This window comes from Enterococcus sp. GPZ-007, from assembly GCF_059374735.1.
The window spans coordinates 57,672-115,342 of record NZ_JCAFYN010000002.1; the positions used below are offsets into that span (position 1 = coordinate 57,672).

Consider the following 57,671-nt stretch of genomic DNA (forward strand, 5'->3'; position numbering starts at 1 on the left):
CCTTAATTTCACAATTACCTTCAATTTTCAACAAAAGCTATACGTGGAATACTAATAATTTTATTGTTATATTTTTGCTCTATTGGATTGCCAATCCAAATTTAGGACAAACGTCGTTTTGGACAGTTGGTTTTACAAATTATATTCTTACGAACTTTTTTATAGTGATGTACCTTTCTTTAATTTTTTTCTTAAAAGATAGAAGATTGAAACTATGGCATTTTCTGATCATCCCTATTTTGGGGTTGCTAGCAGGAAATTCCAACGAGAATACTTCTATTGTGGTTGTTTTACTTACAATAGTATTTCTGTTAATTGAGAAAGAAAAGAAAACATTCTTACTTGGTCTGCCTTTTACAATCATTGGGACGTTGTCCTTACTATTATCTCCAGGTCAACACGAGAGGCTTCAACATCCAGCTTTTCAAGTTTCACGTGAACAGACTCTGTTCCACAGACTCTGGAATTATTTTTCTTCTCCATGGTTCATCGAGACGTTTAAAAGCTTCTCATGGGTATTTGTAACATTCATACTAATTGGATTTATTTATTTGCTAAGACACCAGTTTCCACAAAAAAAGAATATGACATATAGTTTAATATTTTTCTTCTCGGCAATAATAGCTAACGCTGCTTTTGGAGGCTCCTATGTTTTTCCTGTGGCTCTTCGATCTCTGAATGGTTCCTTAGTTCTATTTCTGATTTCAATTGCTTTCTTTTTGAACGATTTGCTGTATATAAGAGTACCGCTTCCTAAAAGAAGTATTACTTATTTAATTGTATTACTTTTTCTACCATTTATGTTCACTTATTATTACTCTACTAAGAGCGTGGTTTCGTTACGTGGACAATTCGATGTAAGAGAGCAAGCCATTCTAGATGGAAAGAAGAGAAATCAAAAGAGTATTCATATTCCAAATTATTATGTTGGTAAACTGTATAACCCTTCTGACAGTATTGATATGTTCCAAGGGGATCTTAATTCCTATTACGATGTCGATGCGTCTACAAAGATTGTACTTTTTGATAAAGATTTTAGCTTTGATTATGGTAATAAAAATCTCGTAAACACTAAACAGACTCCTTTAAATGAATCTTTTGGAAAGGGAGTACATTTAAAATCAATAAATATTTTCCCTGATGATCGCGCAATCAATCGATACAGTATTAATTTGACGTTCGATAATAGTTTATTAGAGTTGTATCCCGCGGATGAGTTCCTGTTATTTATTCACGTTAACTGGAAAAGAGATTCTCTCAAAAGTATTACAAGGTTCAATGCTGATATTTCTTTAAATAATCAACTCTCGGTAAATGGAAAGTATATTTTCTCTTCACCTATTGATAATATCAGACCTCAAGATATTTCTAGTGTTGATGTAGGGATATACAACCCAACCACAAAAACAAACTCTGTAAAATATTCTATTAATATGAAAAAGTGATGGTTTTGTTCTAAGTATGATAGAACTTAAAAACGGCGATATTCTCAAAGGATATAGAAACTTGAGAATATTGCCGTTTAATATTTTGTTTTTCAAATGTACATAAATATCAATGACTGTAACAAGTGTTTACAACTCTTTACAACTCTTTCTTCATGTGAACATGCTCAATTCCAGCATCTTGAAAAACTTCACCATATGTAACATAGCCCATTTTTTGATAGAATTTTTCTGCCGATAATTGCGCACCTAGCTCTATTGTTTTATACCCTTGCTGTTTAGCAAAGGTTTCTGCTTCAGCCACAATAGCAGCACCAAGTTTTTTGCCGCGATACTCTTTTAAAACAGCCATACGTTGAAGTTTAAATGTTTGGTCATCTAATGGCAATAACCGAACGGTCGCCGCCGGTTTCTTGTCATCTGTATAGAGAACGAAGTGAACGGAGTAGGCTTCATTCCCATCGATCTCCAGATTGGCAGGCACGCCTTGTTCTTGGACAAATACTTTTTGCCGGATGCGAACAGCGTCGAGATAGATTTCGCTCATCGTATCTTTAGTAATTAAAATTTTCATAATGACACCTTCCTAAAGGGGATTTTTCTCCACTTGATGTATACTATAAACTAAATTAAAAAAAAGGAGTAGATGGATGTTTGAGAAAATTAAAAATTCAAAATTAATGTTCTGGTCTGTTGAGCTATTAGTTATTGCAACCTTGATTTTGGTATCATCAAAAATTGACTTTGTTTTTCAACCGATCGGAACATTCTTTACTACGTTATTTGCCCCGATCTTGATCGCCGGCTTTTTGTATTATTTATTGAATCCTCTAGTGAATCTGTTGATGAAAATGGGCGTTAAACGGATAGTGGCAATAGCGTTAATCTTTATTCTATTGATTGGCATGATCGTGTTGATCTTTATGAGTGTGATTCCAAATCTGGTTGAACAGTTGGTTTCCTTGGCTAAAAATATTCCAGGGTTTATCAGCAATATGCAGACTTGGCTTCAGGAAGCGGCAGACAATGCCACTCGTTTCCCACTTTTCAAAGAATTGGATGTTGATAAATATATCAACAATCTTGATGTATCAGCAGGAAGCATTATTCAACAGACTTTAACAGGCGTAACAAATGGTTTGGGATCAGTAATTGGGAAAATCACAACAGTCGTTCTATTGCTGATAACTGTACCGTTTATTCTTTTTTACATGTTGAAAGACGGCGAGAAGCTTGTCCCAAATATCGAACGGCTCTTTCCTGAAAAACAGCGTGACAATATCAAAGGTCTTTTGCAGCAACTGAATAAGACGTTATCGGATTATATTAGTGGGCAGGCGATTGAATGTTTGTTTGTCGGAACGTTTACCTTTCTAGGGTATTTACTAATTGGTGTGGATTACGCCTTCTTGTTTGGAGTAATCGCAGGGCTGACGAATTTGATTCCATACTTAGGTCCTTACTTGGGCTTGGCTCCAGCGCTGATCTATACATTTTTCGATTCGCCAACTAGAGCATTGTTATGTATTTTAATCGTATTGGTCGTTCAGCAGATCGATGGCAATGTGATCTATCCAAATGTGATCGGGAAATCATTGAATATCCATCCATTGACGATTATCTTAATCTTATTAGTCGCTGGGAATCTTTCTGGTATATTAGGAGTCTTTCTAGGAGTCCCAGTTTATGCTATTTTACGGACATTGGTAATTTTCGTAGTGAAAATCTTCAAGCAGAGTAAACAAGAAGAGCGTGAACAAGAATTTCTAAGCTAGCGAATGGCTCTTCGTTCGGAAAAGATTGCATAAAAACAACCGATGTGATACGATTTTATCGTGGCCTTTGTGCCACTTTTTTTACACTTAAAAATAAGGAGCGAATGCAATTATGAATGCTGACCCCGATAGTCAGTCGTTAATCTTACAACTAGGTCTTTTAGTAGTTTTAACGTTAATCAACGGATTTTTAGCTGCGGCTGAAATTGCGGTGGTATCGGTCAATAAAAACCGAGTAGAACAAAAAGCAGAAGAGGGTAACGTAAAATCGAAGAAGTTGTTGGAGGTTATTCAAAGTCCGAATAATTTCTTATCAACGATTCAAGTAGGAATTACGTTAGTCAACATCTTGTCAGGGGCTTCCTTGGCGGATAGCTTGTCTGCTCGTCTAGCGCCTTTATTAGGAGGCAGTGCGATTGCGCGAACAGCTGCTGCGGCGATCGTCATGATGTTATTGACCTATGTTTCAATTGTATTTGGTGAATTATACCCCAAACGAATTGCCATGACCAAGACTGAAGAAGTAGCGCAATTTACTTCCGGTGTTGTTCGTAAATTAGGAGTAATCACAAAACCTTTCGTATGGTTGTTGACGGCTTCAACAAACCTGTTGGCAAAAATCACGCCAATGACGTTTGATGATGAAGACACGAAGATGACCCGTGACGAAATGCGTTATATGCTAGAAAATGAAGGCGTGTTGGATAATGATGAGATTGAGATGCTGCAAGGTGTTTTCTCATTAGATACCAAAGTTGCCCGAGAAGTTATGGTTCCTCGAACAGATTCTTTTATGATTGATATCAATGATCCAGTGTTGGAAAATGTTGATGAGATTTTAAATGAAAGTTACTCGAGAATACCAGTCTATGATGAAGATAAAGATAAAGTCGTGGGAATCCTGCATACGAAAAGATTGCTGAAATCCGCGCGCCAATTTGGCTTTGAAAATATTAATTTGCAAAAGATTTTGCAAGAACCCTTATTCGTACCGGAAACAATCTTCATCGATGACTTACTTTATCAATTGCAAAAGACGCAAAACCAAATGGCTATTTTGCTAGATGAATACGGCGGGATGGTCGGATTAGTGACACTCGAAGACTTATTGGAAGAAATCGTTGGCGAGATCGATGATGAATCCGATGAAGTTGAAAAGCTTTACGAAAAAGTCGGCGACAATGAATACTTAATCAACGGCAAGATGCTGATTGATGAGTTCAATGAAGAGTTTGATTTAAACTTGCACATGAGCGATGTCGATACGATGGCAGGCTATTTAATCACAGCTCTAGGGACGATCCCTGATGAAGGAGAGAAGCTTTCCTTTGATGTGGACGATTTAACCTTGATCTCCGAAGAAATGGAAGGTTCTCGTGTATTGACATTGCGGGCAATTTTCCACCCAGAAGAGCACGAAGATGTGCAACCGGAAGAAGAACGTCGCTTGTTCACCAAAGATTTTGAGGACGATGAGCCTCGTCGCTAAGAAGAAACATAATTATTTCAGGCCTTAATCTCGACTCTCGAGAGGAGGCCTGATTTTTTATGTTTTTACGTAAGTCGAATTCGAAATGAAATTTTGATTTTATGCAAATTTACGATCAAGTTGAAAGCAGAATATTTTACTCTAGGGAGAGTTTTGATTGACAATACTAACCGCCGCTTAAGATTGAGCGATTCAACTTTTCAACGGAGTAAAATCCATGCTATACTGATTGGGTTGGAAATTTTAAGATATTAGATAGATGAATGGAGCAGTAGAATGAACAATCCTGATTTAAAACAACAAGTGGACAGTCGTCGTACTTTCGCCATCATTTCCCATCCGGATGCTGGTAAAACGACGATAACTGAGCAATTATTATTATTCGGCGGAGCAATCCGTCAAGCCGGAACAGTCAAAGGCAAAAAAACTGGCAACTTTGCCAAATCTGACTGGATGGATATTGAGAAGCAACGTGGTATTTCGGTAACGAGTTCTGTGATGCAATTTGATTTTGACGGCAAACGAGTCAATATTCTAGATACACCGGGACACGAAGATTTTTCTGAAGATACGTATCGTACATTGATGGCCGTGGATAGTGCCGTTATGGTAATCGATAGCGCAAAGGGGATCGAAGCGCAAACGAAAAAACTATTTCAAGTAGTAAAACGACGGGGAATCCCTATTTTTACTTTTATTAATAAATTGGATCGCGATGGACGCGAACCTTTGGAACTATTAGAAGAGCTGGAAGAATTATTAGATATTGAATCTTATCCGATGAATTGGCCGATTGGTATGGGTAAAGGCTTAGAAGGAATCTATGATATCTATAACGAACGAATCGAATTCTACCGTCCAGAGCAATATGAAGGTGAACGATATGTGAAATTGACGGATGGCGAAATTGCTGGCGATCACCCCTTAAAAGAGAAATCAATCTACGACGATGTGTTAGGAGAGGTAGAGCTGGTTCGTGAAGCGGGCGATCAGTTCGACCTTGAGAAAATCGAACGTGGAGATCAGACGCCGGTCTTCTTTGGTTCGGCGCTAACCAATTTTGGTGTTGAAACATTCTTAGAAACATTTGTCAATCTTGCACCAAAACCACATGCACATAAAACTGAGGACGGGGAGGCAATTTCTCCATACGAAGACGAGTTTTCCGGTTTTGTTTTCAAGATTCAAGCCAACATGAATCCTAATCATCGCGATCGGATCGCTTTTGTTCGTGTATGTTCAGGTACTTTTGAACGCGGGATGGATATCACCCTTGGTCGGACTGGCAAGAAAATGAAATTAAGTAATGTTACGCAATTTATGGCAGACGCTCGCGAAAATGTTGAGGAGGCCGTTGCTGGTGACATTATCGGAGTCTATGATACTGGAAACTATCAAATCGGCGATACTTTATATGAAGGAAAACTAAAGGTTGCTTATGAAGAGCTTCCTTCATTCACACCAGAGCTATTTATGAAGGTGACTGCTAAAAATGTGATGAAACAAAAATCCTTCCATAAAGGCATCTATCAACTAGTTCAAGAAGGTGCGATCCAATTATATAAGACTTACTTGACGGACGAGTACATTATCGGTGCCGTTGGACAATTGCAGTTTGAAGTGTTCCAGCATCGTATGTTGAACGAATACAACGCAGAAGTTGTAATGACTCCGATGGGGAACAAGATTGCTCGTTGGATTGACCCAGAGCAACTAGATGAACGCATGAGCTCAAGTCGAAATATTTTAGCGAAAGATCGTTTTGATCAGCCACTGTTTCTTTTCGAAAATCAATTTGCGATGCGTTGGTTTGCGGATAAATACCCGGAAGTCGAATTAAAGAGTCTAATGTAAACGTTGAAAGAGGGACTTTCGTTGCAAAAACTAAAAAGTAACGCACTGATTATTGTGAAAAAGCAAAAGCAGCCAACAAATCTGCTTTTGCTCATCCTTGTGCTTGGATTAACGGTATTTCGTTTAGTCCTGAGCGCTAAAGCTCCTTACTTCACCAACTTATTTGCTGGCTATGATGATCAACTGTTCATTCATTACAGCGAGGAGATACTAAATGGGAATTGGCTGGGGGCCTATTCTACTAAAACATTATCTAAAGGAATTTCCTATTCTCTATTCATCGTGTGGGCTAATAAGCTTCACTTATCGTATGGAATGTTTTTAGGCTTGTTCAATGTTTTGGCTTGTTCAGTTGCGACGTTCGCACTGCGTCCATTGATTAATAATCGTTGGATAATGACCTTCATTTATATGTTCTTCTTGTATTCTCCTGTAACTTTAACAAGCGAGTATAGTACACGGATCTATCGAAATACTTTAGTAGTTCCCGCTGTAGTTTTGGTGATCGCTTGTTTAGTCGGACTATATTTTCGACGAAATGGTAAGCTGCAATCATTTGTTTTTTGGAGTCTAGGATTGTCACTAATTTTTCCGTTTTATTGGTACATTAGAGAGGATTCCTTGTGGCTTTTTCCATTGATGATCGTTGGATTATTAATCATCGCTGGCTCAGTTATTTTCGAAAATGTATCGAATTTCAGAATAAAAAATCTTCGATCAGCGCTTAAAAAGTTTTATTTCACAAGGACACAGTTAGCTAAGTTGTTATTATGTGTGTTGCCTTTTGTGTTCCTTTATTCAACAACAACTGTTTTGAAAAATATAAATAAAGAACATTACGGGATTGAATTAGTCAATGATCGCACTGGCGGTGCTTTTGGTGATGTTTCGAAGCAATTGATTCGGATGGACGATGGTACGAAGTTGAACCAGAATAATAGTAAAGTTTGGGTTTCGAGGAAGGCGTTGGAAAAAGCAGAGGCCGCTTCACCAACACTAAAATCCATCGCTAAAAATATCGACTGGATCTATCAGGATAGTCCTTGGTCTGGTGGTGAGGACATAGCGGGCGACATTATTTTCTGGGCATTGCGAGATGCTGCTGCACAAGCGGGTTATTATAAAGACGGACAGAAAACAGAGCAATTTTGGCAAAAAGTAGATACAGAATTATCAGAAGCCTATAAAAACGGCAAATTGAAAAAGAAGAAAGAGCTATATTTGACCGCAACTGGTGATGGAAAATTGGTGAAAGATTTACCATTAGTGGCTGATTTTATGAAAAGTGGATTTAGTTACAATGTCTTTTATAAGAATTATAGCCAAGGAGCAAATGGGACTCTCGGTCCAAAAGAAGAGATCAAAAAGGCAGAGATCCTATTGAGACATTCATTTTCAAGCGATTGGCAGGATGTAAATGCTCCCCAAAATAGACCAATCAAAGCTTCTAAAATTTCAAGAATATCAGACAGTATAATTAAATGGTATCAAAACTTATTGCCGCTGTGGTTGCTGGTGACGGTGACAGGAATCTTAGTGATCATTTTTGGAAGTCTTTTTTCTAAGGAGCAATTAAAAATTTTTCGCGGAATGCTCTTAATACTATTGGGGCTAGCGTTATCTTATTTGATTTTCCTGATCGGGGTCTCATGGTTTTGTTCATGGGCTCCTGAGCGGAAAGAGATGTTTATGATGATATATACTGGAGCAGGAGTTCCAGTGATTCAGTGGCTTGAAGTGTTGGCTTTAGTCGGCATCCTTCAATTGCCGATCATCGCTAAAAAACTAAACAAAAAAAATAGTTGAAGCTAAATATTTAGCCTCAACTATTTTTTTGTTATTGACATCTCGATCAGACCAGGAGATTCCAAATAAGAAATATTTGAAAAATCATAAATACCTTCGTCTAATTTTCGTTTGAAATATTTATGTACAAAATCAACTTCCGAGGGCAAGATGTTCCGATTATCGTTTTTTAAAACGATTTCCGCGTGCTTATAGGCATCCGTATAAATCACAGTAGTATTCCCGATTGTATAGACTTTAATCATATTTGCATCAGTATTCTCTAGCTGATTATAAACCATTTGTGAATGGCTATTGGTTACATTGATTAGTTTCATCCCGAAACACCTTCTTCCTAAATATTACTTCATAGTGTAATTATATAAGAAAGATTAAGAAAAAAGAAGGATGTTGCTCATTTTTTATGAGAAGGTTTAAAGAAATTGATAAGGCAAAAGGATTCCCGCTATTAACAGGAATCCTTTCGCCTAATTTTTATCTTCTTTGGCTAAGCGTTCAGGCTTTGACGTGATGACGATATGGTCTTCTTTATCAAGTTTCGCTTTAAGATCGGTAATTGTTGGGTGATCTAAATAGAACTCAGCAATTCCGTCTTCAATATTTTCCTGAATTGTCCGGCGAAGCGGGCGAGCTCCCATCGCAGGGTCATAACCAAGATCGACCAGTTTTGCTTTGACGTTATCTGGTACATCAATATGAAGCTTTTGATGAGCGAGCATTTCGTTTACATCATCAAGCATCAATGAAACAATGTTCATCAAATTCTCTTTTGATAGTGAACTAAACTCAATGATGCCATCGAAACGATTCAAGAATTCTGGGGCAAAGAAATCTTTCAATTGACCCAAGACTGAACGGGTAACACCCTCTCTGGCAGCTCCGAAACCTACGTTGGCTTCGATTTTGCCAGTTCCAGCATTGCTGGTCATAATAATGATTGTATCCTTGAAGCTGACTGTACGTCCTTGTGAATCTGTCAAACGGCCATCATCAAGAATTTGCAGGAACATATGCAAAACATCTGGATGTGCCTTTTCAATTTCATCCAACAAGATCAAGCTGTATGGATGACGCCGTACTTGTTCAGTCAATTGCCCGGCTTCTTCATAACCAACATAACCAGGAGGTGAACCGATCAATTTAGAGACACTATGTTTTTCCATATATTCACTCATATCAAAGCGAATCATCGAATCACTTGAGCCGAATAATTCTTCGGCTAATTGGCGAGCTAATTCTGTTTTTCCGACCCCAGTTGGTCCAACAAATAGGAACGAACCGATTGGACGATTTTTCTTGTTCAAGCCGACACGGTTACGTCGAATAGCTTTGGCAACTTTATCAACGGCTTCATCTTGCCCGATGACATGTTGCTTCAAGTCTACTGCAAGATTTTTTAATTGTGTTTGTTCTTTTTCTTTCAACTCACCAACAGGAATTCCCGTCCGTTTTTCAACGATTTGTTCCATGTCCTTTTCGCTGATGACAGGTGTTTCTTCATCTGTTAACTGGCGATCTTTCATTTTTTGCAATTTATTGATTTGGTCGCGGTAGTAAGCTGCTTTCTCAAAGTCTTCCTCTTGAGAAGCTTGAGCCTTTTGTTGTTCTGCTTCCGCTAATTTCTTGTCGATCGTTTTTGGATCAACAATTTGGATCGTCAAGTTTTTCTTCGAACCTGTTTCGTCTAATAAGTCGATCGCTTTGTCAGGTAAGAAACGGTCTTGAATGTAGCGATTTGAAAGTTCTGCAGCGGCTTTGATAGCGTCATCTGTATATTTTACATGATGATAATCTTCATAGCGTGTTTGCAAGCCTTTCAAGATTTCAATCGTTTCTTGAACGGAAGGTTCTTCGACGCGTACAGGCTGCATCCGGCGTTCTAAAGCAGCATCTTTTTCAATAATACGATACTCGTTTAATGTAGTAGCTCCGACCATTTGTAATTCACCACGAGCCAAGGCTGGTTTTAAAATATTACCAGCATCCATATTGCCGTCGCCAGCTGCACCGGCACCGACGATTTCATGAACTTCATCAATGAAAAGGATGATATTTTCCGCTTGCCGAATTTCTTCGATCAGCTTTTGCATCCGTTCTTCAAATTGTCCACGGATACCAGTACCTTGTACAAGGGAAGCGACATCTAAACGGATGACGTCCTTGTCCATTAATTTTTGAGGCACATCTCCATCAACGATTTTTTGAGCTAAACCTTCAACCACAGCGGTTTTACCAACACCGGGCTCACCGATAAGAACTGGATTGTTCTTTGTTCGGCGATTTAATATTTCGATAACACGTTGAATTTCATCATCTCGTCCAACAACGGGGTCGATATTTCCCTCACGTGCTAATCCAGTGATATTAATTCCGTATTCGCCTAACAGCCCGCCGCCGTTTCCACGAGGGGGTTGATTATTGATACCATTTCCACCGCCGAATTGAGTCGGTGGTGTTTGATTTGCAGCACCTTGTCGTTGTTGCATTTGCTGCGACATCGAGCGAAACAGATCGTCTAAACTTCCAAAACCAAAAGGATCATTTCCTGCCATTTGCGGCGCACCTCCAGCTTGATTCTTCAATTTTTGATAGCAACTCTGGCAATAATCTAATTGCTTTCGTTGTCCATTGACGTTTGCATATAAATGAATCGTTGCTTCATTTTCATGACAATTTTGGCAAAGCATTTTTTTCACCCTTTCAATAGTTGATTGTTTCTTCCATTGTACATCGAGTAAGCGAATCTCGTAAAAAGATACGCTGGCCAGTTGTTTGACTATCACTGACCTTAAGAATAATTATAGCGAGATTTTTTATAAAAGCAAACAGTTTGTTTCATTTTTTAGCAATCAACATCTTCGAGTGCTAAAAAAAGATATACACCCACATTTTTTTCTCTTTTAGTGTTATGTAAAAAAAATGAAAACAGGTATAATCAGGGGATTGATCAATCAAACCAGATATTTTAAGAAAGGGCATACATTTAACTGGAATAATTCGACTAAAATTGTTGTATCTACGGTAAAAAAATGGTAATCTAAGAAAATGAAGGGCTCAAAATGATGGATGTTATCATTAAAGCCCTAACATAAAAAAACATTTTTTTTTATAAAGGAGAACGGTCAATATGGAAAAAAAAGATTTTCACGTAGTAGCAGAAACAGGGATTCATGCACGTCCCGCAACTTTATTAGTGCAAGCTGCAAGCAAATTTAACTCTGATATTAACTTAGAGTATAAAGGAAAATCAGTTAACCTTAAATCAATCATGGGAGTTATGTCTCTAGGTGTTGGCCAAGGTTCTGACGTTACTATCTCTGCTGAAGGTGCTGACGAAAAAGAAGCAATGGAAGCAATCGTAGAAACAATGAAAAAGGAAGGATTATCTGAATAATGGTTGAATTACTAAAAGGTATTGCCGCAAGTGACGGAGTTGCCGTTGCGAAAGCTTATCTGCTAGTACAACCGGATTTATCTTTCAAACAAAATAATGTAGAAGACACTGCTGCCGAAGAAAAGCGTTTAGACGACGCTTTGGCGGCTTCTTCTGCTGAATTAGAAAAAATTCGGGATAAAGCAGCGAAAAGCTTAGGTGAAGAAGAAGCACAAGTTTTTGATGCTCATTTGATGGTTCTTTCAGACCCAGAAATGATTGGTCAAATCAAACAACATATTCAAGATAATAAAGTGAATGCAGAAAGCTCACTTAAAGAAGTTACAGATATGTATATCGGCATGTTCGAGGCAATGGATGATAACGCTTATATGCAAGAACGTGCAGCGGATATCCGCGACGTTACTAAACGTATAATGGCTCATCTATTAGGTGTATCTTTACCAGATCCATCAATGATCGACGAAGAAGTTGTCGTTGTCGCACATGACTTGACTCCGAGTGATACTGCACAATTAGATAAAAACTTTGTAAAAGCTTTTGTTACTGATATCGGTGGACGTACCTCTCACTCAGCAATTATGGCTCGTTCATTAGAAATTCCAGCAATCGTTGGTACAAAAGAAATCACTTCTAAAACTAAAGAAGGTGACATCTTAGCAGTCAACGGTATCACTGGTGAAACAATCGTAAACCCAACTGACGAACAAGCGGCTGAATACAAAAAAGCCGGCGAAGCTTATGCAGCGCAAAAAGCAGAATGGGAAAAGCTAAAAAATGCTGAAACAGTCACAGCTGATGGCAAGCATTTTGAATTAGCTGCCAACATCGGTACGCCAAAAGATCTTGAAGGTGTTCATAATAATGGCGCTGAAGCGATCGGGTTGTATCGTACTGAATTCTTATACATGGACTCTTCAGATTTCCCAACAGAAGACGATCAATTTGAAGCTTATAAAGCTGTTTTAGAAGGCATGGGCGACAAACCAGTCGTTGTTCGTACAATGGATATCGGTGGAGACAAAGAACTACCTTACTTAACATTACCTCACGAAATGAATCCATTCTTGGGTTATCGTGCATTGCGTATCAGCTTATCTGAACTAGGCGATGACATGTTCCGTACACAATTACGTGCATTATTACGCGCTTCTGTTCACGGCAACTTGCGCATCATGTTCCCAATGGTTGCGACACTTAAAGAATTCCGTGCAGCGAAGAAAATGTTTAACGAAGAAAAAGAAAAACTTGTTAATGAAGGCGTGAAGGTTTCTGATACGATCCAAGTCGGAATCATGATCGAGATTCCTGCTGCAGCTGTTTTAGCTGACAAGTTTGCTAAAGAAGTTGACTTCTTCAGTATCGGAACAAATGACTTGATCCAATACACAATGGCAGCTGACCGCATGAACGAACGCGTTTCATACTTATACCAACCTTATAACCCATCAATTTTACGTTTGATTAAAAACGTGATTGATGCAGCTCACGCTGAAGGTAAATGGGCTGGTATGTGTGGCGAAATGGCCGGCGATCAAACGGCTGTTCCATTATTGATGGGTATGGGATTAGATGAATTCTCTATGAGTGCGACATCTATTCTTAGAACTCGCAGCTTAATGAAACGTCTGACAACGACTAAGATGGCTGATTTAGCTGATAAAGCGTTGAAAGAGTGCGATACAATGGAAGAAGTTCAAGAATTGGTAGAAGAATACGTAAAATAAGCTTTTTCCTGGACCGTTGTCTAAATTAGGCAACGGTCTTTTTTTTTGGTGCGATCATAATTTGAATGAAAGGATCGCTTTCACTTTAAAATCAGACTATAGGTTGAGAACATGTTCAAATGCTTATGATATAATTAATTTACTTTAAAAAAGACAGTTATCTATTTTACATTTTTCCTTTCTGATTGGAAATTTTTTAGAGTTTTCTACTGAATACAACCTGAACTTGAAATGATTTTAAAACAATATAGAAAAAGAAGGTGACCTATGAAAATTTTACTTTACTTTGAAGGTCAGAATGTGATTGGAAAATCTGGTATTGGACGAGCACTTAGTCATCAAAAGAGAGCATTAAATGCTATGGGCATTGATTATACACTTGACCCGAAGGCAACAGATTATGATATATTACATATCAACACCTATGGTCCGAAAAGCCTGCGACTTGTTAGGAAAGCCAAAAAAATGGGAAAAAGGATTATTTTTCATGCCCATTCGACAGAAGAAGATTTTCGAAATTCATTTATCGGCTCCAATCAACTAGCCCCTTTATTTAAGAAATGGCTGGTTGCTCTATATCAGCAGGCAGATCATTTAATTACACCGACACCATATTCTAAAAAGTTACTGCGCAGCTATGGCTTGACGCAACCGATCGCTGCTATTTCAAATGGTATCGACCTAAAGAAATACTATCCTGATGAATACAAGGAAGCATCCTTCCGAAAACATTTCAATTTAACAGAAACACAAAAAGTCATCATCTGTGTAGGACTGTTTTTTGAACGCAAAGGAATTTTGGATTTTGTCAAGCTAGCAGAGAAAATGCCTGAGTATACATTTATTTGGTTTGGTGATGTTCCGATGATTTCAATTCCAGCTAATATTCGTCGTGTTGTGAAAAAGGATCACCCAAAAAACGTTCTTTTCCCAGGCTATGTAAATGGAGATTTGATCGAAGGAGCGTATTCTGGAGCAGATTTATTCTTCTTTCCTTCCTATGAAGAGACTGAAGGGATCGTGGTGCTGGAAGCACTAGCTAGTCAACAACAAGTTTTGCTGAGAAATATCCCAGTTTACGAAGGTTGGATGGAAGATCGTAAGAATTGCTACATGGGTAACAACAACCAAGAATTTGAACAATTAATTCACCAATTAGTGAATCGACGTTTACCAAATCTCTCTATGGCGGGGTTTAAAGTAGCTCAAGAAAAGAGTATTACACAAATCGGCAACGAATTAAAAGCTGTCTATCAAGCAGTTTTAGAACAGCCGTACGATTATCAAGTATATGCAAAAGTCACAAAATAGTTTGGAGGAATCGCCGTGCGGATTGGTTTTTTTACAGACACTTATTTCCCGCAAGTCAGTGGGGTAGCCACATCAATCAGAACGTTAAAAAATGAACTTGAAAAGCAAGGGCATGAGGTCTATATTTTTACAACTACAGATCCGGATGCTGATGAGTTTGAAAAAGATATTGTACGGATGCCTAGCGTCCCTTTCATCTCTTTCAAGGATCGTCGGATCGTTGTACGGGGAATTTGGTTTGCTTATCAAATTGCTAAGGAATTAGAGTTAGAGGTTATTCATACCCATACGGAGTTTGGGGCAGGTTTCCTTGGGAAGATGGTCGCAAATCGCTTAAGGATCCCCGTTGTTCATACCTATCATACAATGTATGAGGATTATCTTCATTATATTGCGAATGGAAAAGTGGTCAGACCTACACATGTTAAGCATTTCGTTAAGATGTTTGTAAACCATTCAACGGGTGTCGTGTGTCCTAGTAAGCGGGTGGTGGATACATTGAAGCGTTATGAAGTTGATGTTCCGATGCGTATCATTCCCACGGGGATCGATATTTCCCATTTTGTTCGTTCGGATATTACCAAAAATGATACGGATAAACTGAGAGAAAGTTTGGGAATCCATGATGATGAGTTGATGATTCTATCCTTGAGTCGTATTTCCTATGAAAAGAACATTCATGTCATTGTGCAGCAATTTCCTGAAGTTCTTATGAGCTGTCCTAATGCCCGTTTAGTAATTGTTGGAAAAGGACCCTATCGTGAGGATTTGGAGGAATTGACTCGTGAATTAGGGATCGAAAGCTATGTCCAGTTCACTGGTGAAGTTCCGCACGAAGAAGTGGCTTATTATTATCATGCCGCTGATTATTTTGTCAGCGCCTCGACTTCAGAGACTCAAGGATTGACATATGCAGAAGCAATCGCATCAGGAACGCAGTGTATTGTTGAAGGCAATGATTATTTGAATCAATTGATCAACCACGAATCCTTAGGAATAACATTTGAGCATAATGACGATTTCAGTGATAGCTTTATTCGTTATATCCAACAAAATATCCCTTTAGACACTGAAGTTCAGCAGAATAAACTAGTAGAAATATCAGCAGAACGATTCGGGAGTGAGATTCTTAAATTTTATCAAGAAATGATTGTTTACTATGCTGAAAATCATAAAGAAGTAAAATCACCCGCACGAACAGTTCAAAAAATGCGGGTACGGATTAATTCGCTTAGAAACAGCGAAGATAAATAAAGCTGAAATCCATCTCTTCATGTATACTGGAGGTGGATTATTTTTATTGGAGGTTGAGTATATGAAAATTGGATTTATCGGAACAGGCGTGATGGGGAAATCGATCGTTAAACATTTTCTAGCAGCTGGTCATGAAGTAGCTGTGTACAACCGTACGAAGAGTAAAACGGATGAATTGGTTGCTCATGGTGCAGTCTGGCAGGATACACCAGCAGAGGTGGCGAATACAAGTGAAATCATCTTCTCGATGGTGGGATACCCTAGTGATGTTGAAGAAATTTATTATGGTTCTAAAGGAGTATTCACTGTCGATGTTGCAGAGAAAATCTTGATTGATTTGACGACTTCAACTCCAACACTGGCGGAAAAAATTTATCAATCAGCTAAGAAAAACGGTGCCGATTCACTAGACGCACCAGTATCAGGAGGAGACTTAGGAGCGCAGAACGGTACTTTAACAATAATGGTCGGTGGTGATCAACCAGTCTATGAAAAGGTGGTACCTCTCTTTGAGATTATGGGTAAAAGTTATTCTCTTCAAGGTGCAGCCGGAGCTGGTCAGCATACTAAGATGGCAAATCAAATCATGATCGCTGGAACAATGACGGGAATGACTGAGATGCTGGTTTATGCCAAAGCGGCTAAACTAGATGTAGAAAAAGTGTTAGCAACATTAGGCGGCGGGGCTGCGCAAAATTGGTCGATGTCGAATTACGCACCGCGGATATTAAAGGAAGATTATTCTCCCGGCTTTTTCGTAAAACACTTCATTAAAGATTTAAAAATTGCTTTAGACGAAGCGAAAAAAATGCAACTGGATCTTCCTGCGACTAAATTAGCGACTGAGCTTTATGAACAATTAGCCGATCAAGGATTTGAAAATGATGGGACTCAAGCCTTAATTAAATTATGGTGGTCAGAATCTTAAGTTAGATTTAGTAAAAAAAACATAAATTTATTGATGAAAATCAATGCAAGATACGGTCGGATTTGATACAATAAGACAGAATTGAGAAGAAGGGGGGCACCTAGATGAAACATTCACAATTAGTTGCCATTATTAAACGCTTAGAAGCAATGACTGAATCGACTGATAATGAAGTACAATTGCGTCGTTTTGAAAAAGAAGGCGTAGAGAAATGTACTGTAACTTATGATAATACGACAGAAACATTTGAGCTGACAGAAAGCGACAGCAAACAATCTTATCAATTTGACAACATCGATATCGTAGCGATGGAAATTTATGATTTGATTCAATAAAACGGGGAAACCCGTTTTTTTTTGCAGTTATCGGATGATAACTGCTTTTTTATATTAAAAGGGTTTCAAATAATTTTCGATTATATTTTTATGAGGAATTCCTATTTTTCGTGTCAACTCGGGTCAAATCTTTTGAACTTATTTAAATTTAGTCAGAAGATATACTTAGGGGGCTATGATATGTTAGATAAAGAAGTATACAATCAACTATTTAAACCATCTTTTTCTAAAAAAACACAAGTGACTTTTTGGGATGGTTCTGTAAAGGAGTATGGGAATTCTGAAGGTGAAGTCATCTTCAAAATTATTTTTAACGAAAAAATTCCAGTGAAGGAATTGATTAACAATGCATCCTTAGCATTGGGAGAAGCGTATATGGAGAAGAAAATCGAAATCGAGGGCGATCTACAGGACTTGATTTACGATGTTTATAATCAGGCAAACGGTTTTTTCCATAATACCAATTTTAAAAAATGGATGCCAAAAGAAAAGCATACTAAAAAGCAATCAGCTCATTATATCCACAGCCACTATGATTTAGGCAATGATTTTTATGAAATGTGGTTGGATCGCACATTAACCTATTCTTGTGCTTATTTTGAAACGCCAGAGGATACATTGGAACAAGCGCAAATCAATAAAGTGCATCATATTCTAGATAAATTATTTATTAAACCAGGAGAGACTTTATTAGACATTGGTTGTGGCTGGGGGACACTAATCTTGACTGCGGCTAAGGAGTATAAAGTAAGAGCAAAAGGGATTACCTTAAGCGAAGAACAATATCAGCACATTCAAGCAATCATCGCAAAAGAACATCTAGAAGATACAGTTTCAGTTGAATTGATGGATTACCGTGATCTAATAGGGACTTTCGATCACATCACTAGCGTGGGGATGTTTGAACATGTTGGCGCAGAAAATCTGCAGGAGTATTTTAAAGTTGTTGAAAATCATTTAGCACAAAATGGAACAGCCTTGATCCACGGTATCAGCCGGCAACAAGGTGGAGCAAAAAATGCTTGGATCAATCAATATATTTTCCCAGGCGGCTACATTCCTGGCGTGACAGAACTAGTTGGGCATATCACCGAAAATGACCTACAGTTGATTGATCTTGAAAGCTTGCGGCGCGACTATCAATTAACACTGGAACACTGGACTAAGAATTTTCATCAAGTGAGGGATAAGGTGATCGAACAAAAGGACGAAGCATTTTATCGCATGTGGGACTTATACCTTCAAGCTTGTGCAGCTTCATTTCAGGCCAGCAATATTGATGTGGTTCAATATCTATTGGTTCATCCAAATAACAATGCGATTCCAATGCATCGAAATGTTTAAAAAAGCGGGTTTTCCGCTTTTTTAGTTTGCGTGCGAAACATTCAGTGGCTAATTTATCATTTTTAAATCAACATTGTCTATATTATTGAGATATCTTTATTGATATAATTATTCAATGAATACAAAAGTTATGTTTGATTTGAATAATTTATAAAGTAGGTGAACTTATGATGAATCGCGCTCAGCGCATTGATCGAAACGGGGGAAGAGTCGTCCGAGATATTTCTTATCCAACGCTTATTTTTTTACTTTTTTCAGTCCTGTTTGGCGCGTTGAGTATTAAGGTTGTTCCGCCATTGCAAGCACCAGATGAAATTGGTCATTTTGTGAAAACTCAAGCCTTCTCGGAATTTAAGGTTCGTCCACAAAAAAGATCCGCTGCTACAGGGCAGAATAATCAACCGACTTGGGGAGAATATGGGTTCAAACTTCCATATGAAGTTCAAAGTATGAATGAATACGCGAACCAAACACGCGGAAAAAATGCGAAGCCCCCTTACCAGCTAGCAAGGAAAAATAAAAGAGTTTTTATTGGTACCGGAGGAATAACAAATTATTCATTTATCAACTATCTTCCGCAACTGGTCGGGACATTCACTGGAAAAGCTTTAGGAAAATCTATTTTATGGCAATATTACGCGGCTAGGATTTGCAACTTGATTGTATATATCGGGATTGTTTTTTTTGCTATTAAGCTATTTCCTTTTTCAAAATGGGGTGCAGTCCTCTTAGCGTTAAATCCAATGGCTCTCTTTTTGGCATCGTCGGTTTCTGGAGATGGAATGGTGATTGCAGGTAGTTTCTTTTTCATTTCTTGGATGCTAAATTTGCTGAATCGGCCAACTATCTCCACTGCTCGAATGTTCTTCAGCGGGGGAATGCTAGCGGCTCTGGTTTTAATGAAGCCAACTTTAATCGTTTTTGGGATGCTATTCTTTTTAATTCCCAATAAAGCACTGAGTATCAAGCGAAAACTATTTTGGGGTATCGGCATTTTATCGGCCTGCCTTCTGATTTACTTATCATGGAATCGGCTAATGATTGATCAGCAATTGTTATATCGGGATTTTGCTGATCCTAAAGGACAAGTTAGTGCATTTCTAAAAAATCCATTTGTTTTCTTGGGAAATTTCTTAGGAAATTACTTATTTGGAGTGAAGGGCGATGGTGTTCTCCATTCCTTCGTAGGAAATTTTGGCTGGTTGGATACGCCGCTGGGATGGCATTGGGTAGTACTATATATAGTAAGTGTCGTGATTGGTGCTTTAGCCAATCCAGAAGGGGAGTTAACACTCTCAATTTCTAAGCGTTTGATACTTGTTGCCTCAATCGTTCTGTATGTCCTACTTACTTTCTTTGCTCTTTATCAAATCTGGAATCAGGTAGGACGGATAAAATCAATCGAGGGCTTACAAGGAAGATATTTTATTCCAGGAAGTTTATTGATAATTCCGCTATTTTCGAGTGTTGAGGATGTCTTAAATATTTCACCAAAAAAAATTAATTTGATCCTAACAATCAGTATGCTCTTGGTTTTAATCGCAACGGTGTATACATTAATGAATCGTTATAGCTAAGAATCGCAGAGAGGCGATTCTTTTTTTGCAATTCCTTTGATAACCAAAGTAATTTTAAAATAGCAGGAATTAAGTGGGCTCAAGTATAATCATTAATTTTTAGTTAATTGAAAAAATCTTGTTGCATTCAGAAAAAAAATAAGATATAGTTTGAACATCAAATGATTTGATAATCAAACTAATTAGGTGAGGACATGGAAAGAAACTGGGAAGAATTAAATACCTATTTAGTTTCAATTTTCAACGACGTCTTGTCGATTGAAGAAAACGAACTAAAAAAATCACAATTCAGTGATTTGACGATTACCGAAATGCATACCATTGATGCGATCGGGATGTATAAGAAAAAGACGACAACAGAAGTTGCTAGAGAACTATTAGTAACAGTTGGAACGCTTACGACGTCAATCAATCGATTAGTGAAAAAGGGCTATGTAGAACGTATCCGCAGCGAAGATGATCGCCGCGTGGTCAAACTGGGCTTGACGAAACAAGGAAGATTAGTTTTTCGAATCCATCAGCATTTTCATCACGAAATGGTCAAGAGTGCCATCAAAGATTTAGATACCGATGAACAAGAAGTTTTCTTGAAAGCACTAGTTAATCTATATAACTACTTAGAGGAGATCAAATGAGTATGAGCTTCGGAAAAATAACTGCAACTGCTCGTTATTTACCTGAAAAAATCGTGACGAATGATGACTTGGCTGAATGGATGGATACCTCAGACGAATGGATTCAATCGCGAACTGGGATTAAACAGCGCCACATTGCAGAAGCAGAAAATACTTCAGACATGTGTCTACAGGTTGCAAAAAAATTGATTGAAAAATCAGCGATTGATCCTATCAGTTTAGACTTTATTATCGTTGCAACAATGTCGCCAGATTATACATCTCCATCTGTTGCTTGTCAGGTTCAAGGAAAACTTGGAGCCAAACAAGCGATGGCTTTTGATGTGGCAGCCGCGTGCGCCGGTTTTGTATATGCACTGGCAACTGCGGAAAATTTTGTTCGCAGCGGCATGAAGCGTGGAATTGTTATCGGTGGTGAAAAAACATCGAAACTACTAGACTGGCAAGATCGTTCTTCCGCCGTTCTTTTTGGAGACGGAGCAGCGGGTGTTTTATTGGAAGCAGACGAGAAACCTTCTATTATAAAACAATTGCTGCGAGCAGATGGTGAACGAGCTAATGCACTGACTGCCGGTTTTCGTCAAAACAGCAATATTTTCCATGAAGGATCAGATACTAGTACGGCTTTGGCAATGGATGGCCGCGGAATCTGGAACTTCGCCCTAAATGATGTAACGAAAAGTTTGAAAGATTTTATCGGTGAAGAATCAGTAGATTACTATTTACTACATCAAGCCAATAAACGAATCATTGAAAAAATCGCTCGTAAAATGAATGAGCCGATTGAAAAATTTCCTATGAATCTAATGAATTATGGGAATACATCAGCAGCGAGTATTCCTATTTTATTGGATGAACTTGTTGAAACCAATGTTCTAACTTTAAACAGCAATCAAAAAGTGGTATTGACAGGCTATGGCGGTGGATTAGCGTGGGGCAACCTACTGATTCAGCTGTAAACTTGTTAAAAATATAAAATTAAAACTTAAAATTATCGGAGGAAACAACTTATGACATTCGAAAAAATCCAAGACATCATCGTAGAAGAACTAGGAGTAGAAAAAGAAGAAGTAAAATTAGAAACAAATATCCAAGAAGATCTAGAAGCAGATAGCTTGGACTTATTCCAAATCATCAACGAAATCGAAGACGAATTTGATGTGAAAATCGAAACAGAAGACGGCATCACAACAGTTAAAGATTTAGTTGAATATGTTGAAAAACAACAAAACGCTTAATTAATAAAATTTCGGGAAAAGGCTAGGCGTAAGGCCTGGCCTTTCCTGCTATTAGGAGACGATCATGAAAACAGCATTCTTGTTCAGCGGTCAGGGCGCTCAATATGCCGGAATGGGTAAAGAGTTGTACCAACAGGAAAAAATCGTGAAGGAAACTTTTGAAGAAGCAAGTGATCTACTGGGCTTTTCAATGGAAGATTTATGCTTTTCAGAAAATGACCAGCTCAATGAAACAAAATATACACAACCAGCAATATTGACAGTCAGCACTGCTTTTTTACGTGTGCTAACAGCTAAAGGGTTTCAAGCGGATGCAGTAGCAGGTTTGAGTCTGGGAGAGTATACAGCATTGGTCGCTTCAGGTGCGTTAGCATTTAGCGATGCGGTACAACTTGTTCACAAACGTGGACAGTTTATGAGTGAAGCAGCACCAACTGGTAGCGGAAAAATGGTTGCAGTAATGAATACCGCGGCAGAGATAATTGAGGATTGTTGTAATAAAGCTTCTGATTTAGGAATTGTTTCACCAGCCAACTATAATACTCCGCAACAAATCGTGATTGGCGGCGAAGTAGCCGCAGTCGAAAAAGCGGAAGAATTATTGCAGGCTGCTGGAACAAAACGGATGATTCCTTTGAATGTTAGCGGACCTTTCCACACTGCATTGTTGGAGCCAGCCAGCAAACAATTGAATGAAGTGTTGCAGACAATCGCTTTTGGAGAGATGCAGATTCCAGTGATTTCGAATACAACAGCAGAAATTATGCCTCAAAAAGATATTGTTTCATTATTGACTAGACAAGTAATGTCTCCTGTTCGTTTCAGCGATAGTGTTGAAACATTAAAAGAGATGGGTGTCACACAATTGATCGAGATTGGTCCTGGTAAAACACTGACGGGCTTCATCAAAAAAATTGATCGCTCGTTAGTAACTAGTCGGGTGGAGGATACGAAGACGTTAGAGGAAACCATTATTTTTTTAGGAGGTTCGAATGGAACTAACAAATAAGACAGTTTTTATTACTGGCAGCAGTCGTGGTATCGGTTGGGGGATCGCAAAAGTATTCGCCCAAGCTGGTGCGAATATCGTATTGAATGGTCGGAAGGAGATTCCAGCAGAGAAAATTGCTGAAATCGAGGCATTTGGTGTAAAATGCACCAGCATTTGCGGCGATATCAGTTCGTTCGAAGAAGCTGGAAAGATGATCAAAGAATGTGAAGAGACGTTGGATTCGATCGATATCTTGATTAATAATGCAGGAATCACGAAAGATCAACTGCTTTTACGTATGAAACCAGAAGACTTCGATGCCGTCATGGATATCAACTTGAAGGGAACATTCAATATGACCCAACAAGTGTTGAAGAAAATGATGAAAAAACGCGCAGGTGCAATCATTAATCTTTCTAGTGTAGTGGGTTTGATCGGAAATGTTGGTCAAAGTAATTATGCAGCGAGTAAGGCAGGCGTGATTGGCTTTACTAAGGCAGTTGCTAGAGAAGTCGCTCCTCGTGGAATCACTTGTAACGCAATTGCACCAGGTTTTATCAAAACAGATATGACAGATGAATTAAATGATAAGGTTAAGGAACAGATGGAAGGGCAAATTCCATTGAAATGCTTCGGCAGCGTGGAAGATGTAGCAAATGCTGCATTGTTCTTAGCGAAAAATAAGTATATCACCGGTCAAGTATTGAACGTTGATGGCGGAATGGTCATGTAAAGAAAGGACGGAAGAAAATGAATCGTGTCGTAATTACAGGCTTTGGTGTTGCCTCACCAATTGGAAATGACGAAGAAACGTTTTTAAAGAATTTAAAAGAAGGAAATCACGGATTTGGTCCGATCACTCGCTTTGATGCTAGCGAAACGGGCATCTCAGTCGCAGCTGAAGTGAAAGATTTCCCTTTGGAAAAATATTTTGTTAAAAAAGATACGAAACGGATGGAAACTTATTCATTGTATGCCATCTACTCTGCACTTGAAGCATTAGAAATGAGTGGGATCAACACTGAAGTAGAAGATATGGAGCGCTTTGGCGTCATGATTGGTTCAGGTGTTGGAGGTCTAGGAACGATCCAGGATCAAGTAATTAAAATGGATAAAAAAGGTCCGGCACGTGTTTCGCCAATGTTCGTACCGTTGGCTATTGTAAATATGGCGGCAGGAAATGTTGCTTTGCGTATTGGTGCTAAAGGGATTTGTACAAGTACGGTAACAGCTTGTGCCAGCGGAACACATTCGATTGGTGAAGCTTTCCGGAATATCAAGCATGGTTATTCTGATGTAATTATCGCTGGTGGTGCGGAATCTTGTATCAACAAGATTGGTATTTCTGGCTTTGCGGCTCTGACTGCACTAAGTACTTCAGAAGATCCAGCTCGTGCCTCTATCCCATTTGATAAAGATCGTAATGGTTTTGTGATGGGTGAAGGCGCTGGTGTTTTAGTTTTAGAATCTTTAGAACACGCACAAAAACGTGGCGCAAACATTCTTGGCGAGGTCGTTGGATACGGAGCAACATGTGATGCTTACCATATGACTGCGCCATCCCCAGATGGTGAAGGTGCAGCACGAGCAATTACTGAAGCAGTTAAAGAAGCCGGTATCGATCCAGCTGATGTAAACTACGTGAACGCTCACGGAACAAGTACACAGGCGAATGATAAAGCTGAAAGCAAAGCCATCGAAGCGGCATTGACTGAAAATGCTTATGTCAGCAGTACAAAATCCTTAACAGGGCACCTATTAGGTGGAGCTGGTGGAGTTGAAGCGGTAGCATCATTGATGGCTATTCAACATCAGTTCATCCCGCCGACTGCAAATATTCAAGAAGTAGATTCAGAAATCAAAGCAAACGTTGTTGTGAATGAAGCAAAAGAAACACCAGTCAATTACGCTGTAAGTAATTCTCTAGGGTTTGGCGGTCACAACGCTGTGATCTGTTTGAAACGCTGGGAGGATTAAAAATGGAGATCAACGAAGTCAAAGAACTGCTGAATCAATTCAATGATTCAAAACTAACCGAATTTGATTTACGAGAAGGCAGTTTTGAGCTATACATGAATAAAAATCAGACGAATCGTCAAACGATGACAGCGTCACAACCAGAGCAATCAGTAGAACCAGCACCAGTAACACCGATGACAACTGCTGCACCTACTTCGGAGTCAGAAAAAACTCAAGCTCCTGTTGCTGCAGCTAATGGTGAAGGACAAGTGATTACCTCGCCAATCGTTGGGATTATCTATCTAAAGCCGTCGCCTGAACAAGATGTTTATAAATCTGTCGGCGATACAGTGAAGCAGGGCGAAACAGTCTGCATTATTGAAGCAATGAAATTACTGAATGAGATCACGAGTGATTTTGATGGAACAATTACTGAAATTTTGGTGGAAAATGAAGATGTTGTTGAATACGGGCAACCATTGTTCCGAATTAGTTAGGAGAGAAAGAAAATGTTAACGATCGAAGAAATCAAAGAAATCATCCCGCATCGCTATCCAATGCTGTTAATTGATCGCGTGGAAGAATTAGAAGCAGGAAAAAGTATCAAAGCCAAGAAAAATGTTTCGGTTAATGAACCATTTTTCCAAGGGCATTTTCCTCACGAGCCTGTCATGCCAGGTGTATTGATTGTTGAAGCAATGGCCCAAGCAGGTGCTGTCGCATTATTATCAATGGATGAATTTAAAGGAAAAACAGCCTACTTTGGCGGAATCGACAAAGCGAAGTTCCGTAAAAAAGTTGTACCAGGAGATACTTTAGTTTTAGAAGTAGAATTAACAAAAGTTCGTTCTTCAGCAGGTTGCGGAAAAGGCATCGCCTATGTCGATGGAAAAAAAGTAGCTGAAGCAGAACTGACTTTTATGATTGGATAGATGTCTATGTTTTCAAAAATTTTGATCGCCAATCGTGGCGAAATCGCTGTACGAATCATCCGTGCCTGTCGTGAATTAGGAATTCAGACCGTCGCGGTTTATTCTGAGGCAGATAAAGAAGCACTGCACACAGAGATGGCGGATGAAGCAATTTGTATCGGGCCTGCCCGTTCAAGCGATTCCTATTTGAATATGCAAGAAATTTTGAGTGCAGCGATCGTGACGAATGCCGAAGCGATTCATCCGGGTTTTGGTTTTTTGTCAGAAAATAGTTTATTTGCCACAATGTGTGCTGAATGCAATATCAAATTTATCGGACCTAGTGAAAAAACGATTGACGCGATGGGAAATAAAATCCACGCACGGCAATTGATGCAAGAAGCTGGTGTACCAGTAATTCCTGGCAGTGACGGAGCGATCGATACGTTAGAAGAAGCAGAAAAGCTTGCTGATAAAATCGGTTATCCAGTCATGTTGAAAGCTGCTGCCGGCGGCGGAGGTAAAGGAATTCGTAAAGTCCCTAAAAAAAGCGAACTAGAAAAGCATTTTTTATCGGCTAAGTCTGAAGCAAAAGCGGCTTTTGGTGATGATTCGATGTATATGGAAAAAATTATTTATCCAGCTCGTCATATCGAAGTCCAAATTTTAGGGGATCAGCAAGGTGATGTGATCCACTTAGGTGAACGGGATTGTTCATTACAGCGAAATAATCAAAAGGTATTAGAAGAAGCTCCTTCTGTAGTTATTGGTGAAGAGACCCGTAAAATGCTGGGCGACATCGCTGTTAAGGCTGGAAAAGCAGTAAACTACGAAAGTGCTGGAACCATAGAATTCCTGCGAGATGAAGATGGCAGCTTATATTTTATGGAAATGAATACACGGATTCAGGTGGAGCACCCAATTACTGAGATGGTCACAGGCATTGATATTGTAAAAAAACAAATCAAAATTGCGGCTGGCGAACCATTAGGTTTAAAGCAATCTGACGTGAAATTCCAAGGCCATTCTATTGAATGCCGAATCAACGCAGAGAATCCTGCATTTAATTTCGCGCCTTCACCAGGAAAAATCAAAACCCTGTTGTTACCTAGCGGCGGTCTTGGTCTACGAGTGGATAGCGCGATGTACAGTGGGGTGACAATTCCCCCGTATTATGATTCAATGATTGCAAAGATTATTGTTCATGGAGAAGATCGCTTTGATGCGTTGATGAAGATGCAGCGTGCTCTAGGTGAATTTGTTTCTGATGGAGTCATCACAAATGTTGAATTTCAAATGGACTTGATCAGCCATCCAAGTGTTCTATTCGGAGACTACGATACAAGTTTCTTACAAAAAACCTTTTTACCAGAGTGGCAACAAAGCGAGTAGGAGGAATTTAGGTGGGCCTTTTTAATAAGAAAAAAAACTACATTCGGATCAATCCTAACCGCGATAGTGTGCCAACGACGAAGCCGACTGTGCCTGATGATATGTGGGCAAAATGTCCAAACTGCAAACGGACGCTATACAAAAAAGAGATTGGTGCTGAAAAGGTTTGTCCTCATTGTAGTTATAGTTTCCGGATTAGTGCTTGGGAGCGATTGGCGTTGACGATCGACGAAAAGAGCTTCGTTGATTGGAATAAAGATTTATCTCAGAAAAATCCGATTAATTTTCCTGATTACTTGACTAAAATCGAAAAAATGAAAGAAAAAACTGGTTTGGATGAAGCAGTTTTAACTGGGAAAGCTACAATCAATGAACAAGCAGTAGCAATTGGTGTAATGGATGCGAACTTCATTATGGGTAGCATGGGAACAGTCGTCGGTGAAAAAATCACTCGACTTTTCGAAAAAGCGGCTTCCGAAAAATTACCTGTTGTTCTATTTACCGCTTCAGGAGGAGCTCGGATGCAGGAAGGGATATTTTCTCTGATGCAGATGGCTAAAATTTCGGCTGCGGTCAAACGTCATAGTAATGCCGGATTGTTATATATTACTGTCTTAACAGATCCGACAACGGGTGGGGTAACCGCCAGTTTCGCGATGGAGGGGGACATTATTTTAGCTGAGCCGCAAACGTTAGTTGGTTTTGCCGGTCGACGAGTGATTGAGCAAACGATTCGTCAGCAGCTGCCAGATGATTTCCAAAAAGCCGAATTTCTTTTACAACATGGATTTATTGATCAAATCGTTCCGAGGATGACTTTACGAGAACGATTGTCGCAATTATTAGCATTTCATCAACAGAAAGGCTGGTGTGACTAATGAGTCTTACTGCTGGAGAAATCGTAAAACTGGCGAGGCATCAGAATCGCTTAACTAGTCTTGATTATTTTGAAAAGATTTTTACTGATTTTCAAGAGTTCCATGGAGACCGATTATTCGGTGATGACCCTGCAATCGTTGGCGGTATCGCCAATCTTGCTGGCAAACCAGTCACAGTTATTGGGATTCAAAAAGGGAATGATTTGAAAGAAAATATGGCACGCAATTTTGGTCAGCCCAACCCAGAAGGCTATCGTAAAGCCTTACGTTTGATGAAGCAAGCCGAGAAGTTTAAGCGACCGGTGATTTGCTTTGTGAACACACCTGGAGCATTCTGCGGTGTTGAAGCAGAAGAACGTGGCGAAGGCGAAGCGATTGCTCGCAATCTAATGGAGATGTCCGATTTAAAAGTACCAATCATTTCGATTGTGACAGGAGAAGGAGGCAGCGGTGGCGCGCTTGCTTTAGCGGTTGCTGATGAAGTATGGATGATGGAATACAGCATTTATGCGATTCTTTCACCAGAAGGGTTTGCTTCTATCCTGTGGAAAGACGGTAAACGTGCTGATGAAGCGGCGGAGCTCATGAAGATCACTGCGGCAGAACTATTGGAGCTGGATGTGATTGACCGAGTGATCCCTGAGACGTTGAAAGGTAAAAAGCTTAGCGAGGATAAAATCATACGGATGATGAAGAAATCCTTGATTGAGAAAATTACTGAGCTAGCTCAGTATTCAACCGAGGAATTGGTTGAAAAAAGATATCAACGTTTCCGAAAGTTTTAGAGAATTAGGCTACTATGGATACGATGAAAAGCAAGAAAAATTGGTCATTGATCAGATTTTCTTGCTTTTTACTTTTAAACAAATGAGAACAAAGATTACTGGTTATGAAAATAGTGAACACGAAATATTTATTCATATGAAAACTGAATATATACATTAATTTGCACTATATTCAAATTTATCTTAATATTTATACAATAAAATACTTGTTTTATGAAAATTTCATGCTATAATAAATTCATTGAAAAAAGCATTCAACAAATAGGAGGAATTAGGATGAAAAAGATTACCGGCTTAGTTATGACATTAGTAGCGCTATTTACTTTAGCAGCATGTGGCGGAGGCAGCGATAATACTGCTGATTCATCATCAAATGCAAAATCAGAAGATCAATTAGCAGCAATTAAGAAAGCGGGCGTGCTAAAAGTTGCGACATCTGCGGACTATGCACCTTTTGAGTTTCATACCATGGTAGATGGGAAAGATAAAATCGTGGGAGCCGATGTCGATTTGGTCAATGAGATTGCCAAACAATTAGGTGTCAAAGCAGAAGTCTCTGATATGAGCTTCAATACTGTTTTAGCTTCACTTAAAGAAGGCAAATCTGATATCGCCATTTCAGCGATTTCTGCGACAAAGGAACGTCAAGAACAATTTAACTTTACCGATAACTATTATAATCCACCACAAGTAGTGATTATCAATAAAAAGAATCAAGACAAATTTACCAGCTTAGATGCATTAAAGGATAAAAATGTTGGGGCACAAAAAGGTTCGATTCAAGAAGATGTCGTAAAAGACCAAATCAAAGATGCTAAACTAGTATCAATCGAAAAGGTTCCAAACATGGTGATCGAAGTAAACAGCGGCTCATTAGATGCGATGGTGGTAGAAAAAACGATCGCAGAATCTTATGTACAACAAAATCCGGATTTGATGATCGCAAATATCGATTTGAAAGCAAATGAAGATGAAGCTTTCGCAATCGCTCTACCAAAAGACGGCAGTGATAAATTACAAACAGAGATCAATAAAATCATCAAAAAATTGAATGATGAAGGCAAGATCGATGAGTATGTACAAAAAAATCATGAGTTAGCCGAAAAATCAGCAGAAGAATAGAGGAAACACGTTTTGAACTTTTCTTTTTTAGATAAATACTTATCTTACTTCGTTTCTGGGGCGGGGATCACTGTGATTATCTCGCTTGTGACAGTTTGTCTGGGAACCTTGATCGGTTTGGCCATGGCACTGTTGAAACTATCTAAACATAAACCGTTAAATTGGTTAGCGAATATCTACATCGAAGTGCTTCGCGGTACTCCGATGTTATTGCAAATCACGATCGGTTTTTTGATTCTACAGAGATTTTTCCCTTCAACCGATTTAGATGTTGGCGTATTGTCCGTTGGTTTGAATCGTTTGATTCCAGGGATGATTGTTCTTTCATTAAACTCTGGCGCCTATGTTGCAGAAATCATCCGTGGCGGGATCACAGCTGTGAACTTTGGTCAAACGGAGGCCGCTCATTCACTAGGTCTGCGTCCAGCTCAAACAATGCGTTATGTGATATTGCCACAGGCATTGAGAAATATTTTACCGCCTTTGGGGAACGAATTTATTACTTTGATCAAGGATTCATCTTTGCTTGCAACGATTGGGATCAATGAATTGATGGGATCTGCGCAAATCGTTGTTTCAAATTCTTATATTCCTTTAGAACCATTAATTGTCGCAGCGGTTGTTTACTTCGTGATGACCTTCATCACATCCCGCTTAGTCAATTTATGGGAGAAAAAACTAGGAAAAGGTTATCAGCGATAAGGAGCAGAGGTGAGTAGGATGAAAGAAGCATTGATTCAAATCGAACATTTAAATAAAAAATTTGGGGATAACGAGGTTCTTAAAGATATATCCGCAGAGATTACTCCCGGAGAAGTGGTCGTAATTATCGGCCCGTCTGGCTCCGGCAAAAGTACTTTTTTACGTTGCGTCAATTTGTTAGAAGTCCCAACTTCTGGCACAATCAGATTTGAAGGAACGGACATTACCGATAAAAAAAATGATATTTTTAAAACGCGAGAAAAAATGGGAATGGTGTTTCAACAATTCAATCTATTTCCCAATATGACCGTCTTAGACAATATCACATTGTCACCGATTAAGGTAAAAGGTCTTTCGAAAACAGATGCGGAAAAAGTCGCAAAAGAACTTTTGAAAAAAGTTGGCCTTTCCGAAAAAGCTGATGCCTATCCACAATCGTTATCCGGCGGACAGCAACAACGGATCGCTATTGCGCGTGCTTTAGCTATGCAGCCGGATGTGATGCTGTTTGATGAACCAACTTCAGCGCTTGATCCCGAAATGGTCGGTGATGTATTGGAAGTCATGCAGCAGTTGGCGAAAGAAGGAATGACCATGATGATCGTTACCCATGAAATGGGCTTCGCGAAAGAGGTTGGGGATCGAGTACTCTTCATGGATGGCGGTGTGATTGTAGAGGAAGGATCACCTGAAGAAGTTTTTGATCAGACAAAAAATCCTCGCACAATCGATTTTTTATCAAAAGTATTATAAAATTATTGAGACTAGGCAGAGAATGCCTAGTCTTTTTATAAACCTTTGTTCTCAAATGTAGAGTTTTAAACGTATTTGCGTTATAATCAGGTTTTGTAGATGTGTAAAACAAAGCTATGTAAAATAAGGATATAGGAGTTGCCATGTTAGACAAATTCAAACCAACGTGGATGGTCGAAGCCATTTATCAAATAACCCCGGAACAATTGAAAGCTCATGGATTTAAGGCAGTTCTCACTGATTTGGATAACACGCTGATTGCTTGGAACAATCCCAATGGGACCAAAGAGCTTATTGATTGGTTAAAAATGATGGATGAAGCAGGTATTCCTGTGGTCGTCGTTTCAAATAATAAAGCTAGCCGCGTGGCAAAAGCATTAGAAAGCTTTAAATTAGACTTCGTCGCACGGGCAATGAAACCTTTTTCGGTGGGAATCAAGAATGCACAGCAACAGTTGGGTGTATCAAAAGATGAGATCGTCATGATCGGAGATCAAGTGATGACTGACATTCGCGGTGCGAGTGCAGCAGGCATCCGCAGTATTCTCGTCCGTCCGATTCTGAACACAGATGGCTGGAACACACGGATTAATCGTTTTTTTGAACGTCGAGTGATGCATGTTTTGTTGCGTAAAGATCCTGAGATGAAATGGAAGAGTGAACTATAAATGGAAGAAGAATTATTTTGTATCGGCTGCGGCGCAAAGATTCAAACCGAACATCCCAATGAACTAGGTTATACTCCGCAATCGGCTTTGGAAAAAGGCCTAGAGAGTGGAGAGGTCTATTGTCAACGCTGTTTTCGACTACGTCACTATAATGAGATTCAAGATGTCTCATTAACCGATGATGATTTCTTACGCTTGTTGAACGAATTAGGCAAAGCAGATGCTTTGATTGTTAATGTGGTTGACATTTTTGATTTCAACGGGTCACTGATCCCCGGGATGCACCGCTTTGTGGGGGATAATCCAGTGTTATTAGTTGGCAACAAGGTCGATCTATTGCCTAAGTCATTAAAACGCGGGAAATTAACCCAATGGATGCGGGAACGCGCTCACGAAGAGGGCTTGCGTCCGGTTGATATTTTATTGACCAGTGCTCGGAAATCAAATGAAATGACCGAGTTACTAGAGAAAATCGAAGAATACCGTAATGGTCGCGATGTTTATGTAGTCGGTGTTACTAATGTTGGTAAATCGACATTGATCAATCAAATCATCAAACAAACCGCGGGTGTACAAGATTTGATCACGACCTCGCAGTTTCCAGGAACGACTTTAGATAAGATCGAAATTCCATTGGACGATGGTCATTTCATGTTTGATACGCCAGGGATTATCCATCGTCATCAGATGGCTCATTATCTTGGGAAAAAGGACCTAAAGATCATCGCACCTCACAAAGAGATCAAGCCGAAGGTCTATCAGTTAAATGCTGGTCAAACATTGTTTTTAGGCGGCTTGGCTCGTTTTGATTTCATTCAAGGAGATCGTGCATCATTTGTCGCGTATGTTTCGAATGACATTGAGCCTCACCGGACGAAACTAGAGAAGGCGGATGCATTTTATGAAAAGCATGTTGGTGGATTGTTACAGCCGCCTCGCCCTGACGAAGTAGAGGATTTTCCTGAACTAGTCCGCTTCGAATTTTCAATTAAGGAAAAAACAGATATTGTTTTTGCAGGACTTGGTTGGGTGACAGTGACAAAGCCAGCTGTTGTTGCTGGTTGGGCACCAAAAGGGGTCGATGTTCTGACCCGCAAAGCATTGATCTAAGTAGCATAAGAAATTTATTTTAGGAGAGTTCTAATGGAATTAAGAGGAAAACAAAAGCGTTTTTTACGTAGTCAGGCTCATCACCTGCAACCGATTTTTCAAATTGGTAAAAATGGGATCAATGACGCAGTGATCGTTCAGATTAATGAAGCGTTGGAAAAAAGAGAATTGATTAAGATCAATTTATTACAAAATACCGATGAGATTGCTGAAGACGTAGCACATGTCTTAGAAGAAAAAATCAATTGCGAGATCGTTCAAATTATCGGACGTGTATTGGTTTTATATAAAGCGTCAAGCAAAGAAAAGTATCAAAAAATTTCAAAAGAAGTTCAAGGAATTTAAGCCTTATTTTTACGAAAGAACGAGGGGGAATAACTGTTGTATCAAGATGTCTTAACGATTCCAAAAGTTAAACCAATGACGGATACTACGATGCCGAAGAAGCAGGTAGGACTGTTAGGGGGGAATTTTAATCCGATTCACCACGCGCATTTAATGATCGCGGAACAGGTCGGACAAAAAATGGGATTTGATGAAGTACATTTGCTACCAAGTTATTTGCCGCCTCATGTAGATGAAAAGAAAACGATCGATAGTAAGCATCGATTGGCGATGGCAAAGCTTGCTATTGAAGACAATTCTTTTTTGTCAGTGGATACTAGGGAATTAACACGTAAAGGCAAAAGCTATACGATTGATACGATGTTGGAGATGACAGTCGAAAATCCTGATACTGAGTATTACTTTATTATCGGTGGGGATGAAGTTGCATATCTGCCGAAATGGCATCGGATCGATGAATTGGTTCGTCTGGTAAATTTTGTCGGAGTGAAACGTGCAGGCTACTCAACAGAAAGTCCGTATCCAATTATATGGGTCGATGTCCCTGAGATTCAGTTATCATCTTCCTATATTCGCAAACAAGTTAAGCAAGGTTGTTCGATCCGCTATCTCGTTCCAGATCGAGTGCGGGAGTATATTACGGAAGAAGGACTATATCTTGATGAAATATAGCGATGAATATACAGCGCTGGATCGTGAAGCTTTGATGCAGGCTGTTCAAATGAGGATGAGTGAACGCCGTTTCAAACATGTTTTAGGCGTGGAGGAAACAGCTGTTGCTTTAGCTGAACGTTACGGTGAATCGCCTGAGAAGGCAAGCATCGCTGCTTTGACCCATGATTATGCCAAGGAACGGACTGATGAAGAATTTCAGCTGGCAATCGACCAAGGCGAGTACGAGGACAAAAAGGAATTGTTGAAATACGGAAATGCTATTTGGCATGGGCTTGTCGGGGCTGATTTTGTTGCTCGTGAACTAGAGATTACGGATGAAGAGATCTTAAATGCCATTCGCCTACATACCACAGGAGCGGCAGAGATGACTTTGCTAGATAAAATCATTTATGTAGCGGATTATATCGAACCAGGTAGGAATTTTCCCGGTGTAGAAGATGCACGAGTCATCGCTTTTAGTGATTTAGATCAAGCGGTGGCCTTTGAAACCAAACACACATTGGCTCATTTAGTCGAAGCAGAAAGTCCAGTTTATCCCAAAACGATCAAGACTTATAATCGTTGGGTCGCTGGAATACAATAATAATAATAGCAGTAAATTTTAAGGAGGAGAATTATCATAGATAGTAAAAATATGTTAGAAATCGCCGTGAAGGCAGCCGATTCGAAACGAGCGGTTGATATCGTGGCATTAAATGTTTCTCAAGTCTCATTATTGGCGGATTATTTCATGATTTGTTCAGCGAACTCGGATCGTCAAATCAATGCAATCGTCGATGAGATCATTGATAAAGAGGAAGAAGCAAACGTTGAAGTAAAACGTGTTGAAGGAAAAGATGGCGGAAAATGGGTCCTAATCGATCTAGGCGACCTGATCGTCCATGTCTTTAGTACTTCTGAACGTGAATTTTATAATTTAGAAAAATTATGGTCAGACGCTCCACTTGAAAATATTGATGCGTGGTTAGACTAATGGCCTATGAAACATTTGCCTTTGTCTATGATGAGGTGATGGATGATTCGTTGTATCAGCAATGGCTGAGTTTTTCACTACGCCATCTGCCCGAGACAACAAACCAGGTTTTGGAACTAGCTTGTGGAACCGGAGCATTAGCCGTGGAATTCGCTAAGAACGGGTTTGATGTGACTGGTTTAGACCTATCGGAAGAAATGCTGACTTTAGCTAGTGACCGCGCGCTTCAAGAGGATCTCTCGATTAACTGGATCGCGGGTGATATGCTTGATCTAACTGATATTGGTAAGTACCAAGCTGTGACTTGTTTTTCGGATTCACTTTGCTACATGCAAGATGCGACACAGGTCAAACAAGTTTTTGAAGGTGTTTATCAATTGCTGGAAGATGCCGGAACATTTATTTTTGATGTTCATTCGACTTATCAAATAGATGAAGTTTTTCCAGAGTATAGTTTTCATGATCAGACCGAAGATTTTGCCTTTCTTTGGGATAGCTATCGTGGGGATTCAATGCATAGCATCGAACACTTTTTGACTTTCTTTGTAAAAAAAGACGGCGAAATGTTTGAGCGATTCGATGAACTGCACAAGGAGCGAACATATCCAATTGAACTGTATCAACAGATGTTGACTGAGACAGGTTTTAAAACCGAGGTCTTTGCGGATTTCTCAGATGAGGCACCAAACGAGAAAAGTAAACGCTGGTTCTTTGTCTGTCAAAAATAGCCGAGAGCAATCTCGGTTTTTTTGTTCGTTCAGCTTAAAGCGTGCTGGGCTTAGTTTGCTTTTCCTGTTTTGGAAATGGAACAAAAATACAAATATCTTTTCTCTCTGTCACACACTATGTGATTGTTTGACCGAAGAACTAACCTTAGAAATGACATGAACTGATTTGAGTACAAGGACAATAATTATTTTAAACTTTATCGAAAGGTGGGATGAGCATGAGAGCTTGTGGGATCGTCGTAGAGTATAACCCATTTCATAACGGACATCGTTATCATGCTAAAATGGCGCGAGAGCTGAGTCAATCCGATATTGTCGTTGCGGTTATGAGTGGCAATTTTTTACAGCGTGGAGAACCAGCGATTGTTGATAAATGGGCCCGTGCTGAAGCAGCTTTAAAAAATGGCGTGGATCTAGTTGTCGAGCTGCCATTTTCTTGGGCAGTACAATCAGCGGATTATTTTGCTAAAGGGAGCATCAAGCTATTACAAGCTTTGAAATGCAATGCTCTGTGTTTTGGTACTGATAGCGACTCCTCTTTTGATTATGCAGACTATGGCCGTTTTTTTATTGAAGAGAAAGCTGCAATCGATCGGCTCTTTCATGAACTGCCGATTGGCTGGAGTTATCCTGAAAAAATGGCGGAGGTCGTTTCTCGTCTATATCCGAAGGCACAAAATTTTCCACCTAATCATATTTTAGGCTTGAGCTATGCCAAAGAAAATGCAACCTATGATCCACCAATGGAAATCTTTCCGTTGGTGCGAAAAGATCAAGGCTATCATGATGAGCAGTTAGTTATTGATCAGTTTGCGAGTGCCACTGGGATTCGCCAGGCTGTATTAGCGGGTGAGGATATTTCCGGTTTTGTTCCCTTTGAGACCCAAGACGAGTTGAATCACACACACATTTCATGGGGGGACTTTTGGCCATATTTGAATTATCAGTTACGGGCAAGTTCATTGGAAAACCTTCGAGGAATTTATCAGATGAAGGAAGGCTTGGAGCATCGTTTGATAGAACAGGATGCAGAACAGTTTTCTGAGTATATCAAGTCTATTAGTACAAAGCGCTACACACAACCGCGATTACAACGTCTCTTAACTTATGTTTTATTGCAGGTTAAGGAAGCTGAAATAAAGGTTGAACAAGAAAACTCGATGCTGCATATTTTAGGTTTTACCACAAAGGGACAAGCCTATCTAAATGAGAAGAAAAAGCAATTTACGATGCCAGTTGCTGCAAAGATAGGGCAGAATGAGAAAGAAAAACATTTTTTGACTTATCGTGTCGATCAGATTTATCAATTGATTCACCCGCAAGAGCAAACGATCGGGCGATTTCCGATTCGTGTATAAAAAATACTTTTCAAAGCGCAGGAGAGTCGTTATAATGGGAAAGTATGAAATTAACGAAAGAGAAGTGAAAACATGGGACGTAAATGGGCGAATATCGTAGCTAAAAAGACTGCGAAGGATGCAAACAATAGTAAAATTTACGCTAAATTTGGAATTGAGATTTATGCGGCAGCAAAATCAGGAGAACCTGATCCGCATGCCAATCAAAAATTGCGCTTCGTTATTGAACGTGCAAAAACGTATAACGTACCAAAGCATATTATTGATCGAGCAATTGAAAAGGCAAAAGGTTCTGGAGACGAAACCTTCCAAGAATTACGTTATGAAGGCTTTGGACCAAATGGATCAATGGTAATCGTCGATGCATTGACGAATAACGTGAATCGTACAGCTTCAGATGTGCGTGCCGCTTTTGGTAAAAACGGCGGGAACATGGGTGTCTCTGGTGCGGTAGCTTATATGTTTGACAATACTGCTTTATTTGGTTTTACAGGTGAAGATGCTGACGAAATCCTAGAATACTTAATGGATAAAGAAATTGACGTGCGCGATGTAATAGACGAAGAAGGTCAAATCATCGTTTACGGTGAACCAGAAGACTTCAACGCGATCCAAGAAGTATTGAAGGAAAAAGGTATTACTGAATTTTCGATGGCTGAAATGCAAATGATCCCGCAAAATGAAGTAACGTTGACTGGTGAAGATTTAGAGAAATTTGAAAAAATGATTGATGCACTGGATGAATTAGAAGATGTTCAACAAGTCTATCATAATGTTGAATTAGACGATTAGAAAAAAGATCAGAAAGAATCTTGCATGATTCTTTCTGATCTTTTTTCGAAAACTTTACTAATTGAGGAACAGACTGTGTAGCTGAATTATCAGCACGAGAAAATGAAATCTGCAAATCTGAGCTAGCTGCACACTAATTAGCGGTTACAAAAAATAGCGTTCTAGATCAAGTCTTTTTCCACCGTTCTTATCATCAAAAATGACAACACCGATTCCGGTATTGATCACTGATGTTATTTTGCTGAAGTCGCCGTTTATTGTTCCTAAGTCAATGGACTCAGTATTATCTGATCTGTTAGTAAATCTGCTGGGAGTTCAATTAAACATGAAATACATAGCCCAAATCACCTATACATTTGGTGGTTAGACGCCGAATCCTCTCGCTATTAGTGAGAATGTTTATATTGTATTGATACTTATCACAGTTCCTTGAACAGTCAGAAGTTTCCGGCGACATCAAGTTGCTTAGTCAAAACTTTTTTTGAAAATGACGAACAAAAAAGAAGCCGAACGACAGCTAGCAAAATGATAGCAGCTGTTGTTCGGCTTTTTCGATTATTTCTCAGTCAGTGACTCCTGAACATAAAGATTTTCTGGAATCATTTCTAGCAGGGGACTTCTTTCACCAATAACGAGTAAATTCAGTTCGTGCATTGCTCGAGTACAAACAGTATAAAGAATCAGCTTGTCTTGTTCAGTATGATAATTCTCAGGTGAAATATTCCAAGCATAGACACGGTCAAATTCTAACCCTTTTGCTAAATAGGTAGGTATGATTATCAAACTTTTTTTCATAAAGTCTTCTTCGTCAGTCAGTAATTGTACTTGATTTTTTTGCTTAGGTGTTAATTGATCATAGAGATCCTGACACTCTTCCACTGTTTTAGCGATAATTGCTGTTCGCCAGTATTTAGCCATTTCAGCAGTTTCTTCGATTTGATGGATCAAGCCATTAACCATTCCACCAGCTTCACTGGCATAATAGACTCTTGGTAAATCTCCCACACGAGCGGTCAATTCGACGCGATTCTCTTGTGTTAAGAATTGATTTGCAAAGTTTGTGATCTCTTCAGTTGACCGGTAACTCGTAGTCAGTTCAAAATGAGTCAATGACTGATCAGGAAAAATCTCTTCTAGTGAATGCACCATACTTTCATTACCGAATACCTTTTGGTTCAGATCACCACATAGGGTATAGGTTGCTTTCGGATATAAATGGCGCAGTAAGGCTACTTGTGCAGGTGAGAAATCCTGCATTTCATCAATAAAAATAAAACGGGCTTTTTGTTTCACATCTAGTGGATGAATGGATTTCATTAAAAGAAACATCAAAGTGCCATCTTCCAGGCTGATATCTTTCCGTTTAAAATCAGTTAATAGTTCATCGAGCATATCTTTCCAATTTTCCTGGGTCAATTGATAGTGAGTCAATAAATTATTAGGAATATTTTGCAGGAAGTGTAAATACTGCTTAGCATAGTTAACGAAACTAAAACGATTGATCGCTCTTCGTATCGGGCGCATTTTTTTTCGCACGACTTTTTGCGCCATCTGTCGACGTAAACGGCGTTCGGCTTTTTCTGAATCTTCCATATCAGGATTATTTACAAACACAGCTTCGACCAATTCATCTGCTGCTTTCTTCGCCCAATCCTTCTTCATTTCATCTTTTTCTAGGCCACCGATTTTTTTCAAAAGTTTTGTTTGGAGTAGCTGCATTCGTTGGTACATCGGCAATTCTGGATTAGCTTCTTGGTACCAGTTGCGAATTTGCTTCTTAGATATTAAGACATTCTGGTTCAACTTAAGATCGCGGAAGAGCGGACCTAAATCAGAAATACGCTCAACGTATTTATATAGTTCCTGAACGATAGCGAAGCTGCTCTTTGCTCGCAATACTCGATCATCTTGTCCAGAAAGAAAGACTTCTTCGTGGCTTTCTTCAGTATGAATTTGGTAGGTCGGTAACAGAGCGCTTAAAAATGTTTTGAACGTCTCAGTTGGTATGCCGCTTTCACCAAGTGACGGTAGGACCGTCGAAATATAATCAGAAAAAATATGGTTCGGTGAAAATAATAAGACCTGCTCATTGTCTAGCCATTTCCGATTGTGATACAGCAGAAAAGCAACACGCTGAAGCAAGGCAGAAGTTTTTCCACTGCCGGCTATTCCTTCTACTACCAAAACTTTACTTCTTGTATCGCGAATAATTTCATTTTGTGATTGTTGGATCGTAGCTACAATATTTTTCATATGATTCGAAGAGGCTTCATCCAAAATCTCTAATAGGAAATCATCATTGATTGCTTCTGATGTGTCTACCATTGATAATATATGACCCTCGCGAATCTTAAATTGACGCTTCAGTAATAATTCGATCGGAATAATAGCATCATGTGCTTCATATTGTGTTTGTCCCAAAGTTCCTTCGTAATAAAGATTCGCTATTGGAGCCCGCCAGTCAATGACAACAGTCTCCTCTTTTGTATCGCGTAAAGAGGCGATTCCTAAGTAAAGCGTCTCAGTCTCTTGATCTTCTTTGAAGTCAATTCGAGCAAAATAAGGGTTATCTCCCATTAGTTTAAGAACTTTTTGTCGCTTTTCCTGTGAAGCAAAGGTTTGATAGCGTAAAAGCAATTCTGCTTCATGCTGCCGTGTCTCAGCCATAGTTTCTGCCAGTGCTTCAAAAGAGCCACCTTGAATTCGTTGACCAGCATTTTCTAACATGTCGGTATAAAATTTCGCTTTTGTTTCTTTCTTTTGGCTGTCTAAAAATGCTATTTCCTGTTGGATAAAAGCGCTTGTCTGTTGGACGTGCTCTTGTTCGTACTCTCTTGCGTTCATTGAGCATCCCCCTTTAATTTTCCGTCAATTTGCTTATAACAGCATAATAGTATAGCACATAAAGCGAAAGAGAAGCAAAAGGGTGAGCTTAATGTGTTTATTCAGGTTTTCACTTAATAATTACCTAGATATTATACGCACCACTTGTGGGAATGATGGCTCTTTTATAATGAACAAAAAAAGTGAACGTTCATAATCTCTCCTAATAGAAAGAGATATGAACGCACACATTTCTAAATAAGTATTAGTTTCATTTGATTCCATCATGCGCCCGTTTGATTTGAGCAAGATCAATTTTTTTCATTTTATACATTTCTTGGGTAGCTCGTTGGGCTTTTTCGGTGTCAGGATCATTTGTCCAATCCAACAGTTGTTGATTGGCCGTTTGCCAGTAAACCCCGTAACGGTCTTCCATCCAGCCGCAAGGCCATTCTTTGCCCTCCTTGGTGATGGACTCCCAAACCTGATCGATATCTGTTTGGTCCTTTAAATAAAAATAGAAGGAGTTTCCCATTGTGAATTCGAAATCGTGCTTTTCTGGACTATCCATGATGATTAGATCATGACCGCGAAGCTGAAAACCAGCCGCACGTAAACGATCATCCTTTCCCTTTATCACAAAATTCTGTTTTCCGCCGAAAGCAGCGATCCATTCATCGATTGCCGCTTGCGCCAGTCCGTAATTATTATTGGCAAACATAATACAAGGAATAATTGTTTGTAAACTATCCCCCAAACGAACTTGCCATGAAAACCCGAAGCGATCATTCGTCCAGCCAAACATGCCAAGTTCAGGATAATCAGTAAGAGGCATCAGCGTTTCTCCATCCTGATTCAATTGATCCCAAACTTGATGAAGCTGATCTTTGTTTTCACAGTTTACAACATAGGAAACTGCAGGAGTTGGTTTGAAGGCATCGCCGCCATTTAGCAAAAGAAATTCACATCCAGCTAATTCTAACGTGATTGTTAATAAATCACCGATTTCACCATGCTCATCAGTAATAAAATGAGTTTCATCGAGTATTTTACTATCCTCAAAAACTGTTGAATAAAAATCAGCAGCTTGGTCTAGCTGCCCATCAAACCAAAGACAACATCCAAATTGGTGTTCCATGTAGTACCATCCTCTCATTAGTAAAGATTGATATGCCACATAACTCCGTATTGATCTTTGACCATCCCGTATAATTCGGCCCAAAAAGTTTTTTCAAGCGGTAATAAAACCGCGCCTTTATTTGATAGTTGTTGAAAAACATCAGTCGCTTCGTCAGCCGATACTGCATTAAAAACTAAAGCAACGTTATTTCCAACGATTATAGGAGGCGCCATACCTTCTGGACTGTCAGAGATCATAACATTTGTATCATTTATTTTTATGCTAGAGTTTAATACTAGATCTTTGATGCTATCGTCGACAGGATGCTCGTTATCATGGGGCATTTGTCCAAAAGTCATAACTTGTGGCGGTTCAGTTTGAAAAACTTTTTCGTAAAAGGCAATTGCTTCAGCTGCTTGGTCTTTAAAATGCAAATAGATATCCATAATATTTCCCCCATTCTTATGACACTACTTTACCACGAAGAAAGGGCTATCAATAACGATCTGCCTCGCAAGATACGAAAAATTATTACGTAATCGTAAAACTATTTATGCTTGGATTTAAAGGACAAGAGGGAAGCAAGTACGATGGAAAAATTTATGATTGCCCGAGGGTAACAGTAACGATCGATCCTTTTCTGGTATCTATGGGATGGTTGTTTCTAGTGAATAAAAAAAGATTATTTAGTGGTCTGAAAAATCGCTCCTCCGTCTAAAAAATCTCATCTGGTAGTTAATTGTGGTAAAATGAGACGATTGAAAGAAAAAATAGAGGAGCGATTTGTATGCCATTTGTCCACATTGAACTAATCGAAGGAAGAACAGAGGAACAACTGACCAAGATGGTACAAGAAGTAACTGAAGCAGTCTCAAGAACTGCCGGAGCACCCAAAGAGAACATTCATGTTATCATCAATGAAATGCAAAAAGGGAAATATGCACAGGGCGGAAAGTGGAAAAAATAATCAATATTATGCTTGCATTTCGAATCAATAAGTGTTTATAATGACCATGTAATTGATTGATGAAGAAAGACACCTGAACTTGAAGGCTGTTTATCAGAGAGGAAAAGCATGGCTGAAACTTTTCCAAACAAGCACAAGGGATGACCACTTTCAGAAGACTCTTGTCAAATGCAGGAGCGGACAGCGCCGTTATCGCTTGTGAGGGACAGAAATCCTGTCCAAAGATTAGGTGGAACCACGTTTATTCGTCCTAGTACCGATTTCGGTACTAGGACTTTTTTTCGTGTATTGTTTCTCGAACTAGCTTCTTTGGCAATAAGATTGAAGGAGTACGAGAAATCTTTCTGATTATCAATCGAATAATTTCAAGGGGGAACTACAGGATGGTAAAAATTTCATTTCCAGATGGATCAGCAAAAGAGTTTGACAATGGTGTTACTGGCTTAGAGATTGCGAAAAGTATTTCTAGCTCATTAGCAAAAAAAGCATTAGCCGTCGTGGTAAACGGTGAGCTGGAGGATTTAAATCGTGCAATCGAAGAAGATGCGGAATTAAAAATCGTGACTGATAAAGATGAAGAAGCTTTACCTCTCGTTCGTCATTCAAGTGCACATTTAATGGCGCAAGCGATCCGCCGCCTATTCCCAAATATGCATTTCGGTGTAGGCCCAGCGATTGATTCAGGGTTCTATTACGATACTGATAATGGAGACGGGGAACAAATCAGCGAAGAAGATTTTCCAGCAATCGAAAAAGAGATGAAAAAGATCATTAAAGAAAATCTGCCAATTGAGCGCAAAGTAATGAGTCGTCAAGAAGCGTTAGATTTCTTCAGCTATGATCCTTACAAAGTAGAATTGATTACTGATTTGCCAGAAGACGAAGTAATCACTGCCTATACACAAGGTGAGTTCACTGATTTATGTCGTGGACCACATGTCCCATCAACAGGAAAAATCAAAATTTTCAAGTTATTATCTGTTGCCGGCGCATACTGGCGCGGAAATTCTGACAACAAAATGATGCAACGTGTTTATGGTACTGCATTCTTCAATCAAGCGGATCTAGATCATTTCTTAAAAATGCGCGAAGAAGCCAAAGAACGTGATCATCGTAAACTTGGTAAAGAATTAGATTTATTTATGATCTCGCAAGAAGTTGGTTCAGGGTTGCCTTTCTGGTTGCCGAAAGGTGCGACAATTCGTCGTATTATTGAACGTTATATCGTTGATAAAGAAATCTCAATGGGCTATGAACACGTTTATACTCCGGTATTAGCAGATACTGGTTTGTACAAAACTTCTGGTCACTGGGATCATTATAAAGAAGATATGTTCCCAATCATGGATATGGGAGATGGGGAAGAATCATTAGTATTGCGTCCAATGAACTGTCCGCATCATATGATGATTTATAAAAATCATATTCATTCATACCGTGAATTGCCAATTCGTTTAGCTGAACTTGGAATGGATCACCGTTATGAAAAATCTGGTGCTTTATCTGGTTTACAACGGGTTCGTGAAATGACAATGAATGACGCGCATATCTTTGTTCGTCCAGATCAAATCAAAGAAGAATTCCGTCGTACGTTAGACTTGATCCTAGAAGTTTATAAAGACTTTGGATTTGAAGATTATCGTTTCCGTTTAAGCTATCGTGATCCAGAAAATACTGAAAAGTATTTCGATGACGATGCAATGTGGGAAAATTCTCAACGTTTGTTGAAGGAAGTAATGGATGAATCAGGTTTTGATTATTTTGAAGCAGATGGAGAAGCAGCTTTCTATGGTCCTAAACTAGATGTCCAAGTTCAAACAGCATTAGGAACTGAAGAAACACTATCAACTATCCAATTTGACTTCCTATTACCAGAACGTTTTGATCTAACTTATGTCGGTGAAGATGGAAAAGAACATCGTCCAGTCGTTGTTCACCGCAGCGTCGTTTCAACGATGGAACGTTTCACTGCTTACTTGATTGAACAATACAAAGGGGCTTTCCCAACTTGGTTGGCACCAGAACAAGTTGCGATCTTACCAGTTTCACCAGAACATCATGGAGATTACGCTTATGAAGTGAAGGACCGCCTAGTTCGTGAAGGTGTTCGGGTCGAAGTCGATGACCGTAACGAAAAACTTGGTTATAAAATCCGCCAAGCACAGACACAAAAAATTCCTTACCTATTAGTAATTGGGGACAAGGAAATGAATGATGCTTCAGTTAATGTTCGCCGCTATGGCAGTGAAGAACAAGAAGTACAAGATTTGAATATGTTTGTTGACGTGATTAAAGATGATATCGATAATATGAGTCGCAACTAAGAAATTTCCGGTGAGTTTTTCTCGCCGGATTTTTTTATTTTTGGAGAAATCAAAAATTCATTTGTGGAAAACTTTTTAAAGAAAATGCGTAATACTGGCTTTTTAAAATTTTGGAGTTTTCCACAGAAAAATATAAAATGGATTGTTTCACGAAAAATGAGTTTTGTATCAGATTAAGATAGTCATTTTACGCAATATAGAACGTCAACTTAAATTTTTATCATACGACTGTGAAACAATTTAGTATTTATCTATAAAAGAAGGTAAAGTTCTTAAACTATATTAAAGGAACTACGATTAATCCTTTTGAAAAATCTTTTTTTCGGCTACAATAAGACAAGTAACTGTCAAAGTGGAAGGAACAGATGAATGAAAATAACGAATCCATTTAAGAAATTTTTTGATAAATTGAGACTCGCGGACGAAAAGGGCCGTAATCAAAATAAAAGCCATATCCCATTTAGATTGAATTTTTTATTCTTTGTCATTTTTGGTCTATTCGTCATTTTGGTCACGCGATTAGGGTATCTCCAAATCGTTGAAGGCGATAAAATGAAAGCTGAAATGAAAGCATCAACTACGATTACAGTGAAAGAAAATGCTCCTCGTGGCGAGATTTATGACGCTAAGGGAACAGCTTTAGTAAAAAATACTGCTAATCGCGCGATTACTTTCACTCGGGGAAGTGCAATGAAAGCTTATGAAATTCTTGACATTGCAAACGAACTTGATAAATTGATTGACGTGCCAGCAGATGAGAATCTGACTGCCCGTGATAAAAAAGATTATTGGTTGGCTGATAAGAATCATTTGAAAGAAGCGGAAGATCGATTATCTTTTAAAGAAAAAAACCTTGATACTTCAAATGAATATCAAAAATTGGTCGACAAGGTTAAAGACAGCGAGATTCAATTTAGCGAAGATCAGCTAAAGGTTGCTACGATCTTCAAACGGATGAATAGTGCGGCAGAGCTTAGTACGGTTTTCATCAAAAATGATGGTGTGACTGATGAAGAATTGGCAGTGGTTGCTGAACGTGCTTCAGATCTGCCGGGTGTATCCGTAGGGATGGATTGGGATCGCAAATATAACGATGACCTAGAGGGCTCATTGAAAAGTATCTTAGGCACAATCACCACTGAAAAAGAAGGGTTGCCGGCTGAAGAAGCGGATGCTTTGTTGAAAAAAGGTTATGCTCGTAATGACCGTGTGGGTAAGAGTTATTTAGAAAAGCAATATGAAGAAGAGCTTCAAGGTAAAAAAGGCGAGTTCCAAGTGACTTTGAACAATCAAGGGACCATTGAAAAACAAAAGGAAATCAAAAAAAGTGAAAAAGGTTCCAACGTCGTTTTGACTATTAACAGTGATTTCCAGAAAAAAGTTGAAGATATTCTGAAAAAGCATTATCAAGGATTAGTCGATAGCGGAGTGGCGAAATACTCACCAGGTGCTTACGCGGTTGCAATGAACCCTAATACTGGAGAAGTGTTAGCCATGACCGGTTTCACTCATGATATGAATAGTAAAGAAATCGAAGAAAACACCTTAGGAACGATCACCAGTGCATTTGAACCAGGATCGGTTGTAAAAGCTGGAACGGTGACCGCCGGCTATCAAACTGGGGTAATCACTGGAAATGATACTTTAATAGATCAACCAATTAAATTAGCTGGAACAGCACTAAAAGGATCTATCTATAACAAATCTTTAGGAAATCAGATACCGTTGAATACAGTAAAAGCGTTAGAATGGTCTTCCAATGCATATATGATGCAAATTGTCTTACGCATGCTGGGAGTTCAATATCAACAAGAAATGACTTTGCCCGAGAGTGCATCTTCTAAAGAAATGTATGATAAATTACGCAAGGCCTTTGCAGAATACGGTATGGGTGTGAAGACACAGATTGATTTGCCGAATGAATCACCTGGTTTGGTCAATGAGCAATTCGGAACGAAAAATGCTCCTGGTGGCGGGAATTTACTCGACCTGTCATTTGGCCAATATGATACGTATACTCCGATGCAGCTAGCGCAATATGCATCGACTGTTGCGAATGGCGGTACTAGAATATCACCTCATGTGGTTAAAGGAATTTATGGGAACAATGATAGCGGTGGTTTGGGTGAGCTCCAAAAGGAAATCACTGGTAAAAAACTTGACCAAGTTAACATTACAGCTGAGCAAATGGGGATCATCAAACAAGGATTCTATCAAGCGGTACATGGAACGGATGGTTATACGACCGCAAAAGATTTAGCATCTGCCAAGCTTGATCCGGCTGCTAAAACAGGGACAGCCGAAACAGTGGTATCGGTCAATGGTCAAGCGGTGAACACGATTAATAGTAACATTGTGGCTTATGCACCTCACGATAATCCTCAAGTAGCTATCAGTGTAATGCTGCCAAACTTGGACGAGGAACACGATGATACGAACAAAGCAATCGCAAAAGACATAATAAATGCATTTGCAGACACATATGGCGTACAATAAAGTTAAGGAGCTCAGCTCCTTAACTTTTTCTGTTTTGCTGAGCTGTAGTACAGTGAAGAAAGCTTCAGCTTCATTGAAGGAATATATTTATATGAATGAGGAGTGAAAATTATGTCAGTATATAATTTTGAAGTAAAACAAACCGATGGAACTGAAAAGTCATTGGCAGATTATCAGGGAAAAGTTCTATTGATCGTCAATACGGCAACGGGCTGCGGCTTCACGCCGCAATATGAAGGCCTACAGAATCTATATGATCAATACAAAGATCAGGGCTTTGAAATTCTTGATTTTCCATGCAATCAATTCGGCAATCAAGCACCAGGAACAAATGTAGAAGTCGCTGAATTCTGTCAGTTGAAATATCACACGACATTTCAAACATTTGGAAAAATTGATGTCAATGGTGAAAATGAAGCCCCATTGTACAGCTATTTGAAAAGCGCGCAAGGTGGTTTACTTAACAAAGCAATCAAATGGAATTTCACAAAGTTCTTGGTTGATCGTGAAGGAAACGTGATAAAACGCTATGCATCGCAAACGAAGCCAGAAGACATTGCCAAAGATATTGAAGCGCAGCTTTAAAAACGTCAAGTAGAACTACTTAACAAAATTATCAAAAAGACTGGTCAAAGAAATGGAAACATGATATGATATCAAAGTCTGAGAAATATCTTGGAAAACTGCTTTGACGAGGGAGGGAAAATCATGCGCGTAAATATCACTTTAGAATGTACTTCTTGTAAAGAACGTAACTACCTAACAAACAAAAACAAACGTAACAACCCTGATCGTTTGGAAAAAATGAAATATTGCCCACGCGAACGCAAAGTTACTTTGCATAAAGAAGTTAAATAATTTTTAGTTCACTAGCTAGGATCCTTTTTAGGAACCTAGCTTTTTTCTATTTTTAGGCTCCTCGTCAACTAGTGTTGGTGAAGAAATTCAATAGGATAATCGAGATACTCACACGGTTAGGCAGCTCTCTTGTCTAACCGTGTTGTTGTTCTGGTTTTAGTCAGTTTTGCGGTATTTTTGGTTTTCTTGAAATACTTCCCACGATATAAAAAGATTCGTTCTCGGTAATTTTGAAAATTTCTAAAGCCATAGGCCATTCGTTTTAGTACTTTGATATGGTTGTTTAAACATTCCATAGGGCCGTTGGAATAAGGAACTCGCAACGCTCGTTTGATTTCTGTTCGGTATTTCTTAAAGGTCTTGAAGACTGGTCGGTAGTGTTCTGGTAATTCCTTGTAGTTTTCCTCTAGGAGCGCGGTGAATTCAGGAACATCTCGTCTTTTGATAGTGGACAGAAAATGTTGGTAGACTTCGTAGCCACGTTTTAAGGAGTGATCATAAGATAATAGTCGATCGACTATCTCTGCTTCTGTTAGATGATCACGAAAGGATGGACGCCAGTAGCGGTGTTGCCCCTTCAATTCCCATGCACTCTTTTGAAGCAGTTTCCAGTATTTCTTTAAATGTTTTGACCGACTATCGCTTTTTTTAAAAGCCTTCATTACTTGAATTCGGTGAGTGGTAAAGGCTCGAGCAATGTGTTGACTGATATGAAAACGATCGGCGACGATTCGGGCGTTTGGAAAACAATCTTTCACTAATGTGCGATAGGGTGTATAGAAGTCCGAAACAACCAAGCGCACCTGTTCACGTACTTTTCTGGGGTAACGTAAGAAATAGTCTCGCAAATGTGTAAGTTGCCGATTTTCCACAATATCCAATAGTTGATGTGTTTTCCCATCCATCATGACAAAACTCATGGCACCAGAGACGTTTTTCACCGATTTGAACTCATCAAAACACAATACTTCTGGTAGTGACTGGTTCAAGGAAACGGTTTTAGGACGAAGGGTGCGAAGCATCCGAATGACGGTTGTTGGAGAAACGTGCTTCATGCGCGCTATCAGCGACATGGAAAGGGGTTCGCTCAACAACTCGAGAACGGCTTGTTTGACTCTGCGAGCAATGGAACATCGACGATCACTGACCGAATCTTCCGCTAAGAAAGTTTTTCCACAATGTTTACACTTAAAGCGTTGTTTGTTTATTCGCAGAATAGTCTTGTAGTTACTGACGTCATTTAATAAGATAGAGACCTCCTTCCAGCCCCATTTAATGATGGTTTGATCATTTTCATGGTGGCAATGAAAGCAATCTTCTGGTCGATAGGTCAATGTGCCAACAAAAACAAAACATGTCTCGCCATTGATTCGTTCTTTGCGAAAGGCATCCTCATGAAACGTAAGATTTAGGTCTAGAATATCTAGTAACTCTTTGGTAAACTCTGAATAAGACATCTTGAAACACTCCTTTGAATGGTTTTCGTCGACTTTATTCTAAAGGATTTCAAGGTGTCTGTTTGCGTTTATTAAAAAAAGAAAAAAGTATTGGCAACAGAAGGTGTCACCAACACTAAATATTATAGAGCCATTTTTTTCAATAACCGTAATAGTTTGCAAAACATTTTCTGAAATCTACATAGAAACTTCATAGAATCCTAAACAAAAGCTAACTTTCGCAGGATAAAATTACTAATTAACCAGAATGATTTTAGAAAGGAAGGATCAGATGCGAAAGGTACCACCGATTTTAAAGCCAATCGCTCTTTTGACATTGTCGATCTTGATTGCGACAACTTCGGGGATTTTAAATAATTCCAGCTATCGTCAAGGGAAGGCAACGACACCAACGACAGAATCTACTACGCGTACCACCGATTCTTCTCATGATTCAAATAGCATGATTAGTGAAACAAGTACGGTGGAAGAGCAAACCCAAAATGAAGAAACAAATGTTAATAATGGTGTCCAAGAAAGCTCTGTTGCTAACAATTCAATAGAAAATACTCAGCCTTCAACCGCTAGTGATTCTGCAACTGTGCAACAATCATCAACTGAAGAATCGCAAACGGCATCGACGCAACAACAGCAGCAACCAGCAAATGAACCAGCTGGATCAGAAGCAGGTGATAATCAATGACCTTACTATTAGATATCATTAATGGACTAAATAAATTCCTGGGCTTTTTAGACATCAGCCCCAAGTATTCCAACCGAGCGTATACATTGCTGAGTATTATACCGACCGTATATATTCTTCGGATCGTTTATGGACTATGGCTTAACCAGAATTATCTGCAATTAGTATTATATGGGTTAGTATTTCTCGTTTTAGTCTATTTCTTTATTTTGAATTTCTTTTATTACTTTTTGGATAAGAATGTAAAAGGAGATATTACACAGCTGGTTGTTAAATATCTGCCGGATGATGCCTTCAATATTCAAAATGAAAAGCCTAATAAGAAGGAAAAGAAGGTTTTTGAACAAGCGAAAGAAATACCTGTTGAATTTAATCAGGACTATCAGCTGCTATTAGTTGAGAATATTCAGCTGCTGATTGATAATAAAGAAATTACGACACGCGACCTAACAAAAGAAGAAGGTTTCTTGATCGAGGAAAATACGCTGTATCCCTATTATTATGTCAAAGAAATCGAAACAGGGCTTTATCAGTTGCAGATCGGAAAAAATTATCGTGACTTGCAAACGATCGGAACGATTCGACAAACGGAACCTTTGAAACCGATCGGTTTGTTTATTGTAGGCGGGGATTTTGTTAAGGACGGCATTCGTTATCATGAACCTTACCGATTGAAATTTCTAGCTAAGATAGAAGGGGCCACAACACGGACCCGTCGCAGTAAAAAATAAATACCGTCTGATCGAAACTGTCTTTTTAACAAAGAATGTTTTGATCAGAACGGTATTTTTTATTTTAAGACATCTCGAATACTTTCAACCATTTTGGTATAGGCAATTGGACCATTATATAGCCAGCTGGATTCACCATCAAACTCATAAAGATGATTATTTTTAACTGCTGGTATATTACTCCACAAGGGATCCTTGAACATTGCTGCATTAGAATCGCTATTGACAAGGAAGATATAGTCTGCGTCAAGCTGTGACAGATTTTCTAATGAAACTTGCGAAAAGTCTGCAGTCGCCTTTTTACTGATATCTTTAGTCAATTGTGGAACTTCAAATCCGAGCTCTTTATATAGCAATTGGCCGCTAGAACGGTTTTCCGCTACCATGAAAGCTGAATTATTCGTGACCCATAAAACAACTGCAGATTTACCATCGATTTGCTCTTTCATGTCTTTTTTCGTTTGACTGACTAGTTGATCGTAGTCTTCTTCTACTTGCTTGGCTTTGTCTTCTTTATTTAAGACATTGCCGATATCTTCTAATTGATCACGCCAAGTCACATTGTCCCCGTTTTTTACGACATAGGTTGGAGCAATTTTAGAGTATTCTTTGTATTTTCCGCCTTCAAGCGATCCGTTTGAACCGATCAATAACAAATCAGGTTCGAATTTCAAGACATCTTCATAGGGCATGTCATAGTTAATCGTTGGAATATCATTTAATTTATCCTGTAAATAGTTTTGAATTTTTCCTTCACCAACAGTCCATTGTGCAACAGGTTTTTCATCTAGCGCGACTAAGTAATCTTCTAGATAGGAGGCAATGATTCGTTTGGGCTTATTTGGAATTTTGACCTGATGATCCAGTGCATCGGTCAAGGTCCGTACGTCATTGTTTGTATCTTTACTCTCACTGCTTTGCCCACAAGCAGCTAAGGTGAATAGTGCTAATAGAGAAGCGGTACCTAAAACAATTTTTTTAAACATAAAAAAACTCCTTTGAAGTTAATTGAGAAATATTCTCAATTGCTATTATTACTGAAAGCAGCAAGGGTGTCAACTGGGATTTTTGTTTAATTGACAGTTGACGCAGATAACAAAAAAGGTCATAATTGAGAACGATTATCAGAGAAATGAGGAAGATCTATGACACAATTAAATACCACTGATCTTTCAATCGGATACGAAAGAAAAATTGTCGTAAACGATATCACAGTAGAAATTCCCAAAGGGCAAATCACTAGTCTGATAGGCCCAAATGGCAGTGGCAAATCAACCTTTCTAAAGGCTTTAGCACGAATTCTCGAACCTGCCAAGGGTGAAGTCTTTATTGATGGTGAAAATATTCAGCGTTTGGATACGAAAGCAGTCGCGCAAAAGATTGCTTCTTTGTCACAAACGAGCAATCAAATCAGTGGATTGACTGTTGAAGAAATCGTAGCCTATGGACGCTTTCCATATCAAAAAGGATTTTCGGGTTTAAAAGAGCATGATCATCAATTGATTAATTGGGCATTAGAAGCGACAAATCTGCAGGTATTAAAAAATCAGACATTGAATACGCTATCTGGCGGTCAGCAGCAGCGTGTTTGGATTGCTATGGCCTTGGCTCAAGATACAGATGTTCTGATTCTAGATGAGCCTATCACTTTTTTGGACCCCGCTCATCAATTGGAAATTTTAGAATTACTGCAAGAAATTAATCATCAAGGAAAAACAATTTTGATGACGATTCATGATCTGAATCATGCTTCGCGATTCTCCGATTATTTGTTAGGGATGAAAAAAGGCGAGCTGCTTTTTCAAGGAACGCCAAAAGAAATGTTTACAGCAGACAAATTGTTGAATCTTTTTGATATTCAAGCAACATTTGCAACGATGCCTAATAGTGATAAACCGTTAGTTGTTTCTTATGATCTAGTAAAGGGGCATTAACGAATGATTAAACGAAAGTATTTTTTTCCAATTGTCATCATTTTGTTGATAGCAGCCATGATTTTATCTTTGCGTTATGGATCAGTCACCAGCAGGTGGTCGGATGTATCTCAAGCATTGACAAATTTTGATCCTAATAATCAAGGTGAGCAGCTGGTACGCTATCTACGGCTGCCGCGCATGTTAGGGGCTGTGTTAGTGGGTGCGGCTTTTGCAATCTCTGGTGCTCTGATTCAAGGGATCACTTCCAATCCAATTGCTGATTCTGGATTGTTAGGGATTAATTCAGGTGCAGGATTAGGTTTAGCTATTGTTTTTGCAATAAGTGCTAATCCATCGCCGCTTGCAGGTATCACCGGTTCCTTCATTGGTGCTTCAGTATCAATTCTTTTAATTTATCTGGTTTCTAGAAGGGTTTCTTTTGGTATATCACCAGTGCGCATCGTTTTACTGGGAGCCGCGCTAAGTTCTTTCTTTGCGGCAGTTAGTCAAAGTATTAGTCTGTTGTTTGACTTGAATCAAGATATGACCTTTTGGTTTGTCGGCGGGACCGCAAATCTTACGTGGAATCAATTACAAACGATTTTTCCATTGGTTTTACTGGGAATTATCGGTGCTTGCTTGATCAGTCCGCAAGTTACCTTGTTAAGCTTAGGAGATGAAACCGCAGTCTCATTAGGAAAAAATCCAGGTCGCATCCGTCAGCTAAGTATGCTGTTTGTTTTATTGCTAGCTGGAAGCTCGGTGGCTTTGGTAGGAACAATCAGCTTTATTGGTCTGATTGTTCCACATGTGGTTCGCTTCTTTGTCGGACATGACTATCGTTATGTGATTCCAGCTTCCGGAATTTTTGGTGCTTTATTTTTTGTCGTAGCGGATATTGCTTCACGCTTGATTGCACCGCCTTTAGAAACACCAGCAGGAGTGATTATCACAATCATCGGTGTACCATTTTTACTTTTACAGATTAGGAAGGGACGCTTATGAGGAAAAGAATCGGTTGGTTCTGTATATTTTTCCTATTGATACTAGGAATAGGACTGAGTCTGACAGTGGGAACGATCCCCTTAAGTTTTCGCGACCTGCTGCAGGTTTTTCAACATACTGCAACAACAAGCCAGCAACTAATCGTCTTTGATTTTCGTTTCCCTCGATTGCTTGTCTCGATATTGGCAGGAATGGGGTTAGCGGTATCTGGATACTTGTTCCAAACAATCACTCATAATGATTTGGCTGACCCTGGGATTTTGGGGATTAATGCAGGTGCGGGATTGACAGTTCTGATTTATTTAGGCTTTTTCGCGACAGGCGAGAACAGCTGGTATTTACCGTTGATTGCCTGTGCAGGAAGTTTTTTTGCGACGGCACTTGTTTATTATTTTGGTCGTCAATCTCAACGAATTACTCCCAATCGATTGCTGTTAGCAGGAGTCGCTGTAAACGCGGGAATATCGGCCTTAACATTGATGGGCACAATCCGAGTTTCTAAGGACAATTATCAATTTGTTACAGCGTGGCTTGCTGGAACAATCTGGGGGACAACTTGGCAGCATGTATTGTTGTTATTACCATGGATCATTTTATTGTTGCCTTTGATTTTATTGCGAGGGCGCTCCTTGGAGGTATTGGAACTGGGCGATGAACTAGCTGTAGGATTAGGTGTAAAATTGAAACGTACGCAAGTATTCTTCTTAGTATGTGCGGTTTGCTTGGCGGCGGTAAGTGTCTCAATTGCCGGGAGCATCAGTTTCATCGGCTTGATTGCCCCGCATATTGCACGCCAGTTCACGGGACGAAAGAATAATCAAACGTTGATTATGAGCGCATTGCTTGGCGGCATATTATTGCTGTTCAGTGATATTCTAGCGAGAGTTATTTTGCCTGGTGGTGAAATGGCGGCGGGAGTTATAGTGGCTTTGATTGGAGCGCCGTACTTTATTTTGCAGCTGTTAAAAAAGAGTAATCAATAGCAAAGAGGATGATCCATCTTTTTGCAAAAATAATATGTGCTGTTTTTTTGTTTTAACTCCAGCATTTTTAGAATGACATCAGGCAAAGGAGAAATTCAATGAGTTGGACAACGATATGGAGCCATGCGCAACGGGGGATCGCACAATATAGCAAATCAAATAGTTCGGTTCAAATAGTCATGAGACAAATTACTTCGGTCGATAAGATTCGTTTGGTTTTTGCAAATGAGTACGGGAAGCAAACGCAGCACATTCAAAACTTCTCTCTTCAGACGAATGATTGCTTTCAATCAATCCCAGACTTTTGTATTTCTCCCGGTGAAATTTATGAAACTGAGTCCATTTCAATTGATTCGAAGGCAAAGAAATGGCAGATCTCATTTCAAACAAGTCCGACTGAAAGTGGTTTTGCTTATACCGATGCAGATTTTTTAGCTAGGACTGGTGAACACGATTTTTGTTCAGGTCTGATAGCAATTGAGGCGGAGATTGAAGGTGAATGTATTATTGCACTGGGGGACTCTTTAACAGAGGGCGCAACATGGACTGCACCTATGCAAAGGAAATTTCGCGCTAATAATCTTTTTTTAGTTAATCAAGGAATCAATGGCAGCTGTCTGTTGAAATCTAGCAGCGATCGTCCGATAGATGAGGCAAATAGTCTTTTCTATGGATATGACAGTGTTAAGCGATTAAAGTTTTGCTTGGCTAGTCACAGTAATGTCAGCAAAGTCATTTTATTTCTAGGTTCAAACGATTTGATCAATGGAGAGCTAAACTTGGCTAGCTTTCAAGAGATGATTAAAAACTTGATTCAACTTTGCAAGGATCACAATGTAGCATATCAACTGTGTACTCTGACTCCTTCTTTGGGGTATCCTGGGATGGACCAATCGAAAGAAGTCTTACGTAGAGAAATCAATCGCTGGTTAGTCGCCAATTACCATGAAGTTTGGGATTTCTCTGCGATTGTTGAAGAACAAAATCACTTAAGAACTATTTATGATAGCGGGGATCATCTGCATTTTAATGCAGCTGCTGGATTGGCGATCGCTCGTCAAATTTCTAGTGATTTCGTTAAAGGGGAGTAATCCCCTTTTTATTTTGTGCTGAGTTTGTTAGTATTTCTAGATAAGAAGGTGAATGGATGGAGAAAGATGAACTTCGACAACGCGTGATCACTCGACTTCAAAAAAAAGCAGATAGCGAAGAGAGACAGATTCAAGCAGCGCGTGTACTAAACAAGTTATATCAAAGTCAGGTTTGGCGCGAGGCAGATAGTATTGGCGTGACAATGGCAACGAAATTTGAGTTTCCAACTTCTCCGCTGATTCAGCGCGCTTTTGAGATGGGAAAAAAGATTGCTGTACCTAAGTCGTTACCTAAAGGCAAGATGATTTTTCATTGGGTTGATCCTGACACGCCATTTTATACGACAAGATTTGGTGTTGAAGAGCCAGATATTGAAGCCGTTGCTCAGCCAGATGAACTGGATCTGCTGATTGTTCCAGGATTGGTGTTCAATCGAGCCGGATACCGCATTGGTTTTGGTGGAGGATATTATGATCGTTACCTAGCAAATTACAGAGGCAACACATGCAGTTTGGTTTTTATTGAACAATTAATGGAAGATTGGCAGACAGAAGCATTTGATCAGCCGGTCCAGCAATTATTTCTTAGTAATTAGTAAAGTACTATTATCATCCATAGAATGAGAGAGGTAGATATATGAGAAAAGAGAAACCATATGTGATGTACACATTTTTTGTCATCAATACGATCGTTTTCGTGATGCAATACTTATTGCCCGGACTATCGATTGAAAATCAATTAGGAATGTTCGCTCCATCGGTTATTTGGCAGCATCAGTTCTGGCGTTTCATTACACCTATGTTCATCCACTTCGGCTTGATGCACTTTGCTTTGAATGGCGTTGTCCTTTATTACATGGGGCAACAGTGTGAAGCGATTTTTGGTCATTGGCGCTTTGCCTTGATTTATTTGTTAAGCGGCATCATGGGAAACTTTGCCAGCTTTGCTTTTAATCAGCCTACG

Annotated in this window: 57 protein-coding genes (2 of these 57 cut by a window edge); 49 read left to right on the forward strand and 8 right to left on the reverse strand. The window is 39.2% G+C overall.

Annotated elements, in window-relative coordinates:
• Positions 1-1,445, forward strand: partial view of a DUF6056 family protein gene (locus AC4J95_RS02005; RefSeq protein WP_494548397.1) — the 3' portion only. Its footprint begins 301 nt before the window's first position; only the last 1,445 of its 1,746 coding nucleotides appear in the window; the start codon falls outside the window, past its left edge; its stop codon occupies positions 1,443-1,445.
• A gap of 139 nt (positions 1,446-1,584) precedes the next feature.
• Here AC4J95_RS02005 and AC4J95_RS02010 read toward each other — a convergent pair whose 3' ends face one another.
• Positions 1,585-2,019: a GNAT family N-acetyltransferase gene (locus tag AC4J95_RS02010; protein WP_494548398.1), complete on the reverse strand. Its 435-nt coding sequence runs from the start codon at positions 2,017-2,019 to the stop codon at positions 1,585-1,587.
• Positions 2,020-2,095: 76 nt separating this feature from the next.
• Here AC4J95_RS02010 and AC4J95_RS02015 point away from each other — a divergent pair, with 76 nt between their 5' ends.
• The 4 genes from AC4J95_RS02015 to AC4J95_RS02030 all read left to right on the forward strand — a co-directional run bounded on the left by AC4J95_RS02015 (position 2,096) and on the right by AC4J95_RS02030 (position 8,369).
• Positions 2,096-3,220 (forward strand): AI-2E family transporter, encoded by a 1,125-nt coding sequence (locus AC4J95_RS02015; RefSeq protein ID WP_494548399.1) that lies wholly within the window; start codon positions 2,096-2,098, stop codon positions 3,218-3,220.
• Between the two features lie 112 nt (positions 3,221-3,332).
• Positions 3,333-4,709, forward strand: a complete 1,377-nt coding sequence (locus AC4J95_RS02020; protein WP_494548400.1) for a hemolysin family protein — start codon at positions 3,333-3,335, stop codon at positions 4,707-4,709.
• A gap of 276 nt (positions 4,710-4,985) precedes the next feature.
• The gene (locus tag AC4J95_RS02025; protein ID WP_494548401.1) at positions 4,986-6,563 is read left to right on the forward strand and encodes a peptide chain release factor 3; all 1,578 of its coding nucleotides are present in this window, start codon (positions 4,986-4,988) and stop codon (positions 6,561-6,563) included.
• A 21-nt stretch (positions 6,564-6,584) separates the two neighbouring features.
• A complete protein-coding gene (locus AC4J95_RS02030; protein ID WP_494548402.1) occupies positions 6,585-8,369 on the forward strand; it encodes a hypothetical protein in 1,785 nt (594 codons plus the stop codon).
• A gap of 20 nt (positions 8,370-8,389) precedes the next feature.
• Here the strand turns inward: AC4J95_RS02030 and AC4J95_RS02035 are convergent, their stop codons facing one another.
• Together AC4J95_RS02035 and AC4J95_RS02040 are read right to left on the reverse strand one after the other, a co-directional pair.
• Positions 8,390-8,686, reverse strand: coding sequence for a DUF1827 family protein (locus AC4J95_RS02035; RefSeq protein ID WP_494548403.1), 297 nt, complete (start codon positions 8,684-8,686; stop codon positions 8,390-8,392).
• 150 nt (positions 8,687-8,836) lie between these two features.
• Positions 8,837-11,056, reverse strand: a complete 2,220-nt coding sequence (locus AC4J95_RS02040; RefSeq protein ID WP_494548404.1) for an ATP-dependent Clp protease ATP-binding subunit — start codon at positions 11,054-11,056, stop codon at positions 8,837-8,839.
• A gap of 440 nt (positions 11,057-11,496) precedes the next feature.
• Here AC4J95_RS02040 and AC4J95_RS02045 point away from each other — a divergent pair, with 440 nt between their 5' ends.
• The 31 genes from AC4J95_RS02045 to AC4J95_RS02195 all read left to right on the forward strand — a co-directional run bounded on the left by AC4J95_RS02045 (position 11,497) and on the right by AC4J95_RS02195 (position 38,254).
• The gene (locus AC4J95_RS02045; protein WP_010740408.1) at positions 11,497-11,763 is read left to right on the forward strand and encodes a phosphocarrier protein HPr; all 267 of its coding nucleotides are present in this window, start codon (positions 11,497-11,499) and stop codon (positions 11,761-11,763) included.
• Positions 11,763-13,490, forward strand: coding sequence for a phosphoenolpyruvate--protein phosphotransferase (gene ptsP, locus AC4J95_RS02050; RefSeq protein ID WP_494548405.1), 1,728 nt, complete (start codon positions 11,763-11,765; stop codon positions 13,488-13,490). The genes AC4J95_RS02045 and ptsP overlap by 1 nt, the downstream gene beginning before the upstream one ends.
• A gap of 267 nt (positions 13,491-13,757) precedes the next feature.
• Positions 13,758-14,801: an LTA glycolipid anchor biosynthesis glycosyltransferase, IagA/BgsA family gene (locus AC4J95_RS02055; RefSeq protein ID WP_494548406.1), complete on the forward strand. Its 1,044-nt coding sequence runs from the start codon at positions 13,758-13,760 to the stop codon at positions 14,799-14,801.
• Between the two features lie 15 nt (positions 14,802-14,816).
• Positions 14,817-16,055, forward strand: coding sequence for a glycosyltransferase family 4 protein (locus AC4J95_RS02060; protein ID WP_494548407.1), 1,239 nt, complete (start codon positions 14,817-14,819; stop codon positions 16,053-16,055).
• Between the two features lie 19 nt (positions 16,056-16,074).
• Entirely contained in the window at positions 16,075-16,983 is a 909-nt protein-coding gene (locus tag AC4J95_RS02065) for an NAD(P)-dependent oxidoreductase (RefSeq protein WP_494548408.1), read from the forward strand.
• A 104-nt stretch (positions 16,984-17,087) separates the two neighbouring features.
• Entirely contained in the window at positions 17,088-17,318 is a 231-nt protein-coding gene (locus AC4J95_RS02070) for a YkuJ family protein (protein WP_010740403.1), read from the forward strand.
• A 180-nt stretch (positions 17,319-17,498) separates the two neighbouring features.
• On the forward strand, positions 17,499-18,662 hold the full coding sequence (locus AC4J95_RS02075) for a class I SAM-dependent methyltransferase (protein ID WP_494548409.1): 1,164 nt from the start codon (positions 17,499-17,501) through the stop codon (positions 18,660-18,662).
• Between the two features lie 167 nt (positions 18,663-18,829).
• On the forward strand, positions 18,830-20,239 hold the full coding sequence (locus AC4J95_RS02080) for a DUF2142 domain-containing protein (RefSeq protein ID WP_494548410.1): 1,410 nt from the start codon (positions 18,830-18,832) through the stop codon (positions 20,237-20,239).
• A 194-nt stretch (positions 20,240-20,433) separates the two neighbouring features.
• Positions 20,434-20,874 carry a fatty acid biosynthesis transcriptional regulator FabT gene (gene fabT, locus AC4J95_RS02085; protein WP_316403358.1) on the forward strand — a complete coding sequence of 147 codons (441 nt, stop codon included), beginning with the start codon at positions 20,434-20,436 and terminating at the stop codon, positions 20,872-20,874.
• On the forward strand, positions 20,871-21,833 hold the full coding sequence (locus AC4J95_RS02090) for a beta-ketoacyl-ACP synthase III (RefSeq protein WP_494548411.1): 963 nt from the start codon (positions 20,871-20,873) through the stop codon (positions 21,831-21,833). Before fabT ends, AC4J95_RS02090 begins: the two co-directional genes overlap by 4 nt.
• 51 nt (positions 21,834-21,884) lie before the next feature.
• On the forward strand, positions 21,885-22,112 hold the full coding sequence (locus AC4J95_RS02095; RefSeq protein WP_010746005.1) for an acyl carrier protein: 228 nt from the start codon (positions 21,885-21,887) through the stop codon (positions 22,110-22,112).
• 64 nt (positions 22,113-22,176) lie between these two features.
• Positions 22,177-23,121, forward strand: coding sequence for an ACP S-malonyltransferase (gene fabD / locus AC4J95_RS02100; RefSeq protein ID WP_494548412.1), 945 nt, complete (start codon positions 22,177-22,179; stop codon positions 23,119-23,121).
• Positions 23,105-23,836 (forward strand): 3-oxoacyl-[acyl-carrier-protein] reductase, encoded by a 732-nt coding sequence (gene fabG, locus AC4J95_RS02105; protein WP_494548413.1) that lies wholly within the window; start codon positions 23,105-23,107, stop codon positions 23,834-23,836. The genes fabD and fabG overlap by 17 nt, the downstream gene beginning before the upstream one ends.
• A 17-nt stretch (positions 23,837-23,853) precedes the next feature.
• On the forward strand, positions 23,854-25,080 hold the full coding sequence (gene fabF / locus AC4J95_RS02110; protein ID WP_494548414.1) for a beta-ketoacyl-ACP synthase II: 1,227 nt from the start codon (positions 23,854-23,856) through the stop codon (positions 25,078-25,080).
• Positions 25,081-25,082: 2 nt separating this feature from the next.
• Complete coding sequence (gene accB, locus AC4J95_RS02115; protein WP_494548415.1) at positions 25,083-25,559, forward strand: acetyl-CoA carboxylase biotin carboxyl carrier protein; 477 nt, start codon at positions 25,083-25,085, stop codon at positions 25,557-25,559.
• A 12-nt stretch (positions 25,560-25,571) separates the two neighbouring features.
• Positions 25,572-25,994 carry a 3-hydroxyacyl-ACP dehydratase FabZ gene (fabZ, locus tag AC4J95_RS02120; RefSeq protein WP_216409738.1) on the forward strand — a complete coding sequence of 141 codons (423 nt, stop codon included), beginning with the start codon at positions 25,572-25,574 and terminating at the stop codon, positions 25,992-25,994.
• A gap of 6 nt (positions 25,995-26,000) precedes the next feature.
• Positions 26,001-27,365 carry an acetyl-CoA carboxylase biotin carboxylase subunit gene (locus AC4J95_RS02125; RefSeq protein ID WP_494548416.1) on the forward strand — a complete coding sequence of 455 codons (1,365 nt, stop codon included), beginning with the start codon at positions 26,001-26,003 and terminating at the stop codon, positions 27,363-27,365.
• An 11-nt stretch (positions 27,366-27,376) separates the two neighbouring features.
• Positions 27,377-28,243: an acetyl-CoA carboxylase, carboxyltransferase subunit beta gene (accD, locus tag AC4J95_RS02130; RefSeq protein ID WP_494548417.1), complete on the forward strand. Its 867-nt coding sequence runs from the start codon at positions 27,377-27,379 to the stop codon at positions 28,241-28,243.
• Complete coding sequence (locus AC4J95_RS02135) at positions 28,243-29,028, forward strand: acetyl-CoA carboxylase carboxyl transferase subunit alpha (RefSeq protein WP_494548418.1); 786 nt, start codon at positions 28,243-28,245, stop codon at positions 29,026-29,028. Before accD ends, AC4J95_RS02135 begins: the two co-directional genes overlap by 1 nt.
• A 276-nt stretch (positions 29,029-29,304) precedes the next feature.
• Positions 29,305-30,150 (forward strand): transporter substrate-binding domain-containing protein, encoded by an 846-nt coding sequence (locus AC4J95_RS02140; RefSeq protein ID WP_494548419.1) that lies wholly within the window; start codon positions 29,305-29,307, stop codon positions 30,148-30,150.
• Positions 30,151-30,162: 12 nt separating this feature from the next.
• Positions 30,163-30,852, forward strand: coding sequence for an amino acid ABC transporter permease (locus tag AC4J95_RS02145; protein WP_316403368.1), 690 nt, complete (start codon positions 30,163-30,165; stop codon positions 30,850-30,852).
• An 18-nt stretch (positions 30,853-30,870) separates the two neighbouring features.
• Positions 30,871-31,605: an amino acid ABC transporter ATP-binding protein gene (locus tag AC4J95_RS02150; RefSeq protein WP_316403402.1), complete on the forward strand. Its 735-nt coding sequence runs from the start codon at positions 30,871-30,873 to the stop codon at positions 31,603-31,605.
• Between the two features lie 143 nt (positions 31,606-31,748).
• A complete protein-coding gene (locus AC4J95_RS02155) occupies positions 31,749-32,273 on the forward strand; it encodes a YqeG family HAD IIIA-type phosphatase (protein ID WP_316403369.1) in 525 nt (174 codons plus the stop codon).
• Positions 32,274-33,383 carry a ribosome biogenesis GTPase YqeH gene (gene yqeH / locus AC4J95_RS02160; RefSeq protein ID WP_494548420.1) on the forward strand — a complete coding sequence of 370 codons (1,110 nt, stop codon included), beginning with the start codon at positions 32,274-32,276 and terminating at the stop codon, positions 33,381-33,383.
• 33 nt (positions 33,384-33,416) lie between these two features.
• Entirely contained in the window at positions 33,417-33,728 is a 312-nt protein-coding gene (yhbY, locus tag AC4J95_RS02165; protein WP_016180655.1) for a ribosome assembly RNA-binding protein YhbY, read from the forward strand.
• A 36-nt stretch (positions 33,729-33,764) separates the two neighbouring features.
• Positions 33,765-34,400, forward strand: coding sequence for a nicotinate-nucleotide adenylyltransferase (locus AC4J95_RS02170; RefSeq protein ID WP_410470531.1), 636 nt, complete (start codon positions 33,765-33,767; stop codon positions 34,398-34,400).
• Complete coding sequence (gene yqeK, locus AC4J95_RS02175; RefSeq protein ID WP_494548514.1) at positions 34,390-34,986, forward strand: bis(5'-nucleosyl)-tetraphosphatase (symmetrical) YqeK; 597 nt, start codon at positions 34,390-34,392, stop codon at positions 34,984-34,986. Before AC4J95_RS02170 ends, yqeK begins: the two co-directional genes overlap by 11 nt.
• 33 nt (positions 34,987-35,019) lie before the next feature.
• Complete coding sequence (gene rsfS / locus AC4J95_RS02180; protein WP_316403405.1) at positions 35,020-35,376, forward strand: ribosome silencing factor; 357 nt, start codon at positions 35,020-35,022, stop codon at positions 35,374-35,376.
• The gene (locus tag AC4J95_RS02185; RefSeq protein WP_494548421.1) at positions 35,376-36,104 is read left to right on the forward strand and encodes a class I SAM-dependent DNA methyltransferase; all 729 of its coding nucleotides are present in this window, start codon (positions 35,376-35,378) and stop codon (positions 36,102-36,104) included. Before rsfS ends, AC4J95_RS02185 begins: the two co-directional genes overlap by 1 nt.
• A gap of 218 nt (positions 36,105-36,322) precedes the next feature.
• Complete coding sequence (locus AC4J95_RS02190; RefSeq protein WP_494548422.1) at positions 36,323-37,462, forward strand: nucleotidyltransferase; 1,140 nt, start codon at positions 36,323-36,325, stop codon at positions 37,460-37,462.
• Positions 37,463-37,534: 72 nt separating this feature from the next.
• Positions 37,535-38,254 carry a YebC/PmpR family DNA-binding transcriptional regulator gene (locus AC4J95_RS02195; protein WP_494548423.1) on the forward strand — a complete coding sequence of 240 codons (720 nt, stop codon included), beginning with the start codon at positions 37,535-37,537 and terminating at the stop codon, positions 38,252-38,254.
• A 555-nt stretch (positions 38,255-38,809) separates the two neighbouring features.
• Here the strand turns inward: AC4J95_RS02195 and helD are convergent.
• The 3 genes from helD to AC4J95_RS02210 all read right to left on the reverse strand — a co-directional run bounded on the left by helD (position 38,810) and on the right by AC4J95_RS02210 (position 42,643).
• A complete protein-coding gene (helD, locus tag AC4J95_RS02200) occupies positions 38,810-41,098 on the reverse strand; it encodes an RNA polymerase recycling motor HelD (protein WP_494548424.1) in 2,289 nt (762 codons plus the stop codon).
• 250 nt (positions 41,099-41,348) lie between these two features.
• Positions 41,349-42,215 (reverse strand): VOC family protein, encoded by an 867-nt coding sequence (locus tag AC4J95_RS02205; RefSeq protein ID WP_494548425.1) that lies wholly within the window; start codon positions 42,213-42,215, stop codon positions 41,349-41,351.
• Positions 42,216-42,232: 17 nt separating this feature from the next.
• The gene (locus AC4J95_RS02210; RefSeq protein ID WP_494548426.1) at positions 42,233-42,643 is read right to left on the reverse strand and encodes a VOC family protein; all 411 of its coding nucleotides are present in this window, start codon (positions 42,641-42,643) and stop codon (positions 42,233-42,235) included.
• Between the two features lie 341 nt (positions 42,644-42,984).
• Between AC4J95_RS02210 and thmT the strand changes: the two genes are divergently transcribed.
• The 5 genes from thmT (at position 42,985) to rpmG (ending at position 48,842) form a co-directional block, all read left to right on the forward strand.
• The gene (thmT, locus tag AC4J95_RS02215) at positions 42,985-43,164 is read left to right on the forward strand and encodes a 2-hydroxymuconate tautomerase (protein ID WP_494548427.1); all 180 of its coding nucleotides are present in this window, start codon (positions 42,985-42,987) and stop codon (positions 43,162-43,164) included.
• 383 nt (positions 43,165-43,547) lie between these two features.
• Positions 43,548-45,488, forward strand: a complete 1,941-nt coding sequence (gene thrS, locus AC4J95_RS02220) for a threonine--tRNA ligase (protein ID WP_494548428.1) — start codon at positions 43,548-43,550, stop codon at positions 45,486-45,488.
• 369 nt (positions 45,489-45,857) lie between these two features.
• Positions 45,858-47,984, forward strand: a complete 2,127-nt coding sequence (locus tag AC4J95_RS02225) for a penicillin-binding transpeptidase domain-containing protein (RefSeq protein WP_494548429.1) — start codon at positions 45,858-45,860, stop codon at positions 47,982-47,984.
• Positions 47,985-48,095: 111 nt separating this feature from the next.
• On the forward strand, positions 48,096-48,569 hold the full coding sequence (locus AC4J95_RS02230; RefSeq protein WP_316403382.1) for a glutathione peroxidase: 474 nt from the start codon (positions 48,096-48,098) through the stop codon (positions 48,567-48,569).
• 123 nt (positions 48,570-48,692) lie between these two features.
• Complete coding sequence (gene rpmG, locus AC4J95_RS02235; protein ID WP_010740369.1) at positions 48,693-48,842, forward strand: 50S ribosomal protein L33; 150 nt, start codon at positions 48,693-48,695, stop codon at positions 48,840-48,842.
• 116 nt (positions 48,843-48,958) lie between these two features.
• Here the strand turns inward: rpmG and AC4J95_RS02240 are convergent, their stop codons facing one another.
• Entirely contained in the window at positions 48,959-50,299 is a 1,341-nt protein-coding gene (locus tag AC4J95_RS02240; protein WP_494548430.1) for an ISL3 family transposase, read from the reverse strand.
• A 271-nt stretch (positions 50,300-50,570) separates the two neighbouring features.
• Here AC4J95_RS02240 and AC4J95_RS02245 point away from each other — a divergent pair, with 271 nt between their 5' ends.
• Positions 50,571-50,981: a hypothetical protein gene (locus tag AC4J95_RS02245; protein WP_494548431.1), complete on the forward strand. Its 411-nt coding sequence runs from the start codon at positions 50,571-50,573 to the stop codon at positions 50,979-50,981.
• Positions 50,978-51,712, forward strand: a complete 735-nt coding sequence (locus AC4J95_RS02250) for a DUF6681 family protein (RefSeq protein WP_494548432.1) — start codon at positions 50,978-50,980, stop codon at positions 51,710-51,712. Before AC4J95_RS02245 ends, AC4J95_RS02250 begins: the two co-directional genes overlap by 4 nt.
• Positions 51,713-51,771: 59 nt before the next feature.
• On the opposite strand, the gene AC4J95_RS02255 is transcribed toward AC4J95_RS02250, so the two are convergent.
• Positions 51,772-52,698 (reverse strand): ABC transporter substrate-binding protein, encoded by a 927-nt coding sequence (locus tag AC4J95_RS02255; protein WP_494548433.1) that lies wholly within the window; start codon positions 52,696-52,698, stop codon positions 51,772-51,774.
• A gap of 159 nt (positions 52,699-52,857) precedes the next feature.
• Between AC4J95_RS02255 and AC4J95_RS02260 the strand changes: the two genes are divergently transcribed.
• The 6 genes from AC4J95_RS02260 to AC4J95_RS02285 all read left to right on the forward strand — a co-directional run.
• Positions 52,858-53,646: an ABC transporter ATP-binding protein gene (locus tag AC4J95_RS02260; RefSeq protein WP_494548434.1), complete on the forward strand. Its 789-nt coding sequence runs from the start codon at positions 52,858-52,860 to the stop codon at positions 53,644-53,646.
• A gap of 3 nt (positions 53,647-53,649) precedes the next feature.
• On the forward strand, positions 53,650-54,633 hold the full coding sequence (locus AC4J95_RS02265; RefSeq protein WP_494548435.1) for a FecCD family ABC transporter permease: 984 nt from the start codon (positions 53,650-53,652) through the stop codon (positions 54,631-54,633).
• A complete protein-coding gene (locus tag AC4J95_RS02270; protein ID WP_494548436.1) occupies positions 54,630-55,616 on the forward strand; it encodes a FecCD family ABC transporter permease in 987 nt (328 codons plus the stop codon). The genes AC4J95_RS02265 and AC4J95_RS02270 overlap by 4 nt, the downstream gene beginning before the upstream one ends.
• 98 nt (positions 55,617-55,714) lie before the next feature.
• On the forward strand, positions 55,715-56,707 hold the full coding sequence (locus AC4J95_RS02275; protein WP_494548437.1) for a GDSL-type esterase/lipase family protein: 993 nt from the start codon (positions 55,715-55,717) through the stop codon (positions 56,705-56,707).
• Between the two features lie 56 nt (positions 56,708-56,763).
• Positions 56,764-57,303: a 5-formyltetrahydrofolate cyclo-ligase gene (locus AC4J95_RS02280; RefSeq protein ID WP_494548438.1), complete on the forward strand. Its 540-nt coding sequence runs from the start codon at positions 56,764-56,766 to the stop codon at positions 57,301-57,303.
• Positions 57,304-57,344: 41 nt separating this feature from the next.
• On the forward strand, positions 57,345-57,671 hold the beginning of the coding sequence (locus AC4J95_RS02285) for a rhomboid family intramembrane serine protease (protein ID WP_494548439.1). 342 nt of this gene lie beyond the right edge of the window; the window shows 327 of its 669 coding nt (coding positions 1-327); it begins with the start codon at positions 57,345-57,347; its stop codon lies beyond the right edge, outside the window.

Excerpts from the sequence above, each read along its gene's own strand:
- yqeK (WP_494548514.1), top strand. The coding sequence starts at position 34,390 with ATGAAATATAGCGATGAATATACAGCGCTGGATCGTGAAGCTTTGATG.
- AC4J95_RS02195 (WP_494548423.1), top strand. The coding sequence starts at position 37,535 with ATGGGACGTAAATGGGCGAATATCGTAGCTAAAAAGACTGCGAAGGAT.
- AC4J95_RS02095 (WP_010746005.1), top strand. The coding sequence starts at position 21,885 with ATGACATTCGAAAAAATCCAAGACATCATCGTAGAAGAACTAGGAGTA.
- AC4J95_RS02140 (WP_494548419.1), top strand. The coding sequence starts at position 29,305 with ATGAAAAAGATTACCGGCTTAGTTATGACATTAGTAGCGCTATTTACT.
- fabD (WP_494548412.1), top strand. The coding sequence starts at position 22,177 with ATGAAAACAGCATTCTTGTTCAGCGGTCAGGGCGCTCAATATGCCGGA.
- ptsP (WP_494548405.1), top strand. The coding sequence starts at position 11,763 with ATGGTTGAATTACTAAAAGGTATTGCCGCAAGTGACGGAGTTGCCGTT.
- AC4J95_RS02055 (WP_494548406.1), top strand. The coding sequence starts at position 13,758 with ATGAAAATTTTACTTTACTTTGAAGGTCAGAATGTGATTGGAAAATCT.
- thrS (WP_494548428.1), top strand. The coding sequence starts at position 43,548 with ATGGTAAAAATTTCATTTCCAGATGGATCAGCAAAAGAGTTTGACAAT.
- AC4J95_RS02190 (WP_494548422.1), top strand. The coding sequence starts at position 36,323 with ATGAGAGCTTGTGGGATCGTCGTAGAGTATAACCCATTTCATAACGGA.
- helD (WP_494548424.1), bottom strand. The coding sequence starts at position 41,098 with ATGAACGCAAGAGAGTACGAACAAGAGCACGTCCAACAGACAAGCGCT.
- AC4J95_RS02150 (WP_316403402.1), top strand. The coding sequence starts at position 30,871 with ATGAAAGAAGCATTGATTCAAATCGAACATTTAAATAAAAAATTTGGG.
- AC4J95_RS02025 (WP_494548401.1), top strand. The coding sequence starts at position 4,986 with ATGAACAATCCTGATTTAAAACAACAAGTGGACAGTCGTCGTACTTTC.
- AC4J95_RS02010 (WP_494548398.1), bottom strand. The coding sequence starts at position 2,019 with ATGAAAATTTTAATTACTAAAGATACGATGAGCGAAATCTATCTCGAC.
- AC4J95_RS02015 (WP_494548399.1), top strand. The coding sequence starts at position 2,096 with ATGTTTGAGAAAATTAAAAATTCAAAATTAATGTTCTGGTCTGTTGAG.
- AC4J95_RS02240 (WP_494548430.1), bottom strand. The coding sequence starts at position 50,299 with ATGTCTTATTCAGAGTTTACCAAAGAGTTACTAGATATTCTAGACCTA.
- AC4J95_RS02035 (WP_494548403.1), bottom strand. The coding sequence starts at position 8,686 with ATGAAACTAATCAATGTAACCAATAGCCATTCACAAATGGTTTATAAT.
- AC4J95_RS02205 (WP_494548425.1), bottom strand. The coding sequence starts at position 42,215 with ATGGAACACCAATTTGGATGTTGTCTTTGGTTTGATGGGCAGCTAGAC.
- AC4J95_RS02125 (WP_494548416.1), top strand. The coding sequence starts at position 26,001 with ATGTTTTCAAAAATTTTGATCGCCAATCGTGGCGAAATCGCTGTACGA.
- yhbY (WP_016180655.1), top strand. The coding sequence starts at position 33,417 with ATGGAATTAAGAGGAAAACAAAAGCGTTTTTTACGTAGTCAGGCTCAT.
- AC4J95_RS02135 (WP_494548418.1), top strand. The coding sequence starts at position 28,243 with ATGAGTCTTACTGCTGGAGAAATCGTAAAACTGGCGAGGCATCAGAAT.
- thmT (WP_494548427.1), top strand. The coding sequence starts at position 42,985 with ATGCCATTTGTCCACATTGAACTAATCGAAGGAAGAACAGAGGAACAA.
- AC4J95_RS02280 (WP_494548438.1), top strand. The coding sequence starts at position 56,764 with ATGGAGAAAGATGAACTTCGACAACGCGTGATCACTCGACTTCAAAAA.
- AC4J95_RS02045 (WP_010740408.1), top strand. The coding sequence starts at position 11,497 with ATGGAAAAAAAAGATTTTCACGTAGTAGCAGAAACAGGGATTCATGCA.
- AC4J95_RS02250 (WP_494548432.1), top strand. The coding sequence starts at position 50,978 with ATGACCTTACTATTAGATATCATTAATGGACTAAATAAATTCCTGGGC.
- yqeH (WP_494548420.1), top strand. The coding sequence starts at position 32,274 with ATGGAAGAAGAATTATTTTGTATCGGCTGCGGCGCAAAGATTCAAACC.
- fabZ (WP_216409738.1), top strand. The coding sequence starts at position 25,572 with ATGTTAACGATCGAAGAAATCAAAGAAATCATCCCGCATCGCTATCCA.
- AC4J95_RS02075 (WP_494548409.1), top strand. The coding sequence starts at position 17,499 with ATGTTAGATAAAGAAGTATACAATCAACTATTTAAACCATCTTTTTCT.
- AC4J95_RS02260 (WP_494548434.1), top strand. The coding sequence starts at position 52,858 with ATGACACAATTAAATACCACTGATCTTTCAATCGGATACGAAAGAAAA.
- rpmG (WP_010740369.1), top strand. The coding sequence starts at position 48,693 with ATGCGCGTAAATATCACTTTAGAATGTACTTCTTGTAAAGAACGTAAC.
- AC4J95_RS02065 (WP_494548408.1), top strand. The coding sequence starts at position 16,075 with ATGTATACTGGAGGTGGATTATTTTTATTGGAGGTTGAGTATATGAAA.
- fabF (WP_494548414.1), top strand. The coding sequence starts at position 23,854 with ATGAATCGTGTCGTAATTACAGGCTTTGGTGTTGCCTCACCAATTGGA.
- AC4J95_RS02185 (WP_494548421.1), top strand. The coding sequence starts at position 35,376 with ATGGCCTATGAAACATTTGCCTTTGTCTATGATGAGGTGATGGATGAT.
- AC4J95_RS02230 (WP_316403382.1), top strand. The coding sequence starts at position 48,096 with ATGTCAGTATATAATTTTGAAGTAAAACAAACCGATGGAACTGAAAAG.
- fabT (WP_316403358.1), top strand. The coding sequence starts at position 20,434 with ATGGAAAGAAACTGGGAAGAATTAAATACCTATTTAGTTTCAATTTTC.
- accB (WP_494548415.1), top strand. The coding sequence starts at position 25,083 with ATGGAGATCAACGAAGTCAAAGAACTGCTGAATCAATTCAATGATTCA.
- AC4J95_RS02040 (WP_494548404.1), bottom strand. The coding sequence starts at position 11,056 with ATGCTTTGCCAAAATTGTCATGAAAATGAAGCAACGATTCATTTATAT.
- AC4J95_RS02265 (WP_494548435.1), top strand. The coding sequence starts at position 53,650 with ATGATTAAACGAAAGTATTTTTTTCCAATTGTCATCATTTTGTTGATA.
- AC4J95_RS02275 (WP_494548437.1), top strand. The coding sequence starts at position 55,715 with ATGAGTTGGACAACGATATGGAGCCATGCGCAACGGGGGATCGCACAA.
- fabG (WP_494548413.1), top strand. The coding sequence starts at position 23,105 with ATGGAACTAACAAATAAGACAGTTTTTATTACTGGCAGCAGTCGTGGT.
- AC4J95_RS02255 (WP_494548433.1), bottom strand. The coding sequence starts at position 52,698 with ATGTTTAAAAAAATTGTTTTAGGTACCGCTTCTCTATTAGCACTATTC.
- AC4J95_RS02155 (WP_316403369.1), top strand. The coding sequence starts at position 31,749 with ATGTTAGACAAATTCAAACCAACGTGGATGGTCGAAGCCATTTATCAA.
- AC4J95_RS02080 (WP_494548410.1), top strand. The coding sequence starts at position 18,830 with ATGATGAATCGCGCTCAGCGCATTGATCGAAACGGGGGAAGAGTCGTC.
- AC4J95_RS02020 (WP_494548400.1), top strand. The coding sequence starts at position 3,333 with ATGAATGCTGACCCCGATAGTCAGTCGTTAATCTTACAACTAGGTCTT.
- AC4J95_RS02090 (WP_494548411.1), top strand. The coding sequence starts at position 20,871 with ATGAGTATGAGCTTCGGAAAAATAACTGCAACTGCTCGTTATTTACCT.
- AC4J95_RS02270 (WP_494548436.1), top strand. The coding sequence starts at position 54,630 with ATGAGGAAAAGAATCGGTTGGTTCTGTATATTTTTCCTATTGATACTA.
- AC4J95_RS02245 (WP_494548431.1), top strand. The coding sequence starts at position 50,571 with ATGCGAAAGGTACCACCGATTTTAAAGCCAATCGCTCTTTTGACATTG.
- AC4J95_RS02225 (WP_494548429.1), top strand. The coding sequence starts at position 45,858 with ATGAAAATAACGAATCCATTTAAGAAATTTTTTGATAAATTGAGACTC.
- AC4J95_RS02070 (WP_010740403.1), top strand. The coding sequence starts at position 17,088 with ATGAAACATTCACAATTAGTTGCCATTATTAAACGCTTAGAAGCAATG.
- AC4J95_RS02210 (WP_494548426.1), bottom strand. The coding sequence starts at position 42,643 with ATGGATATCTATTTGCATTTTAAAGACCAAGCAGCTGAAGCAATTGCC.